Here is a 54203-nt window from a genome sequence, read left to right as displayed (position 1 = left end):
GCGTCGCCCTCGGCGCGAATCGATTGTGGCCATTCCCCGAAACCGCGTCACGGCCGCCATTCGCCGCGGGGTCGCGGCTCCCACAGCGGAGCGCGGCAGATGTGATCCGTGTAGGCGCGTCGCCCTCGGCGCGAATCGATCGTGGCCATTCCCTGAAACCGCGTCACGGCCGCCATTCGCCGCGGGGTCGCGGCTCCCACAGCGGAACGGCGGTAGACGTTGCCCGCCCAGGAGCGTCGCTTTGCTTGCCGCTTATGGCTTGCAGCTTGCCACTTTCTTCCAGCCTTATTCGTTCCAGGCGCGGTCATGGCGTTCGAGCAGGCTCTGCAACTGCTCCGGCCCGTTGCTGCCGGCCGCATAGGGGCGCGGGCGCTGGTAGTGCTGTTGCCAGCCCTCGATGATCGGGTCGATCCAGTGCCACGCGGCCTCCACCTCGTCGCGGCGCATGAACAGGGTCGAGTCGCCTTCGATGACGTCGAGCAACAGGCGCTCGTAGGCATCCCAGCGGCGCTGCTTGTTGAAGGCGTCGGCCAGGTTCAGATCCAGCTCCACCGGTTGCAGGTGCATGCCCTTGCCAGGGTTCTTGGCCATCAGCTGCAGGCTGATGCGTTCCTCCGGCTGCAGGCGGATCAGCAGGCGGTTGGCTTCGCCATTGCCGAACAGGTGGTGCGGCACCGGCTTGAACTGGATGAGGATTTCCGACGTCTTGCGGGCCAGGCGTTTGCCGGTGCGCAGGTAGAACGGCACGCCGGCCCAGCGCCAGTTGTCGATCTCGGCCTGCACCGCGACCAGGGTCTCGGTGTCGCTGTCGTTGTCGACGTTCTTCTCGAAGTAGTAGGCGGGCACTTCCTGGCCGCCGATCTTGCCGGCGGTGTACTGGCCACGCACGGTCTTGTCGCGCACGTCGAGGCCGCAGATGGGTTTGAGGGCCTCGAGAATCTTCACCTTCTCGTTGCGCACCGCCTCGGCATCGAAGCGCACCGGGGCTTCCATGGCGACCAGGCAGAGCAGTTGCAGCAGGTGGTTCTGGATCATGTCGCGCATGGCGCCGGCCTGGTCGTAGTAGGCGCCGCGGTTTTCCACGCCGAGGGTCTCGCAGACGCTGATCTGCACGTGGTCGATATGTCCGGCGCGCCACACCGGTTCGAACAGGGCGTTGGCGAAGCGCAGCGCCATCAGGTTCTGCACGGTTTCCTTGCCCAGGTAGTGGTCGATGCGAAACACCCGCGATTCGTCGAACACCGCGCCGATGGCGGCGTTGATCGCCCGGGCGGATTCCAGGGAATGGCCGATGGGTTTTTCCAGCACGATGCGGGCCTTGGCGCCGGCCAGACCGGCGATGCGCAGGTGCGAAGCGATGGCCTCGAACAGATCCGGAGCGGTGGCCAGGTAATACACCCGCACCCGTTCGGCGTCGTCGCCCAGGCGTTTGCCCAGGCGCCCGAAATCGGCGCTCTGCGAAGCATCCATGGCGAAGTAGTCGAGGCGCTCGGCGAAGCTGCGCCAGGTCGCGTCGTCGAAGTCGCTGCGGGCCACCTGGGCGCGGCAACGGCGTTCGGCGAGCGCCTGGTAGGCCTCGCGGCTGTGATTGCCGCGGGCCAGGGCGAGGATGCGCGTGGCGGTGTGCAGACGGCCGCCGCGATGCAGGTGGTAGAGCGCCGGCAGCAATTTGTGCAGGGCCAGATCGCCCGTGCCACCAAATACCAGGATGTCACAGGAAATACTCAAAATTGGAACTCCGACTCGGTTTGTCCGTGCGAGGGCGCCAGCCTTGTAGTATAACTACAAGAACACTACAACCCGGCGTACCCCGATCATAACCGAGTCGCGACTCGTAATAAGGCTACCCGGTGCATTCGTTACCTTTCAGTCGAGCCCATGCCTGTGAATTTGTTGCAGCACATTGCCCAGTCACGTCACCTGCTACGTAAATCGGAACTCAAGGTGGCCGATCATGTGCTGCTCGACCCGGCCGCCGTGATGCACAGTTCCATGGCCGAGCTGGCTCACTCGGTGGGTATCAGCGAGCCGACCATCGTGCGCTTCTGCCGGGCCATCGGCTGCAGCGGCTTCCAGGACCTCAAGCTCAAGCTGGCGCAGAGCCTGGCGGCGGGCGCCAGCTTCGGGCAGTTCGCCATCCACGAGGACGACTCGGTCGCCGATTTCAGCCTGAAGATCTTCGATACCACCCTGCACACCCTGATCGAGCTGCGCGAGAAGCTCGACGCCGATGCCCTGCAACGCGCCATCGCCCTGTGTGCCCAGGCCCAGCGTATCGAGTTCTATGGCTTCGGCGCCTCCGGCGCGGTGGCCGCCGACGCCCAGCACAAGTTCTTCCGCCTGTTGCTCAATGCCGCCGCCTACTCCGATCCGCACATGCAGGCGATGTCCGCGGTGACCCTCAAGCCCACCGACGTGGCCGTGTGCATCTCGCAGTCCGGCCGCTCCAAGGACCTGCTGATCACCGCCAACCTGGTGCGCGAGACCGGCGCCTCGCTGATCACCCTGTGCCCGGGGCAGACGCCATTGGCCGATCTGTCCACGGTCAACCTGGCCATCGACGTGCAGGAGGACACCGAGATCTACACCCCGCTGACCTCGCGCATCGCCCACCTGGTGGTGATCGACGTGCTGGCGATGGGCGTGGCCATGGCCCGCGGGCCGAGCCTGGTCAACCACCTCAAGAGCGTCAAGCGCAGCCTGCGCAGCCTGCGCCTGTCGCCCAAGTCGATCAAGAACAGCGACGACCCCTCCGCGCTCTGAACGGCCCCGGTGGATGGCCGGAAAAAGGCGGAAGCGGCCTTCGGCCTTCGATCAAAAGCGCTTGAGGCTGGAGGCTGAACGACAAGCAAACCGCACAGGCTCTTTCGTCCAGCTTTCCAGCCTCAAGCGCCCTTATCGGCCGTCCGCTTCCGCCTTATAGCGCCTCATCGACCGGCTCTCTGCTTCGCGAGCTCTGGAACATTCACGCCCGCGTCATCCTGGCGCCCTCAAACCGTCATGGCCCTGGCCGACTCTGGTCTCCCGTTATTCAACCTGGAGACCACCCATGGCTCACCACGTGGATGCACCGGAAAACAGCATGGTCAAGGCCCGGCGCAAGCTGCTCGATCAGCAGCGCATGCGCTACCGACGGGCCATCGAGCTGTATGGCGAGAACCGTCGCCTGCAGAGTGAACTCGCCAGCTACTGCGACCCCTTCGCCGGCGAGTCGACACGGCGGCTGATGCACTGATCGGGCAGACCCTGGCGGCGGGCTCGTATAATGGCGACCTCGTTCCGCCCGCCACTGCCAGGGTCGTGCCATGCGTCGTCTGCTTTTCGTGCTGCTTCTGCTTTGTCCGCTGCTCGTTGTCGCCCAGCCCGCCCAGCCGAAGGTCGGCCTGGTGCTGTCCGGCGGTGCCGCTCGCGGGCTGGCCCATATCGGTGTGCTCAAGGCGCTGGAAGAGCAGGGTATACGCATCGATGCCATCGCCGGCACCAGCATGGGCGCAGTGATCGGCAGTCTGTACGCTTCCGGCTACAGCATCGCCGAACTCGAGGAGGTGGCCCTCACCCTGGACTGGCAGCAGGTGCTGTCCGATGCGCCGCCGCGCCCCGATGTGCCGTTCCGGCGCAAGCAGGACGACCGCGACTTTCTCATCAAGCAGCGCCTGAGTTTTCGTGACGACGGCAGCCTGGGTCTGCCGCTGGGGGTGATCCAGGGCCAGAACCTGGCGCTGCTGCTCGAACGCCTGCTGGTGCGCAGCAGCGATATCCGTGATTTCGACCGCCTGCCGATTCCCTTTCGCGCCGTGGCTACCGACATCGCCAACGACGAGAAGGTGATCTTCAGCAGCGGCCACCTGCCCCAGGTGATCCGCGCCAGCATGTCGATCCCGGCGGTGTTCGCCCCGGTCGAACTGGACGGCCGCTTGCTGGTCGATGGCGGTATGGTCGACAACATCCCGGTGGACGTGGCCCGCGGCATGGGCGTCGACCGGGTGATCGTGGTCGATATCGGTACCCCGCTGAAGCCGCGCAAGGATCTGCTCACCGTGGTCGACGTGCTGAACCAGTCGATCACCATGATGACCCGGCGCAATTCCGAGGAGCAGCTGGCCACCCTGAGCGACGCCGACGTGCTGGTGCAACCGCCCATGGCGCAGTTCGGCGTCACCGATTTCGGCCGCGCCGAGGCCATGATCGACGCCGGTTACCAAGCTGCCCAGGCGCTGCAGCCGCGCCTGGCGCAGCTGCGCCGTAGCGGCGCCGGCAACCCGGCCCTGAGCCTGGCGCGCAGCGCCGAGCAACGGACCCCGGTGATCAACGCCATCCGCGTCGAGAACGACTCCAAGGTCGGCGACGAGGTGATCCGCAACTACATCCGCCAGCCGCTCGGCGAACCCCTGGACATGACCCGCCTGCAGCGCGACATGGGCACGCTGTACGGCCTCGACTATTTCGAGCGGGTGGAATACCGGGTGGTCAGCGGCGAAGACGAAAACACCCTGGTCATCGATGCCCGGGAGAAACGCACCGGCACCGACTACCTGCGCCTGGGCCTGAACCTGTCCGACGACTTCAACGGCGACAGCGTTTTCAACCTCGGTGCCAGCTACCGCAAGAACGGCATCAACCGCCTCGGCGCCGAGTGGTTGACGCGCCTGCAGCTGGGCGACCGGCAGGAGCTGTACAGCGAGTTCTACCAGCCATTGGACGTCGGCTCGCGCTGGTTCGTCGCGCCCAACCTGTATGGCGAGGCGCAGAACGTCGAGGCGGTGCTGGACAACGATCCGATCGCCGAATATCGCCTGCGTCGCTACGGCTACGGCTTCAATCTCGGCCGGCAGATCGCCAACAACGGTGAGCTGCGCTTCGGCATCGGCCAGGCCCGGGGCGATGCCGAGGTGCGTATCGGCGAGCGCGATCTGCCGAGTTTCAGCTTCAGCGAGGGCTTCTATGAGCTGAAGTACTCCTTCGATACCCTGGACAACGTCGACTTTCCCCACGAGGGCGAAGAGATCGGCCTGCACCTGCGCCAGTACGACGCCAGCCTGGGCGCCGACGACCGTTATCGGCAGTGGGAGCTGACTCTGGACAAGGCCCTCAGCCACGGCCCCAACACCTGGGTGCTCGGCGGTCGTTACGGGCGCACCCTGGACGATGCCGAAGTGGTCACCTCGAGCTTCCTGCTCGGCGGCGCGCGGCAGTTGTCCGGTTTCCGCCAGGACGCCCTGGCCGGGCAGAACGTCAGCCTCGGCCGCCTGGTGTACTACCGGCGCATGACCCCGCGCTCGTTCCTGCCCCTGGATTTCCCGCTGTACTTCGGCGCCTCGCTGGAGCGCGGTCGTGCCTGGAACAACGACAACGCCTTCGACAGCGGCTACATCAACGCGGCGAGCATCTTCCTCGGCTACGAAACGCCCCTGGGCCCGCTGAACTTCAGCTACGGCTTCAACGACGAGGACGAGAAGGCGCTGTACCTGAACCTGGGCCGCAGCTTCTGAAAAGAGCGTGGTTCGACAGGCTACACTGACGCCGAAGCCGAGGGGTGCTGTGCCGCGCGCGAAGGCTTTGAACGGTTGACCCGGGTGTTACCGCACTCAATGCGCCGTGCTGTCCGGTTCGTCAGGACACCTGGCGGTATCACTGAAGTCCGCCTCGTCGTTGAGGTAGGAAACAGCCACCTGGCTGATCAGATAGCTGTTGTCGCCTCGGCTATAAGCGATGTCGAAGGCGATCGGCATGCGTTCCTCGTCATGACCGTTGATCGTTAGACAACCGCCTGCAGGCATCTTGCGTTCCAAGTGGTTGCGGATCGTGACCATCCGCTCCTTGAACAGGAGCTGGCTCTTGATCCCGGGCGAATCCAGATTCTTGCCCTCTATCAGTCGGGGACTGAAGTAACGGGGGGCCAGCAAGGCTACATTCCCGGCATTGGTTGCTTGTACGTAATCCTCATACAGTTCGAACAGTGTGCGCCCCGCACCTGAGGATGAAGCGCACGCCGCCAGGAAAACCAGGCAGAACAGAATCGCTGTCTTCATCTCACCGCCCCATCATGATTCGCTCGAGTTCCCGTTCATAAGCCTTGTGGCGGCCCTTCATTACCCTGGCTGCTTGGCAAAGCAGCCCGGAGCAGGCAGTGATAAGTGCCTCCAGATCGAATTCATCCATGACAGTGATGCTGATCACTTCAAGGTTGAACGTTGCACTGTATCCAACCTTTCCGCCATCCCTGTTCACGAAACTCACCGAGATCCGTTGCAGATGAATGCCGATACTCGCCAATGCGGGGGATGCGCTGAACCTCAACACTCCGGCTGAGCCAGAAAGCACTGCATTGCCCTCCTGATCGACGACCAATCTTGGCCATTATCCGGGTCATCAATCCCTTGTCCGTCGAATAGGCCAGTTCGATGAGCTTCGCCACCGTAATCTTGGCTTCTGTACGGTTGAAATCCATCATCGACTCGTTGCAGTTGGGCCTGTTATTGGAATTACTCTAACACCCGGGTTTTGCACAGAAAGAGAATCCATCGACATTTGCCTGTGTGGAGGCGACCCAGGCTGAGCAGCATATATTCGGAGAAAAATGGATGGTTCGAACAGGCAAGGCCTGTTGCTGGAGTGAACTCTCGCTTCCGGGTGGAACGACCTGGAAGGATCTGGAGTGAAGCACGCAGTCAGCCCTATCGTTCGATCAGAGCCGCTGCAGCAGCGCCTGCAGGGTCAGCTCCGGTTCCTGTACCCACAGGCCGTAGCTCAGCGGTACGGTTTCCAGGCCGGCGCGGGCCAGTACGCGGTAGCGTTCCACTTCGAGGAAGCCTTCGCCTTCCCCGGGAAAACCGATCAGGTCGATGGCCAGGCACTTGTCGCCACGTTGGCAGAACACGTCCAGCAGCAGGCCGGCCAGCGGGTAGCGCGTCCAGGTGTGCACGCCCTCGGCCTGCAGGGCGCTGCACAGCGAGCGCTCGAAGGCGTCCTGCTCGACGCTGGGAGGAGGCGCCGGGGCGTCGCGGTCGATGCTTTCCAGGTAGCGGCGCAGCAGGTGCTCGGCAGCGAGCTGGCGTTCGTCACCGCTGAACAGCAGCACCTGGCGCTCGCGGGCGCGGGTGACGGCGACGTTGAACATATCCTGGCGGTTCAGGTAGATGGCGGCCTGGGAGGCGCGGGCATCGATGGCGAAGCTGATGATCATCAGGTCGCGCTCCTCGCCCTGGAAGCCGTAGGGTGTGTCCACCAGCAGACGGAATTCGCGCAGTTGCCGCAGGTCGAGCCGGGCCACGCGCTGGCGGATGGCTTCGACCTGGTCGCGAAACGGTGACAGCACGCCGATGGCGGGTTTCACCGGGCTGTCGGCGTAGCGTTCCAGGTGCTCGTCGATCAGCTCCAGGACACGCTGCACTTCGGCCTGGTTGACGCCATTGGCGCCGCGCTCGCCGTGCAGGCGCTGCAACTGCAGGCTGTCGCAGCGGATCAGTTGCGGACGCTCCTTCATCACCCGCAGACGGCGTTCGTAGAACTGCTCGTTGCTGAAGCGGATCAGCGCCGGGCGGCTGCGGAAGTGTTCGTCGAGAAAGGTCAGCGCGGTCTGGCTGGCCAGGTGCAGGCCGGCCAGGTCGAGCACGCTGTTGTCGCGGTAGCTCCATTGCTCGCGCTGCGCCGGGTCCAGGCCGGCGCGCTGCAGCAACTGCTCTTCGCGGCTGCGCGCGAGAAACGACAGGTGGCGCAGCTGGCGCGCGTCGCCGCTGATCACCGCACGGCGGCAGCGCTGGAAGGCGGGCAGCGCCGAGGCGATATCGCACTGGCTGGCTTCGTCCATGACCATCACGTCGAACAGACCGGCACGCAGCGGCAGCAGGCGGTGCAGCTCGTCCAGGGTCATCACCCAGATGGGAAAGGCGGCGAGCAGGCGCGCCGGGTCGATGTCTTCGAACAGCGCCAGCTGGCGCTGTGACTGGCGTGCCCGGATCGCCTGGTTGTAGTGCACGAACAGTTGCCGGTCGTTGCTCAGCAGGTGCTGCAGTTGTGCGTTGCGGCGGATATTGAGGTAATCGCGGCTGAGCCGTTCGCGGCGTTGCTGGCACTCGCGCAGTTCATCGAGCAGCACCCAGGGCCGTACGCTGCCACGGATGCGTCGCCGTACCCAGGGCAGCAGCAGGTGGCGGCGCCAGAAGCCCAGGGCGCCGCGTTCGGCGCGCAGAATCAGGCGGCTCCAGCGCAGCGCCCGCTCACTGCGCACGCGCAGGGCGGTGGCCAGGCGCTGTTCCTCCTGGATCAGGCCGCGCAGGGCGGTCTTCTGCCGCTCTTCCGTGCCTGGCTCGACGTTCTCCAGCTCGCCCTGCAGCAGGCTGCCCAGGCGCTCGCGCAGGTTCTGTTGCAGGCTGCGACCGGAACCTTCCAGCACCGCGTCGCGCAGGCCGAAATCGTCGCTGAGTTTCTGCGCGATGACCCGCACCGCCTGCTCGCTGCGGCTGACCAGCAGGACGCTTTCGCCATGCAGGTAGCGATCCAGCGCCAGCGCCGCCAGGGTGTAGCTCTTGCCCGTGCCCGGCGGGCCGGCTATCTGGCTCAGCGGGTAGCGGGCGGCATTGGCCAGGGCCCGGCACTGCGCCGCGCTGAGTTGCGCGGGCAGGGCGTGGGGCGTGCTGTCGCCCTGGGTCGCGGCGGTGGCCGGCGCGCCGAGCAACTGGCGCAGCGGCGGCGACCATTGGTCGGCCTCCTGCAACAGCTGCAATTCGTGGGTGATGCCACGGCTGCCGCTGCCACGGGGCACCAGGGCGACCGCGGCGCCGGCGCGCAACGACAGGCTGCGACGGCGCAGCGCCTTGGCCAGCGACTCGGCGTTTTCCAGAGCCGGGAAGGCGGCCGCCGCCAGCACCTCGGAAACCCGGGTATGGCGTTCGACCCAGGCGAGCAGGTCGCCCAGGACCACGGCGTCGATGGGCGCATCCGCCAGGGGCAGGTCATCGAGCGTGGCGTCGCCGTCCTCGCGCAGCAGTTGTCGCAACAGCCGCCAGTTGGCCTGCGGCTGGCCGGTGTCGATGGACAGCAGGTGGGCATCGCCTTCGCTGCCGTTGCTCAGGCTCGCCTCGTAGTAAACCAGGGGCGCGCAGAATGGCGTGGAGGGGCCATCGCCAGTGACCAGGCGGCCGCACACCGGCAGCACGCCATAGACCAGTTGCAGCTCGCGTTGGTAGAGGCGCTGCTGACGCTCCAGTTCGGCGCCGATGCCGGGGGCCAGGGCCAGCAGCGGCAAGGCACCGCTGGCCAGCTCCTCGCGGCCGTCGAGCCAGGCCCAGCGCTCGCTTGGCAGTTTGCCGAGGTCGTCGAGGTTCAGGTCGCGGCTGTCGGCCAGGTAGGCGCTGCGGTAGAAGGCGAGCAGTTGCCCGATCCGTACGTCTTCCGTATGCCGTTCTTGCATCGTCTGCCTGTGGAGTGCCTGGCCTTTTCAGCTCGCGACTGTACGCCCTGACAGCGCCGGGTGTCACCGGCTGAAGCGCTGGCGATACGGTTTTGTAACGCATGGTTATGTAAATTAGGCAAATCCAGGGCGAAATCACGGGCGAAATCCGCTACAACGTTATGCTTTCGAGCGTCAGCCGGTGTTCCGCGACCGCCGGCCACGTACGACCCGTTCACCCACTTTGAAGAAACGGCATGTCCCTGTCCCGAACATCGCTGCTCATCGTTCCGATCGTATTGCTCGGCGCGCTGGCCTACTGGTGGTTGCGCGCTGCCGAACCCGTTACCGACAGCGTGTCGAGCGCCGTGCCCGTGGTGCTGCATGAGGTGGCGCGCGGCGATGTGGCGGTGCTGTTGCGCACCCTCGGCCGGGTACGCGCCCAGCGCAGCATCGAGATCCGTGCCCAGGTCGACGGCACCCTGGTCGAATTGCCGGTGGCCGAAGGGCAGCGGGTGCGCAAGGGGCAACTGCTGGCGCGCATCGACGACCGTAGCCTGCGCGCCAGCCTGAACCAGGCCATCGCGGAACGCGGCGTGACCCGCGCCGAACTGGATATCGCCCGCCTCGACCTGGAGCGCTACCAGAACCTGGTGCGCGAGCGCGCCGCGCCGGCGCAGACCCTCGACCAGCAGAAAGCCCTGGTGGCGCGTCTGCAGGCGACCCTGGCGACACGCGAGGCCGCGGTGGCGGCGGCCCAGGTGCAGTTGTCCTATACCACCATCCATTCACCCATCGACGGCCGCCTGGGCATCCGCAACGTCGATGCCGGCAGCCTGGTCCGGGCCGGCGACGCCACCAGCCTGCTGTCCGTGGTGCAGCTCGACCCCATCGACATCGAGGCGACCCTGCCGCAGCGCCGCCTGGGAGAGTTGCAGCGTATGCTCGCGGCGCCTGAACAGGCCCTGGTGCGGGCCTTCCGTGAGGATGGCGGCGAGGCGATCGCCGATGGCCGGCTGGCGCTGATCGACAACCGCGTCGCCCTGGACACCGGCACCATCCGCGTCAAGGCGCTGTTCGACAACGCCGACGAGCGCCTGTGGCCGGACCAGTCGGTGGTGGTCACCCTGCAGGCGGACGTCCTGCGCGACGTCCTGTCGGTGCCGCTGGAGGCGATTCGTCAACGCGCCGATGGCACCTTCGTCTGGCGGGTCGAGGACGGCAAGGCGGCGCCGGTGGCGGTGAAGGTGCTGCATGAGACCGATGCGCTGGCGGTGGTCGAAGGCCTCGAGGCGGGTGATCAGGTGGTCATCGATGGCCAGTCGCGCTTGCGCGAGGGGGTCGAGGTCAGGGCCGCCGACGCCGCGCCCGCCCTGGCCGGGGGAGCGGGCTGATGCAGCCGCGCGGTTTCTACGCGCTGTGCATCGGCCACCCCATCGGCATCGTGCTGCTGTCCCTGGCCCTGGTGCTCTGCGGGGTGATCGCCTTCATCCGCCTGCCGGTGGCGCCGCTGCCGGAGGTGGACGCGCCGACCATCGAAGTGACCGCGCAGATGCCCGGCGCCAGCGCCGAAACCATGGCGTCGGCGGTGGCCACCCCGCTCGAGGTGCAGTTCAGCGCGATTCCCGGCGTCGACGACATGACTTCCACCAGTTCCCTCGGCCGGGTCGAGCTGATCCTGCAGTTCAATCTGGACAAGGACATCGACGCCGCCGCCCAGGAAGTCCAGGCGGCGATCAACGCCGCGTCGTCGCGGTTGCCGGACGATCTGCCGGAACTGCCGGTGTGGCGCAAGATCAACCCGGCGGATACGCCGATCCTGATTCTCGCGGTGACCTCGCCCACGCTCTCGCCCTTCGAGGTCAGCGACCTCGCCGAATCCGCCATCGCCCGCCAACTGAGCCAGATCGAGGGCGTCGGCATGATCCGCCTCAACGGTCTGCAGCGGCCGGCGATCCGCATCCAGGCCCGGCCCGAGGCGCTGGTGGCGGCCGGCGTCACCCTGGCCGACGTGCGCGCGGCGGTGCAGCGTGCCAGCGGCAACCGGCCCACCGGCGCGCTGGTCGGCGAGCATCGCCTGTCGACCCTGGACAGCAACGGCCAGTTGTTCGAGCCCGGCGACTATGCCGAACTGATCGTCGCTTATCGCGGCGGCGCGCCGGTGCGCCTGGGCGACGTGGCCAGCGTCGTGGCCGGTGCCGAAAACGCCTATACCCAGGCCACGCCGAATGGCCAGCCGGGGGTGGCGGTGGTCATACGCCGTCAGCCCGGCGCCAACATCGTGGCCACCGCCGAAGCCGTGACCGCGGCCCTGCCCGAGCTCACCGCAGGCCTGCCGGCCGACCTCGAGGTCAAGGTGCTCAATGATCGCACCCGCACCATCCGCGCGTCGTTGCACGAAGCGGAGCTGACCCTGCTGATCGCCGTGGGCCTGGTGATCGGCATCATGGCGTTGTTCCTGCGTCAGTGGTCGGCGACCCTGGTAGTGTTCTCGGTGCTGGCCACCTCGGTGATCGGCGCCTGCGCCGCCATGCTGCTGTTCGGCCTGTCGCTGAACAACCTGACCCTGGTGGCGATCATCGTCGCGGTGGGCTTCATCGTCGACGACGCCATCGTCGTGGTGGAGAACATCCACCGCCACCTCGAGCGTGGCGCCGGGCGCATGCAGGCGGCGCTCGACGGGGTGCGCGAGATCGGCTTCACCGTGGTCTCCATCAGCCTGTCGCTGGTGGCGGTGTTCATTCCGCTGTTCTTCATGAGTGGCTACGTCGGCCGGCTGTTCCGCGAGTTCGCCCTGGCCGCCACCTCGGCCATCCTGATTTCCGTGGTGATCTGCCTGACCCTGGCGCCGGCCCTGGCCGCGCTGTTCATGCGCCCGCTACCGGCCCACACCGGCCCAGGCCCGGTGATGGGCCGGGTGCTGCGCGGCTACGAGCGCGCGCTGGTGTGGGCGCTGGATCACCCGCGCAGCACGCTGAGCGTGTTCTTCGCCTGCATCGTCATCAGCGTGGGCGGTTTCGCCCTGATGCCCAAGGGCTTCTTCCCGCTGCAGGACACCGGTTTCATGAACGGCACGGTGCAGGCTTCGGCGGACATTTCCTATGAGGCCATGCGCGCCAAGAACCGTCAGTTGGTGGAGATCCTGCGCAACGATCCGGACGTGATCGCCTTCAACGCCGACATCGGCAACGACGGCAGCTACAGCGTCGGCGGCATGGCCGTGGTGCTCAGCGATCCCGACGACCGCGACGCCACGGTGGAGCAGATCATCGACCGCCTGCGTCCGCAGTTCGCCGCCATTCCCGACCTGCGGGTGACCCTGCGCGCGGCCCAGGACATCAACCTCGGCTCGCGCGCCTCGCGTGCCCAGTACCAGTACGTGCTGCGCAGCCGCTCGCTGGAGGAACTGGCCGTCTGGACGCCGCAGCTGACCGAACGGCTGCAGGCCCATCCACTGTTTCGCGACGTCAACAACGACCTGCAGTTCGATGCCTCGGTGACGCCGATACGCATCGATCGCGATGCGGCGGCGCGCTACGGCTTTTCCGCCAGCGATGTCGACGACGCCCTCTACGACGCTTTCGGCCAACGCCGCATCAACGAGATCCAGACCGCTGCCAACCAGTATCAGGTGGTACTCGAGCTGAGCAGCAGCCAGCGTCAGCGGGTGCAGAGCCTGGAGCTGTTCCAGTTGCGCTCGCCGACCACCGGGCAACTGGTGCCGCTGAGCACCTTCGCCAGCGTGCAGGCGCAGCAGCCGGCGCCGGTGAGCATCAACCACAGCGGCATGCTGCCGTCGGCCAACCTGTCGTTCAACCTGGCCGCCGGCGTGGCCCTGGGCGACGCGGTGGCGGTGCTGCGCCAGATCGAGCGCGACATTGGCATGCCGGCCAGCATCAGCGGGCGTTTCAGCGGCGCCGCCCAGGCTTTCCAGCAGACCCTGGCCTCGCAGCCGCTGCTGATCCTCGCCGCCCTGGTGGCGGTGTACATCATTCTCGGCGTGCTCTACGAGAGCTTCGTGCACCCGCTGACCATCCTCTCGACCATTCCCTCGGCCGGCATCGGCGCCCTGCTGCTGCTCTGGCTGTGGGGCCTGGATTTTTCCATCATGGCGCTGATCGGGCTGATCCTGCTGATCGGCATCGTCAAGAAGAACGGCATCCTGCTGGTCGACTTCGCCCTGCAGGCCCAGCGCCAGGGCCTGGCCCCGCGCGAGGCCATCCACCAGGCCTGCATGGCGCGTTTTAGGCCGATCCTGATGACCACCCTGGCGGCGATGTTCGGCGCCGTACCGCTGATGCTCGCCTTCGGCACCGGCGCCGAACTGCGCGAGCCGCTGGGCGTGGCGGTGGTCGGCGGCCTGCTGTTCAGCCAGTTGCTGACCCTGCTCACCACGCCGGTGGTGTACCTGACCCTGGACCACTACCTGATCCAGCGTCGCCGGCAAGCGCCCGCCCCCGCGCAGGAGGCGTCATGAAGCGCCTGTGGCTGCTGCTCGGCCTGTGCCTGCTGCTGCTGTCGGCCTGTGCCGGGCGTACGCCGCCACCGCTGGCCGAACTGCCGCCGCAGGCGTTGGCCGGGCTGCCGCTGGCCTGGTGGCGGAGCCTGGACGATCCGGCGCTGAACCAACTGGTCGAGCTGGCCCTGCGCGACAACCTGGATCTGGCCGCGGCGACCCAGCGCATCCGCGAGCAGCGTGCGTTGCGCCGGCAGGCGCGGGGCGATCTGTTGCCCAGCGTCAACGTCAGCGGCCGCCACGAGAAAGGCCGCAGCGCCAGAGACGGCCATGACGAGGACTACTTCTATGGCCTCGACCTGGCCTGGGAGCTCGATCTGTTCGGGCGCCTGAGCGCCATCGAGCGCGCCGCCGAGGCCAACCTGCGCGCCGCCGATGCGGACTATCAGGCGTTGCGCGTCAGCCTGATCGGCGAGGTCGCCGGCACCTACCTGCAATACCGCCTGGCCCAGCGCGAAGAAGTGATCGCCCAGCAGGCGGCCGACAGTCAGGCGCAGATCGCCCGGATCACCCGGGTTCGTTTCGACCAGGGCACCGCCAGCGGTTTCGATGTGGAGCGCCTCGACACCCAGCTCGCCATCACCCGCGCCGCCGTGCCCGAGGCCCGCGAGCGTGCCGCTACGGCGCGCTACGATCTGGCCTATCTGCTCAATGCGCAGCAGGATCGCATCGACGCGATTCTTGCCGGCCAGGCCACGCCCAGCGCCCCGCACGACGAACAACTGCTGCCCTTGCTGGCGCTGCCGGCCAGCAGCCTGCGGGCCCGGGCCGATGTGCGCGCCGCCGAACTGCGCCTGCTCGCCGCCGACCACGAGCTGGATGCCGCCAAGGCGCTGCGTTATCCACAGCTGACCCTGGGGGCGCTGGTCGGTTTCGAGCAGGGGGTCGGCGTGCCGGCCTGGACGCTCAGCGCCCAGGCGCTGCAACCGCTGTTCGACTTCGGGCGTATCCGTGCCGGCATCGAAGCCGGCGACGCCCGCCGCGAGCAGGCCTGGCTGGCCTATCAGGCGTCCCTGATCCAGGCCCTGCGGGAAACGCGCAGTGCCATCGCCGCCTACGCCCAGGGCCTGGAGCGCCAGCGCCTGCTCGATGGCGCCGGGCGTTCCGCCGCCAACGCCACCGAACTGGCGCAGCGGCAATACGATTCCGGCACGGTGTCGCTGATCGAGGTGCTGGATGCCCAGCGCACCCAGTTCGATACCCAGCTCGACCAGGTGCGCGCCAGCACCGACGTGGCCCTGCGCTGGGTGCAGATCTACCGCACCCTGGGCCTGGCGCCGGTACAGGCGCCAGCGCCCGGCAGCCACGAGCGACAAGCCGCAGGCGGCGAGTAGAAGCGCGTTTCACGGCGCCTCGGCCATGCTCTCGGGACAGGCTGCCCGGACCACCTGCGCGCTGTGCCGAATTCGTCATGAACGCCGACCAAAGGCATCAAGCCAGCGCGTGCGGCGGGCGCCAGTGTAGAGGCATCATGAAAGGAGCTGATTATGATTCGACTGACCCTGGCCGAGGCGGGTGAACTGGCGCTGTCCATCATGCGTCACAACGGTTTCAGCGAGGCCCAGGCCCGCGCCGTGAGCGCGACGGTGCTGGCTGGCGAGCGCGATGGCTGCGCCTCCCATGGCCTCTATCGGGTGCTGGGTTGCGTCAGTTCGCTCAAGGCCGGCAAGGTGGTGGCCGATGCCGAGCCCGAGGTGATCGACCAGGCGCCCTCGATCGTGCGAGTGGATGCCCGTGGCGGTTTCTCGCAGCTGGCCTTTCAGGCCGGCTTGCCGCTGCTGCAGGAGAAGGCCCGGGGGAATGGCATCGCCGCCCTGGCGATCAACCGTTGCGTGCACTTCTCCGCCCTGTGGGTGGAAATCGAACAGCTCACCGACGCGGGGCTGGTCGCGCTGGCCTGCAACCCCAGCCATGCCTGGGTGGCCCCGGCGGGTGGCAGCAAGCCGGTGTTCGGTACCAATCCCATCGCCTTTGGCTGGCCGCGGGCGGGCAAGCACCCGTTCATTTTCGATTTCGCCACCAGTGCCATCGCCCGTGGCGATATCGAGCTGCATCGGCGCGCCGGCAAGGCCATCCCCGAAGGCTGGGGTATCGATGCCGAAGGCCGGCCCAGCACCGACGCCGAGGCGGTGATGAACGGCGCCATGCTCACTTTCGGCGGGCACAAGGGCTCGGCGCTGGCGGCCATGGTCGAACTGATCGCCGGCCCACTGATCGGCGACCTCACCAGTGCCGAGTCGCTGGCTTACGACGCCGGCAGCAAATCCTCGCCTTATCACGGCGAACTGATCATCGCCCTCGATCCGCAGCGCTTTCTCGGTGCCGCCACCGACCAACACCTGGCCAGGGCCGAAGCGCTGTTCGACAGCATCCAGGGCCAGGGCGCGCGCCTGCCGTCGCAGCGGCGCTACGACGCGCGCGCCCGCAGCCTGAGCGAGGGGGTGCAGATTCCCCAGGCGCTGTACGACGATCTCAAGGCGCTGCTGGCCTGAGCGATCAGTTGATGCTGTAGCCACGCCCGCTGAGGCAGGCGCCGAGGGCGCGCCGGTAGTAATCGGTGGCGCTCGGTGCCGGGGCGCTGGTGGCGGTGGCCGGATCGAAACCGCTCTGGCTGACCGCCCAGGTGTGGCATTCATAACGATCACGCGCCTGCAGGTCGGCGTTCTGCCCCTGTGCCGGGTAGGCGATGACGTTGTAGTTGGCCGTCGGTGCGGTGCTGGCCACCGGCGGTGCTTCGACCACCACGTACTGTTTGCGGTCGGCGTTCCACATGTAATAGGTGCCCGCCGCGACGAAGTACAGGGCGCTGCCGATCCACAGCTCCCGGGCGAAGTCCGGCAAGCCGTGGCCCTGACGCGGCCCCGGCCCGCCCCAGCCCGGCCCGGGGCCGCCATGGCGGGCGCCAGGTCCACCCCCAGGCCCGCCGGGGCCGGCCAGGGCATTGAAGGAAAGGGCCGCCAGCAGCAAGGCGGCGATGGCAGTGCGAGCGTGGGATGACTTCATCATGGACTCCGAGAAATGCGCTGGCCCGGTCGATCGGTCGGGCAGGTTGCATTATCGGAAAGCCTGCGCAAGCTGACGTCAGGCCGTTGTAAAGGAGGTGTAAATCCCTGCGGCCAGCTCGCCGAGGCGAAGCGCGAGTCGCTGGCGCAGACGCGGCCCGACCGATCCACCGAACAGACAGCTGTCCGTGGCTGACGCGAACCGTAGCCTGGGTGGAGCGCAGCGATACCCAGGGCGCCAGCTCCCGGGTGTCGCTGCGCTCGACCCGGGCTACCTGAAGTGAAATCCCTGCGGCCATCCCGCCGAGGCGAAGCGCGATTCGCCCTCAGCCGACCGATCCACCGAACAGACGGCTGCCCGTGGCTGACACGAACCGTAGCCTGGGTGGAGCGCAGCGATACCCAGGGCACCATCTCCCGGGTGTCGCTACGCTCGACCCGGGCTACCTTCTGCTTTTACTTGCCGCTTGTGGCTTGTGGCTTGTGGCTTGTAGCTTGCCGCTGCCCCTCAGAGCGCATCGCGGCTGCTGACGCCATCCACCAGGCGGGCGATGCCCAGCGGGTTGGCGTTCTTCAGGGCGTCGGGCAGCAGCGCGTCCGGGCAGTTCTGGTAGCACACCGGGCGCAGGAAGCGGTCGATGGCCAGGGTACCCACCGAGGTGCCACGGGCATCGGAGGTCGCCGGGTACGGGCCGCCATGCACCATGGCGTCGCAGACTTCCACGCCGGTCGGGTAGCCGTTGAACAGCACGCGGCCGACCTTCTGCTCGAGCAGGGCGAACAACTCGCCGGCGCCAGCCAGGTCGCCCGGTTCGCTGATCAGGGTGGCGGTCAGCTGACCGTGCAGACCATCGATGGCGGCCAGTAGCTCGGCCTTGTCGGCCACTTCGACGACGATGGTGGTCGGGCCGAAGACTTCTTCCTGCAGCAGCTCGTCGCCGTTCAGCAACAGGCTGACGTCGGCCTTGAACAGTTGCGGGCGGGCCTGGTTGCCTTCCTGCCTGGCGCCGGTCAGGTGGGTGATACCGGCATGGGCGTCGAGCGCTTCCAGGCCTTTGACGTAGCTCTTCAGGGTGCCGGTGTTGAGCATGGTCTGCGGCGGCTGCTCGGCCATCTTGGCGGTGAAGGCCTCGAGGAAGGCGCTGAACTCCGGCGAACGGATACCGATCACCAGGCCCGGGTTGGTGCAGAACTGGCCACAACCCATGACCACCGAACCAGCCAGTTCGCCGGCGATTTTCTCGCCACGGGCCTTGATGGCTTCGGGCAACAGGATGACCGGGTTGATGCTGCTCATCTCGGCGAACACCGGAATCGGCTGCGGGCGCGCCGCGGCCATGTCGCACAGGGCGCGACCACCTTTCAGCGAACCGGTGAAGCCGACGGCCTGGATGGACGGATGCTTGACCAGCGCCTCACCGACGCCACTGCCGTAGATCATGTTGAACACGCCCTTGGGCATGCCGGTCTTGTCGGCGGCGCGCAGCAGGGCTTCGGCAACGAAGGCGGCGGTGGCCATATGGCCGCTGTGGGCCTTGAACACCACCGGGCAGCCAGCGGCCAGGGCCGCGGCGGTGTCGCCACCGGCGGTGGAGAAGGCCAGGGGGAAGTTGCTGGCGCCGAACACGGCGACCGGGCCGAGGCCGATGCGGTACTGACGCAGATCCGGGCGCGGCAGTGGCTGGCGATCCGGCAGGGCGCGGTCGATGCGCGCGCCGAAGAAGTCGCCGCGGCGCAACACCTTGGCGAACAGGCGCATCTGGCCGCTGGTGCGGCCCCGCTCGCCCTGGATACGGGCGCTGGGCAGGGCGGTTTCGCGGCAGACGGTGGCGACGAACTCGTCACCCAGGGCATCGAGCTGGTCGGCGATGGCGTCGAGGAAATCGGCGCGCCTGGCTGCCGGCAGGCTGCGGTAAGCGGGGTAAGCGGCAGCGGCGGCTTTGGCGGCGGCATCGACTTCCTCGGGGGTGGCCTGGATGAAATCGTAGGACAGGGCTTCGCCGGTGCTGGCGTCATGACTCTTGTGAACGACGGAGCCGGCTGCGCTGAACGCGCCGCCGATGATGTTGTGGCCGATGGTAGCGGGCATTGTTAGCTCCTGTTGGGACGTATGAATACGTACGGAAAGGTTTTGATTGTACGATGTCTGATAAGTTGCGCAAGTCTGCAGTCAGTCAGCCCTTGCCGGACGGCCGATAGGAGCGCTAAAGGCTGGAGGCTGAACGACAAGCAAACCGCATAGGCTCTTTCGTCCAGCTTTCCAGCCTCAAGCGTTTTTGATCGAAGGCCGCTTGTGCCTTTTTGGTCGTGCATGAAACATCTGCAGGCCAGGTTCCTAGAACAGCTGCCTCGGCAACCAGGTGGCGATGCCGGGCATGGCCAGGATCAGCAGGAACAGCAGCAGCTGAATGGCGATGAAGGGCAGTACGCCGCGGTACATCACGCCGTAGCCGTAACCGGGTGGGGCGATGGACTTGAGGTAGAACACCGAGGGCGCCAGGGGCGGCGTCAGGTAGCAGGTCTGCACCACCACCATGAACATCACCGCGAACCACACCGGGTCGATGCCGGCGGCCTTTATCAGCGGGGTGAAGATCGGCACGAAGATCAGCACCAGGGAGATCCAGTCCAGCACCATGCCGGCGAAGAACACCATGGTCATGAGGATCAGGATTAGCAGGTAGGGGCTGAAATTCATTTCTTCCATGAACTCGCCGATCATCCAGCCGCCGCCGCTGGCCGCGAAGATGGCGGTGAACATGATGCCGCCGGCGACGATCAGCATGATCATCGAGGTGATCTTGATGGTCGCGACCAGGGCTTCGATCAGCCGTGTGAGGCTCAGCTCCCTGAACCACACGGCCAGCAGCCCTGCGCCGAAGGCGCCCACGGCCGCCGACTCGGTCGGCGAAGCAATGCCGGCCAGCATGGAGCCGAGCACGGCGAAGATCAGCAGCAGCGGCGGGATCAGTGCGCTGATGGTGATCTTCAGCTTCTCGCCCAGCGGCGTGGCCTTCATTTCCGGCACGGCAGGCGCCAGCGAGGGTTTCAGCCAGCAGACGACGATGATGTAGAGCAGGAACATGCCCAGCATCAGCAGCCCCGGGAACAGGGTGGCGGCGAACAGCTGGCCGATCGACAGCTGGGCCATCGAGGCATACACGACGACGATCACCGACGGCGGAATGATCGCCCCCAGCGAACCGCCGCCGCAGATGGTGCCGGAGATCAGCGCGCGGTCGTAGTTGTATTTGGACATGGCCGGAATGGCCATCATGCCGACCACGATCTCCACCGCGCCGACCACGCCGGAGCTGGCGGCGAAGATGCCGCACATCAGCATCGAGGAAATCGCCAGGCCGCCGGAAAAGCCGCCGAGCCACAGCTGCAGGGCACTGAACAGGCGCTGCGCCAGGCCGGTGCGCTCGAGGATCGCGCCCATCAGCACGAACAGCGGAATGGCCGAGAGGGCGAAGTTGGTCGAGGCCTGCAACAGCGAGCCGTACATCTGCTGCAGGATGTTGTCGCCGAACAGCAGCATGCCGAACAGGAACGACACGCTGATCAGCGAGAAGGACACCGGGATGCCGAGGAAGATGAACAGGAACAGCAGGACGAACATCAGCAGGGGTATGTATTCCATCATCGGTCAGTGTTCCTTGGAGCCGGGCTGCTTGCGGTTGCCGATGAACAGCACGGCATCGACGATGAGCTGGTAGGTCAGGCCCGCCAGGCCGACCGCCAGGGCCAGGTAGAACGGCCACATGACCGGTGCCCAGGGGCTGACGTGCTCGACCTCGCCAGTGACGAAGGCGTGCCAGGCACGGCGACTGGCGATGAAGGCCAGGCCGCCGATGGTCGGCACCAGCACCAGCAGGTAGAAGGCCGCGTTGAGCCCGCGCTGTACGGCCGGCTTGAGCCGCGAGGAAAGGAAGTCGACACGCACATGGGTTTCTTCCTTCAGCGCATAGGCGCAGCCGAGCAGGAAGATGCAGCCGTTGAGCATGTAGGAAATGTCGAAGGCCCAGAGTGTCGGGCTGTTGAGGGCATAGCGCGCGAACACTTCGTAGATCATCACCAGCACCATGATCAACGCCATGCTCGAGGCCACGGCGAGCAGTGACTGCGCCGGCCAGTTGTACCATCTGTTTTTCATAACGCCTCCTGGAGCCGACCGCACGCAGGCGGTCGGCTCAACCGATCAGTGTCTGTAGAGATAGGAGGAATTGTTCGACCAGCGCTGCAGGTAGTCGCTGTAGTCCTTGAAGATGGCCTTGGCGTCGATGTCGTCGGCCTTGCGCGCTTCGAGTTTCTCGGCGATCAGCGTATTGCCGCGCTGGGCCAGGTCATCGGTGATGCTCTTGTCCAGCTCGATGATCTCGATACCCGCCTTGCGGTAGGTATCCATGGCCTTCATGTCGCTATCGAGGAAGTGGAAGTAGCTCTGCAGGGTGGTCAGCTTGGCCGCTGCTTCGAGCTTGGCGCGGGTCTTCTCGTCGATGGCGTTCCAGTTCTCTTCGGTCATGAAGAATTCCCAGACGAACGATGGCTGATGCACCCCGGGGGTGAGCAGGTAAGGCGCCACTTCATGGAAGCCCTCGGTCAGGTTGGCCCCCGGGGTGGCCCATTCCACGGCGTCCACGCCCTTGCGCTGCAGCAGGGTGTAGATCTCGCCTGGCGGCACCACGGTCGGCGATGCGCCGACCTGCTGTATCACCTCGGCCCAGGCACCGGCGGTGCGGAATTTCAGGCCCTTGAAGTCTTCGAGTTTCTCGATCTTCTTGTTGGCATGGGCGAGCACCTCGGTGCTGCCGACACCGACTACCAGGCTGTGCAGGCCCATGTTCTTGCGGCGGAATTCCTGCAAGTACTTGAGGCCGTTGCCTTCGTACAGCCAGGCCAGGGTTTCCTCGCCGGACATGCCGCCCGGGTAGCCGGCGAACACGTTGTTCAGCGGATCCTGGTTGACCAGGTAGGTGGGCGTGGAATGGCCGGCCTTGAGCACGCCGTTCTGCACCGACTCATAGACCTGGAACGGCGGCACGATCACGCCGGCGCCGACCGGACGAATCTTCACCTCGCCATCGGTGAGCAGGGCGGCATTGCTGGCGAAACGCTTGAGGAAGTTGTCGAAGAAGAAGCTGCCTTCCGGCACTGAAGTCGGTACCGAGTAGCTGTAGCTGGCCGCCTGGGTGGTGGCGCAGCAAAGCGCCAGGCCGAGGGCGGCGAAAAGCTGAGTGGTCTTGTTGATCATCCTGTTCCCCTTGGTCTTTATGTGTTTGCCAGGTGCGCGGCTTGCGCATTTGTCAGGCAAGGCAGGTGAAGCCAAAGAGCGGGAGGGTGGCCTCCCGCATCCATGCAGCTGTAGCGGTTGTTACAGGCAGGCATCCGGCAGGTGCGGTCTTCGCCGCCGCGACCGGCGATGGCATCGCACAGCTTGATGCACTGCACCAGGTCGGCCGGATGCGCTGGAAGCACCCGGCCGAAGTACAGCGATCAGGCGTCGACCGACCAGTTGGCGTACCACTGGCGGAACAGCTGGTACTGGGTCTCGGCGTAGTTGCGCTGGGCGTCGCTGAGCACATCGGTTTCGTTGAAGTGCAGGGTGTATTCCTGGTCGCCGCCCAGCACCATCAGGTGCTTGTAGTAGAGAACCAGGTCGGTGCCTTCGTCGAAGGACGACAGCACGTTCAGCGCCTCGGACAGCTCCAGGGCGCGGCGGCGGGCAACGGCGTCGCCCTTGGCGGCCTGCTTGCTCAGTTCGACCAGTTGCAGCACTTCGCGCGGCAGGGCGTTGCCGATACCGGTGATGGCGCCGGTGGCACCGCAATTGACGAAGCCGTGCACCACCTGGGTATCGACGCCGGCCATGAGAATCACCTCGTCATCCTGCGAGGTGATGTGCTCGGCGGCATAGCGCATGTCGGCGGCGCCGCCGAATTCCTTGAAGCCGATCAGGTTGGCGTATTTGCGACGCAGCTTGAAGAACAGCTCGGCGCGGGTGGCGAAGCCGTAGTAGGGGCTGTTGTAGATCACCGCCGGCAGCTTCGGCGCCGCTTCGAGAATGGCGGCGAAGTGCGCTTCCTGGGCGGCTGGCGAAGCGCCACGGGACAAGACGCGTGGGATGACCATCAGGCCATGGGCGCCGACCTTGGCGGCGTGGGCGGCGTGGGACACCGCTTCGCGACTGTTCACCGCACCGGTGCCGACGATGGTCGGGATGCCGGCAGCGACCAGGCGCGCCACCCCTTCCTGGCGTTGGGCCTCGGTGAGCAACGGCCAGTCGCCCATGGAACCGCAGTAGACCACGGCGCTCATGCCGGCCTGGATCAGCTCGCGGCCCTTGCGCACCAGGGCGTCGAAGTCTGGCTGGCGCTCGGCGGTGCAGGGAGTCATCAGGGCGGGGATGGTGCCGGTGAAGATGTTGCTGCTCATGGTGTTGCCTCCTGGGCAGAGTAAAGGTATTTCGTATACGAAAGGAAAGAGCCGTAGTCGGCCGTCCGTTTTCCCGTTGTTGGGCGTAACGCCCGGTTCATTGCGCCGGCGAACCGGCGGATTTCAAACTTTCAGGCAGTAGGGTGGATGACGCTTCACCCATCCACCGCTCTGCAATCGTTACGGTGGATGAAAAAAGCGTCATCCACCCTACATATGCGAGCTATCAAAGTTTCAGTTCCACCGGCCAGGTGTCCGAAAGGCGGTAGCCCGTCGGCCAGGGGTCGCTCGGGTCGAGCAGGTGCTGGTGAGTGCCGGTGATCCACGCGCGGCCGGACAGGCAGGGGTAGATCGCCTGACGGCCGGCGACTTCGGTCAGCGAGTCGATGCGGCAATGGAACTCGGAGCCGATGATCGAACGGCCGATGAAGCGCTCGCCCACCGCCAACTGGCCCTTGGCATGCAGCACCGCCATGCGCGCCGAACAACCGGTGCCGCAGGGCGAACGGTCGATCTTGCCGGGGCGGATGACCACCGCATTGGCGCCTGTGGCGATGCCGTGCTCGTGCACCACCGGGGCGGCGATCTGGCAGAAGGAGATATGGCGCCAGTCCGGGTTCAGCGGGTGCAGGAAACCGAGCTGTTCGTTGGCCGCCTGGGTGATGCGCAGGCCCACGGCGACCAGGTCGGCCGCTTCATCGGCCTGGATGGCGAAACCCAGGTGGCGCGCATCGGCGATGACGAAGCTGTCGCCACCGTAGGCGGTATCGACCTGCAGCGAACCCAGGCCTTCCACCTCGATCCAGGCGTCGAGCTGGTCGGCGAAGGAGGGGACGTTCTTCACTTCGACCCGTTCGGCCTTGCCGTCACGACAATCGGCGACCACTTCCACCAGGCCGCCGGGTGCTTCCAGGGTCAGCCGGGTCTGCGGCTCGGTCATCGGCAGGATGCCGCTGTCGAGCAGCACGGTGGCCACGCACAGCGAGTTGGAGCCGGACATCGGCGGCACATCGGCGGGTTCCATGATGATCCAGCCCATCTGCGCTTTCGGATCCTTCGCCGGCACCAGCAGGTTGACGTGGCGGAACACCCCGCCGCGCGGTTCGTTGAGCACGAAGTGGCGCAGGAAATCATCCTGCGCGATCCAGCGCGACTGCTGCCACAGGGTCTCCCCGGGTGGTGGCGCGACACCGCCGACGATGACGTCGCCGACTTCACCTTCGGCATGGCAGCTGACCACATGGATGACTTTGCTCGAGCGCATTACCCGGCCCCTCTCTAAAAATCTTATAAATCCGTAGGATGGGTGTAACCCATCGGCTGTTGATGGGTTACACCTGCGCGGCCCGACCCATCCTACGGTTCGTTTGCGGCGCAGCGCTTAATGAACCGATTTGAGAAAGTCGGCGGTTTCCGGCTTCTGCGGGTTGCCGATCACCTGATCCGGGGTGCCGATCTCGTGCACCAGGCCGTTGCGGAAGAACGCCACGCGGTCGGACACGTCACGGGCGAAACGGATCTCGTGGGTCACCAGCACCATGGTCATGCCGTCTTCGGCGAGCATGCGCATGGTGTCCAGCACCTCGCCGACCAGTTGCGGGTCGAGGGCGCTGGTGGCCTCGTCGAACAGCATGTAGTCGGGGCTCATGGCCAGGGCGCGGGCGATGGCCATGCGCTGCTGCTGGCCACCGGAGAGCTTGCCGGGGAATACCTTGAGCTTGTCGGCCAGGCCGACATGGGTCAGTTGCTGCACGGCGATGGCCTCGGCTTCCTGCTTGCTCAGGCCGAGCACCTTGCGCGGCGCCAGCATGACGTTCTCCAGCACGGTCAGGTGCGGAAAGGCGTTCCACTGCTGGAAGACGATGCCGATCTTCTGCCGCAGCTTGTTGATATCGGTGCCCGGCGCATGCACTTCGGTACCGTCGACGCGGATGCTGCCGCTCTTGATCGACTCCAGGCCGTTGATGCACATCAGCAGGGTCGATTTGCCGGAGCCGGAGCCGCCGATGATCGACACCACCTCGCCCTTGTTCACGGTCAGGCTGACGCCCTTGATCACTTCGAGGTCGCCGAAGGATTTGTGTACGTTGTCGATCTCAATCATTTTCCTGCCACCTTCTTTCCAGACGGGCGCCCAGGCGAGCGACCACCAGGCTCATGACGTAGTAGATGAGGCCGGCGATGCACAGCACCAGCAGCGGCTCTTGAATGCGCGTGACGATGGTCTGCGAGGCGCGCAGCAGCTCGACGATGCCGATCCACATCACCAGCGCGGTGTCCTTCATCACGCTCAGCACCAGGTTCAACCAGCCGGGGAAGGCCACCCGCGTGGCCATCGGCAGGACGATGTAGCGCAGATCCTGCATATAGCTCAGGCCCAGGGAACGGCTGGCGCGACGCAGGGTGAACGGCACCGAGAGCACGCCGCTGCGCACGATCTCGGTGAAGTAGGCGGCGGCGTAGATGCCGAGCACGATGCAGCCCACTGCGAAGGCGCTGATATCGATGCCGGCGATGCTCTTGAACGAATTGAACAGCACGAACTGGATCAGCAGCGGCACGCTGCGGAACACGTCGAGCAGCCAGGCCAGCGGCAGGCTCGTGCGTGGCAGCAGGGCGCGCAGCAGGCCGAACAGCAGGCCGGCGAAGGAGCCCAGCAGGATGGCCCAGAAGGTCAGCTGCAGGGTGACCCAGGCGCCCTCGAGCAGAAAGAGGAAATCGTTCCAGGTGAAGCTGGTATCGAACATGGTGAGCGCTTCCTCAGTAACGGAACAGGCGCCAGGCCAGCAGCCGGGCTACCGCTACGATCGCCTTGGCGATCAGGTAATACAGCACCGCCGCGATGGCGAAGAACTCGAAGGTGCGGAAGGTCTTGACGTTGTAGTCCTGGGTCACCCCGGTGAGGTCGTTGTTGAGGCCGACGATCACCCCCAGGGAGGTCATCAGCACGGCCCAGACCATCTGGTTGGTCAGCGGGTAGAAGACGATGCGCAGCAACTGCGGCACGACGATCAGGCGGTAGGCCTGGAAGGCACTCATGCCCAGCGAGCGGGCCGCCCGCACCTGGGTGTCGGGCACCGCCTTGAGGCCGCCGCGGAAGTTCTCCGCCAGGTAGCCGGCGTTGTTGAAGGTGATGCCGGCCAGCAGGGCGACCCAGGAGCTGACGTGCAGGCCCAGGGAGCCCAGGCCGAAATAGAGGATGTAGATCTGGAACAGCGACGGCGTGTTGCGGGCGATGGACACCCAGCCGTTGGCGAAGCCGCGGGCCAGTGGATTCTTCACTTCGCGCAGCACCGTCAGGGCCAGGGCGATGAGCACGCCGAAGATCATCGACAGGGCGGCCGTCTCGAAGGTCACCCAGGCCCCGGCGAGCATGTCCGGCAGGGCCCTGAACGCCTGGCGCCAATGGAAGGTGTAATCAAACATGCGTGGCGATCTCCACAGGGGAAGCGGGTTGCAGCCAGTCCGGCAGGCGGCCGCTGGCCTGGCCCGAGCAGGCGGTGTCGACGCACTCGGCCAGGCTGGCGAAGTGCACCGCACGGCCGACCAGCCCCGGCGCGTAGTGGGCGTATTTGCCCGAATTGGTCATCAGCGTGCGGCAGTGGGTCGGCACCACCGGCTCGCCGAGCATGCACCAGCAGGTATCGGTCACCAGGGTCGCGCCGAAGGCTTCCAGCACGGTCAGGTGACCGGCGGCGCGAGCCTGCTCGAGAATCGCCCGACCGCAGGTGATCACCAGGCTCACCTCGGCATGCTTGCTGCGGCCCTGGCAAAGTGTGGCCAGGCGGGCGAATTCGCTCAGCGAGAAATGCGGGTTGCCCAGGGCGATCAGGCCGACTTCGGTCTCGCTGGCGCTGTTGAGTTCGTCCCAACTGCGGCGCAGATCGTCGAGGCTGATCCGCTCCGTGCGGGGCGGCGGCGAGTTGTGGATAACGTGCTCCGGTTGCAAGGCTTCCGGGGTAACGCCGGCGATATGAAACAGCGGCGCGGCCGAGCTGGTGGCGAAGGCGGCGCCGAAGGCCTTGAGGTCGTCCAGATCCGGCCGAGCATTTTCCAGGCCGCGCACCAGTGGAATATGGCTGCCGCAGAGCAGGCCGACGTGGTAGCCGAGCAGCGGGTAGAAGGCATCGTCCAGCCCGGCGAGCGCCGGCAGCTCGACCTGCAGGCTGGCCAGACGCTGTTCGTCGAGGTGACAGCCGACCCTGGGCGCGCGGCCGGTGAGGGCGATGCAGATATCCAGGTAGTCCGGGTATTTCAGGGTGCGCGCGCCGAGCACGCTATTGGCGTAGACCACCGCATTGGATTCGGCCCAGACGATCTGCTCGCCCTCGACTGGCGCGCTGTCCAGCAGGTAGGGCGCGCAGGTGAAACTGAGCTGCGCACCCATGGCCATATAGGCATCGCCGAGCGCGCTGGCCGGTTCGCCGAATGCGGCATCAATGCCCAGGGCGCGCCAGCGGCGCTGATCCACGGAAATCGAGTTGAGGGTGGTCGGTACCCGTACCTTGGCGCCCCAGGCCACCAACTGTTCGGCGAAGCGCAGGCTGGCCGGGCCGGTGTAGATGCAGCCGTCGATATGCGCCTGGCTGACATCCAGCAACTCGCGGGCACCCTGCAGCTCGGCCATGCGCAGCACCAGTTGCATGGCGATCTGCGCGGCCTTGCCATGAGCGCCATCGAGCAGGGCTCGGTCACCTTCATTGAGGTGCAACGCGGTACTGAACGGTCGTTGTTCGCGTAGCGACGCCACCGTAGTCGGTCGGGCATCGGCGGGACGTTGTGGATAAAGTGTCAGGCGCTCGCCCTCCAGGCGCGCATAGGCCTGGCCACGCAGGCGGGAGAAGGCGTCGTGGCCGATGCTCAATACGGCGATAGAGCGCTGGAACAGCAGCTCGGCCACCAGCACGCCAAGGGTCAGAATCTCATCGGCCTCGGCCAGCACCAGAGCGGTCGGTGCGTGCTCGCCGCTGAGCAGCTCCATCATCACGCTGCTGCCGGTGCAGGAGCCGCGGCCGCTGGGAATCGCCAGCACGCGGCCGGCGAGGTTCTGTCCGCTGAGTGGGTGGTGACGGTCGATCACCTCGCCGGTGAATGGATCGACGCCGCCCCAGAAGCTCAGGCCCATCTCGGCGAACAGCAACTCACCCTCGGTGCAGCCGGCGACCAGGCTGCGGCCCTGGAGGGCGCAGGCGTCGGGGCTGAGCGAGGTGGGTTCCACGGCTGCTGGCATCGATGAGCTCCAGATAGGAATAAGGTCGAGCGTTGTTCCGGTTAGGTGTTGCCGACGTAGGATGGGTTAGCGGCGCTATGCCTCGCAATCTCAGACGCCGTTCCCTCGGCGCGCCGCGTAACCCACCAAGCGATAGTCGGCGTTGCGACCATGGTGGTCAGATCAGTAATACACGCCCGGCACGGTCAGGTTGGCCGGCTTGATGTCGTCGCCGACCCACTTCTTCCACAGCTCTTCGTAACGGCCGCTGCGCACCTGCTGGTTGACGAACAGGTTGAGATAATTGATCAGGCCATACTCGTCGCGCTTGGCCGCCAGGGACACGTAGTCGACGACATAGGGCGCATCACCGACCACTTTCAGGCCCTTGTACTTGCCGGACTGGAGCGTAGCGGCGGCGACCGTGTTGGTCACCACGGTGGCGGCGATATGGCCCTGGGCGACGGCGAGGATGGTGTCGTTCTGCGACTGGTAGGCGCGGAAGCTGCCGCCACCCCAGGCCTTGACGTCCTTCTCCAGGGCGATGGCCTCGTAGGTACCGCTGGTGTTGCCCACCGGCTTGCCCTTGAGGTCTTGGTAACCGTTGATGCCGGTGTCTTCGCGGGTCAGCACGACCATCTGGAAGGCGAAGTAGGGCACGGTCATGCCCACGGTCTTGGCCCGCTCCAGGGTGTCCGAGGTGGAGGCGACGATCACGTCGGCGCGACCGGATACCAGGGCCGGGATACGATCGGGGAAGGGCGTCTCGACCACTTCGGCATCGACGCCGAGGACTTTCGCCAGGTCGTTGCAATAGTCGACGTCGAAGCCGATCGGCTGGTTCTTGTCGTCACGCGAGCCCATCGGCGGGAAGTCCAGGGTCACGGCGCAGCGCAGCTTGCCGGACTCGATGATCGAGTCGAGTTTGTCGGCGTGTGCGGTGCCGATCAGGGTGGTGCTGAGTACTGCGCTGAGGGCTACGGCAAAAGCGGGGTTTTTCATAGGGGCCTCGAAAGTGTGCAGACAAAAAACGTTATAGGAGATTTCGTATACGATATTTCATATGCAACAGCTATGCCTGTTCCCTGCCTCATCGCTGAGCGGCCCAGGGGACGAGGGATGGAGGACGGAATCGCTGGAGCGCGCGCGACTCGCCGCAAGCGGGGGTGTTACATAAGGGAGCGTTGTATCAGTTCGGGCGCCCCGTTTTGGAACGCCGGCGGCTCTCAGAAGCTGTTCACGATCTTTGCAGGCAAATGGACGGCAGCAAGGCGATAGCAGACTCTCGTAGGATGGGTGAAACCCATCGGCGATTGATGGGTTTCACCCATCCTACAGGCTGGAGGCTGAACGAGAAGCAGACCGCATAGGCTCTTTCGTCCAGCTTTCCAGCCTCAAGCGTTTTTGATCGAAGGCCGAAGGCCGCTTCCGCCTGTTTGCAGTCATCGCAAGCAACCTATCGACTAAAGATCGTGAACAGGCGCTCAGTCCCGGTGCGAGTCGCGGAACTGGCTCGGGGTCAGGCCGGTGAGGGCGCGGAACTGGCGGCTGAAGGCGCTGTGGTCGGTATAGCCGCAGCGTAGCGCGATCTCGGTGATCGGCAGCGGCTGCAGCAGCAACCGGCTGGCTTCGCCGAGACGGGCCTTGTGAATCATCTGCCTGGGCGTGAGCTGGAAGATGCGTTTGCAGTGGCGCTCCAGCTGGGCCACCGAGAGCCCGGCCAGGGCGGTCAGTTCGGCCAGGCTGATGGGCCGGGCGAAGTGCTCGCGGATATGGGCGTCCACCGCCGCCAGCCTGTGGTAGGCCGGGTGGCTGGATTGCGGCAGTTGCAGGTCGCGGGAAATCCCGGCCACGCCGATGATCGCGCCGCCGGGGTCGCGCAGGGCCAGCTTGTGGGTCAGGCACCAGACCGGCTGGTTGCCGTAGTAGAGGTGCAGTTCCAGTTGATCGCTGAGCTGTCCGCCGTCTCGCAGCAGGCGCCGATCCTGCTCGGTGTACGACGGGCCGAAACGGGCGGGGAATACCTGTTCGGCGGTGAGGCCCAGCAGGTCGGCCTTGTGCTTCATGCCGCAACGCTGGGCCAGCGTCTGGTTGACCAGCGCGTAGCGGGCCTGGGCGTCCTTGATGAAGAACACCACGTCGGGCAAGGCATCGAACAAGGGTTCGATCTGCCTGAGGCTGTCGATCAGGCTCGGCAGGTCATGGTGGCGGGCGGTAGGCAGCAGGGTGTGCATGATGGAAAAGGCGCGCTGGTCAGGTAGCCACGCAGCCTAACGCGTTGCTGACAGGCAGGAAAATGTACCACCTGGTTAATTTACAGGTGCGATTGGTTCCATTTCGGTGCACACTGACACCATACAAAATATTACAAACAGTACCGTTGGCTATGCTTGCCATAGCGGCGTCGATACTGCGTCTTCGTGTCTGTAAAAAAACGGGATGGAACCATGAATGATGGTAAAGGCGCCTCGCGTGGCGCACATGCACTGCTGCTGATCGTCGGTGTGCTGATCGCCCTGGCGGGCCTGGCGCTGGTGGTCGGCGGTGGCTACCTGGCGACCCTGGGCGGCAGCTGGTACTTCCTGATCATGGGGGTGGCCGTACTGGCCAGCGGTGCCTTGATCGCGAGGCGCAAGACCCAGGGCGCCTGGCTGTTCGCCGCCGCACTGCTCGGCACCCTGGTCTGGGCGCTGGCGGATGTCGGCCTGGTGTTCTGGCCGCTGTTCTCGCGGCTGTTCACCTTTGGCGCAATCGCCCTGGTCGTCGCGCTGATCTATCCGACGCTCAAGCGGGCCGCCGGTGGCAGCGGCGGACGTGGCGCCTATGGCCTGGCGGGTGTGCTGGGCGTGGCGCTGCTCGCGGGTTTCGCCGCCACCTTCGTGCCCCATCCCACCGTGGTGGCGACGGGCGACGGTCCGGCGCCGACGCCGGTCGACCCCGAACAGGCGCAGCAGAACTGGGAACACTATGGCAACAGCGCTGGCGGCAGCCGCTTCGCGGCGCTGGACCAGATCAGCCGCGCCAACGTCAAGGACCTCGAGGTCGCCTGGACCTACAACACCGGTGACATCGCGCAGAGCAACGGCAATGGCGCCGAGGATCAGCTCACGCCGCTGCAGGTCGGCGACAAGGTCTTCCTGTGCACGCCGCACAACAATCTCATCGCCCTCGATGCCGACACCGGGCGCGAGCTGTGGAAGAACGAGATCAACGCCCAGTCTTCGGTGTGGCAACGTTGCCGTGGCCTGGCCTACTTCGACGCCGACGCGCCGTTGCAGCAGCCCAGCGCGGCGGGCGCCGCCCCGGTGCCGAGCGTGGCGCTGGCCGAAGGCGCCAACTGTCGCCGTCGCCTGCTGACCAACACCATCGATGCCCGCCTGATCGCGGTCGACGCCGATACCGGCGAGCTGTGCCAGGGCTTCGGCGACAACGGCCAGGTCGACCTCAAGGCCGGCCTGGGCGATGCGCCCGATCCTTTCTACCAGCTCACCTCGCCGCCGCTGTTGGCCGGCACCACCGTGGTGGTCGGTGGGCGCGTGGCCGACAATGTGCAGACCGATATGCCGGGCGGTGTGATCCGTGGTTTCGATGTGGTCACTGGCGCCATGCGCTGGGCCTTCGACCCGGGCAACCCCGAGGAGCGTCAGGCACCGGCCGATGGCCAGAGCTACGTGCGCAGCACGCCGAACTCCTGGGCGCCGATGTCCTACGATCCGGCGCTGAACACCGTGTTCCTGCCCATGGGCAGTCCGTCCACCGACCTCTATGGTGCCGAGCGCACCGCGCTGAACCACAAGTACGGCGCCTCCATACTGGCGCTGGATGCCAGCACCGGCGCGGAGAAATGGGTCTACCAGACGGTGCACAACGACCTCTGGGACTTCGACCTGCCGATGCAGCCCAGCCTGATCGACTTCCCCAAGGCGGACGGCAGCAAGGTGCCGGCCGTGGTGATCGGCACCAAGGCCGGGCAGATCTACGTGCTCGACCGGGCTACCGGCCAGCCGCTGACCGCGGTCGAGGAAGTGGCGGTCAAGGGCGCGGACATTGCCGGCGAGCAGTATGCGCACAAGCAGCCGCTGTCGGTGGGCATGCCACAGATCGGCGCGCAGCGTCTGACCGAATCGGACATGTGGGGCGCCACGCCCTTCGACCAGATGCTGTGCCGCATCGGCTTCAAACAGATGCGCTATGAAGGCCTGTACACCGCACCGGGCACCGATTTGTCGCTGAGCTTCCCTGGCTCTCTGGGCGGGATGAACTGGGGCGGTCTGTCCACCGACCCGGTCAACGACTACATCTTCGTCAACGACATGCGCCTGGGCCTGTGGGTGCAGATGATCCCGGCGACCACCCAGGGCGAGGCTTCGTCGGGCGGCGAAGCCGTCAATACCGGTATGGGCGCGGTACCGCTCAAGGGCACGCCCTACGCGGTCAACAAGAACCGCTTCCTGTCGGCGGCAGGCATTCCCTGCCAGGCGCCGCCGTTCGGCACGCTCACCGCCATCGACATGAAAACCCAGAAGATCGCCTGGCAAGTGCCGGTTGGCACGGTCGAAGACACCGGCCCGCTGGGCATCAAGATGCACCTGCCGATGCCGATCGGCATGCCGACCCTGGGCGGTTCCCTGGTCACCCAGTCCGGCCTGGTGTTCTTCGCCGGTACCCAGGATTACTACCTGCGCGCCTTCGATAGCGGTACCGGCAAGGAAATCTGGAAGCAGCGCCTGCCGGTGGGCAGCCAGGGCACGCCGATGACCTATGTCTCGCCGAAGACCGGCAAGCAGTACATCGTGCTGACCGCCGGCGGTGCACGGCAGTCGCCGGACCGTGGCGATTACGTGATCGCCTATGCATTGCCGTAAGCACATCTAGCTGGCGCTGCAGCCGAGGCCGTGTCCCTGCGAGGGATGCGGCCTTTTTTCTGCCTGTCATGCAGGGAGGTGATCACTCTGTTAGCTGCGCCATGGGAGCCGTCTCCGCGTCTTCGACGCAGCGCTGTCGCGCAGCAAACAGACCGTAGGATGGGTCGGGCCGCGTAGGTGGCAACCCATCAATATTCCGATGGGTTGCCACCCATCCTACGCGGCACGCCCTTCATGCATTTTTTACACTATTATAAATCAATGGGTTACCTGATGTTTGATGGGAAGGTCTTCAGCCGCGACGCTCCATTACCACCGATCGCCGCTAAAGCGCCTCCCACGATCGCGAGCTCACGGTGAGCCACCGCCAGCGCATTCTTAGTCAGAGAGGCCAGGATCTACAGGCATGCGGCGACGCTGGATTGTGCTACATGCGGAGGGGGAAAGGGCTGAACGCCAGAAAGCAGAAAGGGGAGCCGGAGCTCCCCCAATTCTTGTCGGTATCATCGTTCTTGTTAGTGCTCGGCCCATTGTTCTTGTTTTGGCCGCAGCTCCCAGAGGGGAGCCAAGAGCGAACGGATTTGTTTGGACGCTGATATTGCCGTGATCCTGAGATCCAACCAGTTCTGCCGCTGCTTCGAAGCAGTTTTATTGTTCTTGAGCCGGTTGCGGTACGAGCCCGAGGGCGTTCCTCTCCAAAGAAATCAGTTAGCTGCGCCTCCCGCGATCTTGTCTTTTTTGTGCTGGAGTCGTGATGTCTTGTTTTTGTTATTGGGTACGTCTTGTTATTTTTGTTGTGCGACAGAGAAAGCATATCCTGTGCCAATTTAAAAATTACCTTACTTTTCAATTACTTGATTTTTTCCGGGTATTTCCGTGGGCTCGATCGGGCAGGTAAAGCGTTACCGCTCTACCCGATTTGTTACCGTTGCGCGCACAGGGATGTTGCGGCGGCCTGGAGGGTGGCCATCCGGGATGGCCGGCGATTTCTCATTGCACTGCCTGTTCCGTCTGTTGCGCGGCTTCCAGGTGCAGCAGGGTTTCGATGCGCGTCGGGGCGAACGGCGGTCGTGGTGGGGCGGGCTGCCAGCCGAACAGCTGCTGTGCGGCGCCAGCGCAGATACGGCCCTGGCAGGCGCCCATGCCGCAGCGTGTGGCCAGCTTGGCTTCACGCCAGTTGTCGTGCGCGGCCACGGCGGCATAGGGCACGTCTTCGCAGCGACACAGCAGCGTATCCGGCTCGGCCAGGCGCTTGAGTGCCGGGTCCAGCGCGAAGGTCTGGCGCAACGCCGCGGCGAAACGCTGCCAGCGCTGGCGCCTGGGCCACAGGCGCTGCGCGGCGGCGCGCTCGCCCACCGCGGCATGCCCGGCGATGGCGCCTTCGACCAGCGCCAGCTCGCTGCCGCCGAAACCGGTGCATTCTCCCGCGGCATACAGGCCCGCGACGCTGGTGGCCTGCCAGGTGTCCACGGCGATGGCGCTGTCGCTCAGGCGGCAACCCAGCGCCTGGCCGAGCTGCACATTGGCGATCAGGCCGAAACCGCAGGCCAGGCGCTCGCACTCCAGCTCCACGTCCTGCCCGTTGTGCCGCAGGCGCACGCCCTCCAGGCGCTCATGCCCCAGCGCGGCGACCACATGGCTGGCGCTGCGGTAACCGCTGTCGAACAGGCCGAAGGATTGCAGCAGCTTGTGCGGCCAGCGCGGCAACTGGGCGGCGAAGGCGGCCAGCGCGCCGAGCGGGGCCTGCTCGGCGATGCGCAGCACGCGGCCGCCATGCTGCTTCGCCGTGGCCGCGCTGGCCAGCAGCAGCGGGCCGCTGCCGGCGATGACGATGCGTTGCCCCGCTACCGGCAGGCCGCCCTTGATCAGTGCCTGCAGGCCGCCGGCGCCGGTAACGCCGGGTAGCGTCCAGCCGGGGAAGGGCAGCAACAGCTCGCGCGCCCCGGTGCACAGGATCAGCCGCTGGTAGTCGATCACCCAGCCACGCTCGGGACTTTCCACCAGCAGTGCGCGGCTACCCGCCTGGGCGACCACCCGGGTGGCGGCATGGCGCTGGATGTTGGCGTGGTTCTCCACGGCTTCGCGCATGCGCCGGGCCTGCGCGGGCAGCCTGGCCTGGGCGCCGTCGCGCCAGATCTGTCCGCCGGGCAGGGGGTTGTCGTCGAGCAGGACGATGCGGGCGCCGCTGCCGGCCGCCGCCAGGGCTGCTGCAAGGCCGGCGGGGCCGGCGCCGATGATGAGGATGTCCGCGTGTTGGTTCATGGTCGGGTCTGCACCTGCATGCCGTCGCGGCACAGGGTCTGGCAGGCCAGGCGGCGCATGCCGTCGATGGTCACCCGGCATTCCTGGCAGACCCCCATGCCGCACAGCGGGGCGCGGCGCTGCCCGTTCACCGAGGTGCGGCTGCTGCCATCGCCGCCCAGGGCCAGGGCGGCGGCCACCGTGGTACCCGGCGCCACGCGCAGCGGCCGGCCGTCGAGCTGCAGATCAGGCATGGGCGGGTTCTCCGAGGTAGCGGCCGGGCGCATAGGCGGCAGCCGGCAGGGGTGGGTGTTCGCCGAACAGCAGGGCGCCGAGCAGATCGGCGGTGCCCGGCGCAGCGGTGACGCCGAGGCCTTCGTGCCCCACCGCCAGCCACAGGCCGGGCTGCTGCGGGTGTTCGCCGATCAGCGGCATGCCATCCGGCGTGGCGGCGCGGAAGCCGGCCCAGGCGCGGATGCCGTTGAGCTGCGCCAGCCCCGGCGCGTAATCGACGGCGCGCTTGAGCATCTTCGCCAGTAGCCAGCCTTCGACCTGCGGGTCGTCGGTATCGAACTGGCGCGAGGTGCCGATGAACAGCTGCCCCGTGGGCCGTGGCTGGATGTTGCAGGCCACCGAGGGGCCGCTGGCGTTGTGCACGCTGGTGACATAACCCAGTTCGGTGATGGTGTGGGTGACCCGCTGCGGATAGCGGTCGGTGATCAGCAGGTGGCCCTTTTTCGGCTCGATGGGCAGTTCCGGGCACAGCTCCACGGCCTGGATGCCGTTGGCCAGCACCACGGCATCGGCGCTCAGCCACTGGCCGTCGTCCAGGCGCAGGCGCTTGCCATCCAGCTCCACCACCCGTCCGCGACGTTGCGCGATGCGTGGGTCGTCGAGCAGCCAGCGCGCGGTATTCGGCGCATAGAGGATGCCGTCGTCGGGCAGGCGCAGGGCGCCATCGAGGCCGTCGCGCAGGATCGGCTCCAGCGCCTGCAGGGCATGGCCGGGCACCAGTTCGCAGGCGACGCCTTCGGCGCGCAGGTTGGCGAACTTGCTTTCGGCCACGGCCATTTCCTCGCCATTGGCCGCCAGCCACAGGGTGCCGTTGCCGCGGTAGGCGCAGTTGTCCGGCAACTGCGGGCCGAGCTCGCGCCAGCGCCGTACCGAGTAGCGGCTGATGTCCAGCTCGGCCTGGTTGTCGTCGAGTACCAGCAAGTGGCCCATGCCGGCGGCCGTGGCGCCGTGCAGGCCGGCATCGATCACCAGCACCTGCTGGCCACGGCGGGCCAGCTCGCGGGCACAGGCGGCGCCGATGATGCCGGCACCGATGACGATGACATCGGCGACCCGCCCGGATCTCACAGGCGGATGCCCCAGGCGAAGGGATCGTCCGCTTCGAGGATCAGCGTGGCTTCGGCGCTGATGTGGGCGCGGCCACGGATGGTCGGGACGATGGTGTCGCCCTGCCACTGGAACGAGCCCTCGAACTGGCTGCCGATCACGCTGGCCTGGCGCCAGACCTCGCCGGGCTGCAGCTTGCCGTCGGCGGCCAGGCAGGCCAGCTTGGCGCTGGTGCCGGTGCCGCAGGGGGAACGGTCGTAGGCCTTGCCAGGGCAGAGCACGAAATTTCGACTGTCCGCTTCATCGTCGTCCGCGAACAGCTCGATATGGTCGATCAGGCCGCCGTCCTCGCCACGCACGCCCTGAGCCTCCAGGGCTTGCTGCACGGCATAGGTATAGGCGGTCAGGGTTTCGACGTTGTCGCCGGCGATGCGCTGGCCATGCTCGGCGATCAGGAAGAACCAGTTGCCGCCCCAGGCGATATCGCCGGTGACCCGGCCATGGCCCGGCACCTCCAGCTCGACGGCCTGGCGATAGCGGTAGGCCGGTACGTTGCGCACGCTCACCGAGCGATCCGCGTGCAAGGTCGCCTCCACCGTGCCCACCGGGGTTTCGATCCTGTGCACGCCCGGGCCGATGCGTCCCAGGTGCGCCAGCGACACCACCAGGCCGATGGTGCCGTGGCCGCACATGCCCAGGTAGCCGGTGTTATTGAAGAAGATGACCCCGGCACAGGCCTGGGGATCGACCGGGGTGCAGAGCAGGGCGCCGACCAGCACGTCGCTACCGCGTGGCTCGAGAATGCAGGCGGCGCGCCAGGCGTCATGCTCGCTGGCCAGGCGTTGCCGGCGCTCGGCCATGCTGCCGGTGCCCAGCTCTGGAAAGCCGCTGGTCACCAGGCGGGTCGGTTCGCCGCCGGTGTGGGAGTCGATAACCTCGATGCGTTTCATGGGAGCTGCGCCTGTAGGCCATTGGGATGGTTACAGAGTGCCGTGGCCGGGTCTATCGGGCTTGAGGGATTTGCATGAGCCGGATGACGAAATCAGCATAGCCTTTAAGGCAGGGGGATTCCATAAGCGGCCGTAACAGAGCGATAGCGGCCTTCGATCAAAAGCGCTTGAGGCTGGAAAGCTGGACGAAAGAGCCTATGCGGTCTGCTTGTCGTTCAGCCTCCAGCCTTTAGCAGGCTGTTGAAAAACTACCTGCGTTGCCATCGCGGCGTTAAAAACAGGCTCAAAATGCTCATTTACAACACGTAAACTCCGCTTTTTCGCCTGTTTTTGCCTTGCGCTGGCTGCCTCGCCAACATTTTTCAACGGCCTGTTAGCGCTCCTATCGGCCGTCCGCTTGCGCCTGTGCGCCGTCTCAGCCTTCTTTCGCGCTGAAGATACCGGCGACAAGACCTGGTTTGCAGTTGATGAACGCCGACGATTGCAGCCAGCGCTTGTCCGGGTAGTACGAAAACATGAATTGCCCGCCCTTGAGGCTGTCCACCACCATACGGGCGACTTCCGGGCGTACGGCCGGGCAGCCCTGGCTGCGGCCGATGCGGCCCTGGGTCTTGATCCAGGCCGGGTTCACGTAGTCGGCGGGATGGATGACGATGGCGCGCTGGCGGGCAAGGTCATTGAAGCCCGGTTCCAGGCCGTCCATGCGCAGCGAGTAGCCGTGCTTGCCGGTGTAGCTTTCCTGGGTGCGGAACAGGCCGATGCTGGACTGGTGGCTGCCTTCGCGGTTGGAGAAGCGGGTGGCGAAGTTGTCGCCGGACTGCTGGCCGTGGGCGACCAGGTCGTGCAGCAGCAGGCGTTTGCTGGTCAGGTCGAAGATCCACAGGCGGCGTTCGCTGGACGGCTTGGAGAAGTCGATGACCGCCAGCCGTTGTGCCGGTACGGCGCCGTTGTTGATGGCGCAACGCATGGCATCGATGGCATGGTTGAGCACCTTGCGCTGCAACGCCGGTGCCTCGGCGGACAGGCTTTCCAGCAGGGGATCGGGCGCCAGGGTGGCGGCCATCAGGGGTGGAGTCGGCAATGCCAGGCAAAGAAAGGCTAAGCAAATCCGCTGAATCGTGGTCATCATTTCAAGTCTCTGAGTTTCGGCCATCGATATGTCGAGCCGACGCCAGGCAATTGCGGGCACAACAAAGCTCGTGATTCTAGCAGCCGGAATCTTCCGACCCGCGGGCGAATCCGACGGGCTGTCATTCACTTTGTCGTAATCTGGAGCGGCGTCTTGTTTTCTCCCACTTCATCCGTTGCCTGGGCGTTGGCCCTGATCGCCCCACTGGCGCTGGCCGATGCCATGCCGCCCAGCCCCCTCGAACAGCAGCTCGCCGAACCCAGCCTGACCTGTGTATCGCCCGCCCTGAACCTTACTGCCAAGGATCGCGAATGGCTGGAGCCCTTCTATCTGCTGCGTGGTTCGCAGCCGGTGTGGAGCGAGGAGAACCTGCCGGGGCTGTTCGCTCAACTGGATGCTCTGGCGGACGACGGCCTCGAGCCGCGGGCCTATCACCTGGAACCGCTGCGTGAGTTGGCGGCGGTCGAGCGGCCCTCGCCGCGCCTGTCGGCGTGCGTCGAAGTGCTGGCCACCACGGCTTATCTGCAGGCATTGCGCGACCTGGCCCATGGGCGGCTGGATCAGGCCCGCGTCGAGCCGCTCTGGCAGCCCGAAGACATGGTCGAACAACCGAGCCAGGCGCCGTTGCTGGCCATCGCCCAGGCCGGCCTGACGGACCCGGCACAGGCCTTCGAGCAGGCGCGCCCGGATTTCAGCCCCTATCGCGCGTTGCGCCAGCGCTATGCCGAGCTGCGCCGCCAGGCGTTGCCGCAGTGGCTGGCGATTCCGGGTGGAACACTGCTGCGTCCTGGCGCGGTGGACGGGCGGGTGCCGCTGCTGGAGCAGCGCCTGCAACTGCACGGCGACCTGTCCCAGGGCGCGCCGGCGCTCGTCGCCGAGGACAGCCCGGTGTACGCCACGGCGCTGGTCGAGGCGGTCAAGGCCTTCCAGCGTAATCACCTGCTCAAGCCCGATGGCATCGTCGGCCCTGGCACGCTGGCCGAACTGAACCGCTCGGCCAGCGAGCGCATGGATCAGCTGCGCATCAACCTGGAACGCCTGCGCTGGCTGTCTCGTGAGCTCGAGCCGACCAGCGTGCTGATCGACGTCGCCGGCGCCGAGGTGATGTTCCTGCGCGACGGTGCCGTGGCCTGGCAGGCGCGTACCCAGGTCGGCCGCCCGGCACGGCCCACGCCGCTGCTGCGTTCGCGTATCACCCACCTGACCCTGAACCCGACCTGGACGATTCCGCCGACCATCCTGCGCGAGGACAAGCTGCCGCAACTGCGCCGCGATGCGGCCGGTTACCTGGCGGCCAACCATATGCGAGTGATCGACTACGACGGCAATACGGTCGACCCGCGCGGCGTCGACTGGGAGCGCCCCGGTCGCGTGATGATCCGCCAGGATGCCGGGCCGCACAGCCCGCTGGGCCGGGTGGCGATCCGCTTCCCCAATCCCTTCTCGGTGTACCTGCACGACACGCCGAGCCAGCGCCTGTTCGACAACCTGCCGCGGTTGTTCAGCTCGGGTTGCGTGCGCATCGAGCGGGTAACCGAACTGGTCGATCAGCTACTCGCCGAAGCCACACCCGCCGAGCGCGCGCGTATCGCCAGGCAGTGGGAAAGTGGTCGCACGCTGCGCGCCGATCTGCCGCGACCAGTGCCGATCCTCATGGCCTACTGGACGGCGCAGGTTGGCGGTGACGGGCAACTGCAGTTCCGCCCGGACATCTACGGCCACGATGCGCGCCTGCTCAAGGCGCTGGAGGCTTCCAACCGGATCTAGGCTGAGGTGCCACAAGCCACAAGCCACAAGCCACAAGCGAGAGGCTGAGGCGTTGCGCATGACTCGCTGCTAGGTCGTAGGATGGTCGGCCTGACTCCTGAAGAGCCCCTCTCCCCAGCCCTCTCCCGGAGGGAGAGGGAGCAGACTCGTGGTGGTTCCGGGGCTTGTGCCGGCATCGAGTCTTTCGCGCCCCCTTGTCTGCCGGATTCAGGCGGGGCCTGCTTTGCTCCCCTCGCCCTCCGGGAGAGGGGCGAAGTGCACGCGGTATTCCTTCTCACAAGCGCTCCCCGATCCCCCCGAGCGGCCGCTATCGCCCAGCGGTTCAGCGATGTTCCGGCAGGTGCTCGTAGAGGGTGCGGCAGACGCCGATGATGTGTTCGTCGAGCAGGGTGACGGCTCGTTCTATGTCGCGGGCGCGGCAGGCGGCGATGATCTCGCGGTGTTCGCGATCGGCGCGGTCCTTGCCTTCGGAAAGACTCATCTGCAGGCGCAGGTAGCGTTCCAGCTTGTCGTGGATGGAGCGGATCAGGTTCACCAGGAACGGCCGTTGTGCCGGCTCGTACAGGCAGGCATGCAGTTGCCAGTTCAGTTCGGCCCAGCGGCCGATGTTGTCTTCGCCGATGAACTCCTCGCAGATGCGTTCGGCACGGGCGAAGGTTTCCTCGGTCATATTGGGAATGGCCAGGCGCAGCGCCTTGTCCTCGAGCAGGATGCGCACCTCGAACATCTGCGCCAGCTCGGGTTCGGAAATGCGCGTGACCACCGCGCCCTTGTTGCGCTGGAACACCACCAGCCCCTCGGCCTCCAGGCGCTTGAGGGCCTCGCGCACGGGGATCTTGCTGACGTTGAACAGCTTGGCGATGTCGTCCTGACGCACCGGCTCGTCTTCGGCGAAATGCCCGGCGACGATGGCCTCGCGCAGGTGCTTGGTGATGACCTCCGAGGCGGAGGGCGCGATACCCAGATTGGGTGCATTGAATCGAGGTAGGGGCACGCGGTTGCACCGAATGGAAGAGGGTTTTTGGATATCATATACGAAACCGTCAGGGCGGATTCGTCGCGCCGCTGAAATGCTCGGCGAGGGCGCCGATCTGCGCGCGCTGGTTGCGCACGAAGGCGAAGAACGCCTGCGCCACCGGCGACAGGTACTTGCTCCGCGGATGCACCACGCACCAGCTGCGCAGCAGCGGCAGCTCGACCACCGGCAGCTCGCGCAGCACGCCCATCTGCAGTTCGCGACGTACCGCATGGCGCGGCAGCAGCGCCAGGCCCAGGCCGGCGATCACCCCCTCGCGCTGCCCTTCCATGGAGCCGACTTCCTGGGTCTGGGCGAAATGCGCGCGTTTCTGGTGGCAATACTCCTCGCAGGCCCGGCGCGTGCCGGAGCCGGGCTCGCGCACCAGCAGCGGCCAGGCGCTCAGGTCCTGCAGGTGCAGCGTGGTTCGCGCGCACAGTGGATGTTCCGGCGGCGCCACGGCGATGATCGGGTTGTTGAGAAAGGGCAGGAATTCCAGGGCCATGTCCGCCGGCACCTGGGACATGATCAACAGGTCGTCGCGGTTGGCGCTCAGGCGCCTGACCGCCTGGGCGTGGTTGACCACCGTCAGTTGCAGGCTGACTTCCGGGTGTTCGCGGCGAAAGGCGGCGAACAGGTGGGGCATGAAATACTTGGCGCTGGACTCGATCGCCAGGCTCAACTGGCCCTGCAGCGAACCCTGCAGATCCGCCAGCTGCATGTCCAGGCTCTCCAGGCGGCCGAAGATGTCGGCGCTGGCGCGCTGCAGCGCTTCGGCCGCCTCGGTCAGGTACAGCTTCTTGCCCACGTAGTCGAACAGCGGCTGGCCGAGCAGCTCCTCGAGCTGGCGAATCTGCAGGCTGACCGCCGGCTGGGTCAGGGACATTTCCTCGGCGGCGCGGCTGTACGAGCGGTTGTCGCACACCGAGCGGAATACCTGGAGCTGACGGAATGTCATACGCAGCAATGACTTGCGGATTTTCTTCACTCCTTTGGCGATGGCTTTCGGGCAAGTATAAGGTTTTGCTAATGCCTGACCCAATAATTATTGATTTTGGTTAATCCATCAGCGGGCGTAGGGTGAAGCGCAAGGCCATCGCGGCCATACGCCGACCCGCATCGGGTCGCCTGTTCACGTGATCGAGGATGCTGGTTCGTGATCAAGAAAATCCTGATAGCCAACCGCGGCGAGATCGCCGTGCGCATCGTGCGGGCCTGCGCCGAGATGGGCATCCGTTCGGTGGCCATCTACTCGGACGCCGATCGCCATGCCCTGCACGTCAAGCGCGCCGACGAGGCCTACGGCATCGGCGACGATCCCCTGGCCGGCTACCTCAACCCGCGCAAGCTGGTGAATCTGGCCGTGGAAACCGGTTGCGACGCGCTGCATCCCGGCTACGGCTTTCTCTCCGAGAACGCCGAGCTGGCGGAAATCTGCGCCACCCGCGGGATCAGGTTCATCGGCCCGAGTGCCGAGGTGATCCGCCGCATGGGCGACAAGACCGAAGCGCGGCGCAGCATGATCAAGGCCGGCGTGCCGGTAACGCCGGGCACCGAGGGAAATGTTGCGGGTATCGAGGAGGCGCTGCGCGAAGGCGACCGTATCGGTTATCCGGTGATGCTCAAGGCCACGTCCGGTGGCGGTGGCCGCGGCATCCGGCGCTGCAACAGCCGTGAGGAACTGGAGCAGGCTTTCCCGCGGGTGATTTCCGAGGCGACCAAGGCCTTCGGTTCGGCCGAGGTGTTCCTCGAGAAGTGCATCGTCAACCCCAAGCACATCGAGGCGCAGATCCTCGCCGACAGCCACGGCAATACCGTGCACCTGTACGAGCGCGACTGCTCGATCCAGCGGCGTAACCAGAAGCTCATCGAGATCGCCCCCAGCCCGCAACTGACGCCCGAGCAGCGCGCCTATATCGGCGACCTCGCCGTGCGCGCCGCCCAGGCGGTGGGCTACGAGAATGCCGGTACCGTGGAGTTCCTGCTCGCCGAGGGCGAGGTGTACTTCATGGAGATGAACACCCGGGTGCAGGTGGAGCACACCATCACCGAGGAAATCACCGGCATCGACATCGTCCGCGAGCAGATCCGTATCGCCTCCGGTCTGCCGCTGTCGGTCAAGCAGGAAGACATCCAGTACCGCGGCTTCGCCCTGCAGTTCCGCATCAACGCCGAGGACCCGCGCAACAACTTCCTGCCGTCGTTCGGCAAGATCACCCGCTACTACGCGCCCGGCGGCCCCGGTGTGCGCACCGATACGGCGATCTACACCGGCTACACCATTCCGCCGTACTACGACTCCATGTGCCTGAAGCTGATCGTCTGGGCGCTGACCTGGGAAGAGGCCCTGGCCCGCGGTTCCCGCGCCCTGGACGACATGCGCGTGCAGGGGGTGAAGACCACCGCCACCTACTACCAGCAGATTCTCGCCAATGACGAATTCCGCAGCGGGCGCTTCAACACCAGCTTCGTCGATAACCATCCCGAGCTGCTGAACTACTCGATCAAACGCAAGCCGGGCGAACTGGCCCTGGCCATCGCCGCCGCCATCGCCGCCCATGCCGGCCTCTGACAACTAAAAGACGCTGAAGGCTGGAAAGCCTGAGGCTGAACGGGATCTGCCGTTCGTCCAGCCTTCAGCCTCAAGCCTCCAGCGAGGAGCACGACCCATGAGCCACCGCAAAATCACCGTCACCGACACCATCCTGCGCGACGCCCATCAGTCGCTGCTGGCCACGCGCATGCGCACCGAAGACATGTTGCCGATCTGCGAAAAGCTCGACCGGGTCGGCTACTGGTCGCTGGAAGTGTGGGGCGGCGCCACCTTCGACGCCTGCGTGCGCTTTCTCAAGGAAGACCCGTGGGAGCGTCTGCGCGAGCTGCGTGCGGCGCTGCCCAACACCCGCCTGCAGATGCTCCTGCGCGGGCAGAACCTGCTCGGCTATCGCCACTACAGCGACGACGTGGTGCGCGCCTTCGTGGCCAAGGCGGCGGACAACGGCATCGACGTGTTCCGCATCTTCGATGCGATGAACGACGTGCGTAACCTGCAGGTGTCCATCGAGGCGGTGAAGAAGGCCGGCAAGCACGCCCAGGGCACCATCAGCTACACCACCAGCCCGGTGCACACGGTCGACGCCTTCGTCGCCCAGGGCAAGGCCATGCAGGCCATGGGTATCGACTCCATCGCCATCAAGGACATGGCCGGCCTGCTCACGCCCTACGCCACCGCCGACCTGGTCAAGGCGCTGAAGGCCGAGATCGACCTGCCGGTGTTCATTCACAGCCACGATACCGCGGGCCTGGGCTCGATGTGCCAGCTCAAGGCCATCGAGGCCGGCGCCGACCATATCGACACGGCCATCTCCAGCTTCGCCTGGGGCACCAGCCACCCGGGTACCGAGTCGATGGTCGCCGCGCTCAAGGGCAGCGAATACGACACCGGCCTGGACCTGGCGCTGATCCAGGAGATCGGCATGTACTTCCACGCCGTGCGCAAGAAGTACCACCAGTTCGAAAGCGAATTCACCGCCGTCGACACCCGGGTGCAGGTCAACCAGGTGCCGGGCGGGATGATTTCCAACCTGGCCAACCAGCTCAAGGAACAGGGCGCCCTGAACCGCATGAACGAAGTGCTGGCGGAGATTCCACGGGTGCGCGAAGACCTCGGTTTCCCGCCGCTGGTGACGCCGACCTCGCAGATCGTCGGCACCCAGGCGTTCTTCAACGTGCTCGCCGGCGAGCGCTACAAGACCATCACCAACGAGGTGAAGCTGTACCTGCAGGGCGGCTACGGCCAGGCGCCGGGCAAGGTCAGCGACAAGCTGCGCAAGCAGGCCATCGGTAACGAGGAGGTGATCGACGTGCGCCCGGCCGACCTGCTCAAGCCGGAAATGGACAAGCTGCGCGGCGAGATCGGCGCCCTGGCCAAGTCCGAGGAGGACGTGCTGACCTACGCCATGTTCCCGGATATCGGGCGCAAGTTCCTCGAGGAGCGCGAAGCCGGCAGCCTGGTTCCGGAGGTGTTGCTGCCCATTCCCGAAGCCGGTGCGGCCTCGGCGGCCGGCGGCGAAGGCGTGCCCACCGAGTTCGTCATCGATGTGCACGGCGAAAGCTATCGGGTGGATATCACCGGCGTGGGCGTCAAGGGTGACGGCAAGCGCCACTTCTACCTGTCCATCGACGGCATGCCGGAAGAGGTGGTGTTCGAGGCGCTCAACGACTACGTCGCCGGTGGCGGCAGCAAGCGCAAGAGCGCCAGCGCGCCGGGGGACGTCAGCACCAGCATGCCGGGCAACATCGTCGACGTCCTGGTCAAGGAAGGCGATACGGTCAAGGCCGGTCAGGCGGTACTGATCACCGAGGCGATGAAGATGGAGAGCGAAGTGCAGGCGCCCATCGCCGGTACCGTGAAGACGGTGCACGTGGCCAAGGGCGACCGGGTCAATCCGGGCGAGGTGTTGATCGAGATCGAAGGCTGAGCGTCACCGATTGCCTCTGCAGGGAGCCGCAAGGCTCCCTTTTTTTGGCCTGGCATCCCTGGCGGCCGTCGGGCGGGCCGTCGTTGCGCGACATTAGAAACGGCTCCCGGCCATTCCGTATTATCCGCAGGCGCTCTCGCCCACGGGCAGCCGCTATCCCTGCATTGCCGCGTTTATACGCGGTGATCGTCTGATTTGGCGGGTAACGGCGGTAGAATTTACTTTTTTTCTCGCACCCTTCGACAGCAAGTTGTTATAGCCTTGTCCCCCTGGCGACAATCCTGCGCGTCGCAATCGATTGATTCGGCTCACATTTCGCCTCGATCCCGGTGTTCGCGGCGCTATGCGACGGCATCGATTCTGGCGTGCAACCCATAAGGACAGTGTCGCGACGCTGTCCGGGCGCCATGCGCCTATCCCCTCGGCATGCCGGGCACCACCCGCCCTGCAGTCGTTCCTGCCGGCCACGAGCCGCAATGGATATAACAAAAAGGACATCCTTCGATGGAACAACTTCTCGCTGTGCTTTCGGCCATCAGTGGCTTTATCTGGGGGCCGTTCCTGCTCATTCCCCTGCTGCTGCTGACCGGCCTGTACCTGACCATTCGCCTGCGTGGCATCCAGTTCCGCGTGCTCGGCCATGCCTTCTGGCTGGCCTTCGTCAAGCGCACGGAAAAGGGCGACGTACCCGGTGACGTGTCCCACTACCAGGCCCTGGCCACCGCGCTGGCGGCGACCATCGGTGTCGGCAACATCGCCGGGGTGGCCACGGCCATCGGCATCGGCGGCCCGGGTGCGCTGTTCTGGATGTGGATGACCGGCCTGGTGGGCATGGCCACCAAGTATTCCGAGGCGCTGCTGGGGGTGAAGTACCGGGTCACCGATGCCAAGGGCGAGCAGAGCGGCGGGCCGATGTATTACCTGAGCCGCGGCGTCGGCGGCACCCTGGGCAAGAGCCTGGGCATCGCCTTCGCCATCTTCGGCGCGGTGGCGTCGTTCGGCATCGGCAACATGGTGCAGGCCAATACCGCGGCCCACCAGCTGTACGACACCTGGGGCATCTCGCCGACCCTCAGCGGCCTGGTGCTGGCGATCGGCACCGCGGTGGTGATCATCGGCGGGATCAAGAGCATCGGCCGTTTCGCCGCCAGTGTGGTGCCGGTGATGATCGTGCTCTACATCATCAGCAACATCGCCGTGCTGGTGGTGTTCGCCGACCGTCTGCCGGATGCCATCGTCCTGGTGTTCACCGATGCCTTCAGTGGTAGCGCGGCGGCCGGCGGCTTCCTCGGCTCCAGCGTGATCCTCGCGGTGCAGATGGGCGTGGCGCGCGGCATCTTCTCCAACGAATCGGGCCTGGGTACCGGCGCCATCGCGGCGGCGGCGGCGAAGACCGACAAGCCGGTGCGCCAGGCCATGGTCTCGATGACCCAGACCTTCCTCGACACCCTGGTGATGGTGACCTTCACCGCCTTCGCGATCATCGTCACCGGCGCCTGGACCCAGGAAGGCCTGAAAGGCGCGCCCATGACCGCCTGGGCCCTGGAGCAGGGCCTGGGCGGCGGCTGGGGCATCTACACGGTGACCATCGGCGTGCTGGTCTATGCCTATACCACCATCCTCGGCTGGTCGTACTACGGCGAGCGCTGCATGGAGCGGCTGATGGGCCGGGTGGCGGTGATGCCGTACCGGCTGATCTTCTCGATGGTGGTGTTCGTCGGCGCGGTCACCTCGCTGGAAGTGGTGTGGACCTTCTCCGACATCGCCAACGGCCTGATGGCCCTGCCCAACCTGATCGGCCTGTTGCTGCTCTCCGGCATCGTGGTCAAGGAAACCCGCGATTACATGAGCCGCAAGAACTGGAAGACCGAGGATTGATCGGCCTTTGGCCTTCGATGAAAAGCGCTTGAGGCTGGAAAGCTGAACGAAAGAATCTGCGCGCTCCTGGAAGGTGTTAGCGGTCTTTCGTAGCGTGTAGGGTGGATCACGCTTCATCGATCCACCGTTGCGGTGGACGTGAAAAGCGACGTCCACCCTACGGGGCTGATCGGCCTTTGGCCTTCGATGAAAAGCGCTTGAGGCTGGAGGCTGAACGACAAGCAAACCGCGTATGCTCTTTCGTTCAGCCTTCAGCCTTCCTATCGCGTGCCTGCAACCAACGGTCGCCTGTCTGGCGAGTCCTTTATCAAAGTCCGCAGACGCTGCCGTCGCTACGCGGGTCGGCGGCGCCTTCCAGCACGCCGTTGGGATGGCGAAGCAGGGCGCCGGCATGGCCCATGGTGTCGCTGAAGGCCTCGTCCAGCACGTCCACCACATGCCCGGCCTGGCGCAGCCGTTCGACCAGCTCGGCGGGGAAGCGGTTTTCCAGCTTGAGCGTGGTGCTGACGTCGCCCCAGGTGCGCCCGAGCAGCCAGCGCGGTGCACTGACCGCGGCCTGCAGGTCGCTGCCCAGGCGGTAGCGACTGAGGATCGCCGCCTGGGTCTGCGGCTGGCCTTCGCCGCCCATGGTGCCGTAGCTCAGGGTGCGGCCATCGTCGAACAGCGCCAGGGCCGGGTTGAGGGTGTGGAACGGCTTGCGTCCTGGCTCCAGGCTCTGCAGCGCGGCGGGGTCGAGGGAAAAGCTGATGCCACGGTTCTGCCAGGTCACGCCGGTGGAGGGCAGCACCACGCCGGATCCGAATTCCCAGTACACGCTCTGGATGAAGCTGACGGCGCGGCCCTGGTCATCGATGCAGCCCATCCAGATGGTGTCGCCCGGCGCGGCCGGCTGTGGCCAGGGCAACGCCTGCCGCGGGTCGATGGCGGCAGCCAGGCGTTGCAGGTTGGCGGCCTCGAGCAGGCTTTGTGGATCCTCCGGGACGCGGCCGGGATCGGTCACCACGCGGTCGCGGATCAGGAACGCCTGCTTGGTCGCTTCGACCAGCCCGTGGACATGGGCGAAACCCTCGGCCTGGGTGATGCCGAGCTGTTCGAAGATGCCGAGTATCAGCAGCGAGGCCAGGCCCTGGGTCGGCGGCGGCATGTTGTACAGGGTGGCGTCGTGCAGGCGCACGCTCAGCGGTGCGACCGCACGCGCCCGGTAGGCCTGCAGGTCGGCCAGGCGCAACGGGCTGCCCAGGCGTTCGAGCTCGGCGGCCATGCGCATGGCCAGTTCGCCGCGATAGAAGTCGTCCAGCCCGGCGTCGGCCAGGCGCTGCAGGGTGTCGGCCAGGGCCGGCTGGCGCAGCAGATCGCCCTCCTCGGGCGCCTGGCCGTCGTTCAGGTAGACCTCGGCGAAACCGGGTACATCCTGCAGTTCGGCCAGCTTGCTGCGGGTCAGCTGCGCCTGGCTGCGGCTGACCACGATACCGCGACGGGCGTGGCCGATGGCGTCGGCCAGCAGCTCGGGCAGCGGCATGCCGGGGCCCCAGTGGGCGGTCTGCGCCAGGGCTTCGGCCCAGCCGCCGATGGTGCCGGCCACGGTCAGCGCGGCCAGCGGGCCGCGGCTGGGAATCTGCGCGTGACCGGCGTAGAAATCGCGATCGGCGAGGGCGGCACTGCTGCCGCAGGCATCGATGGCCAGGGGCTGCTTGCCCGGCTCGTGGATCAGCCAGAAGCCGTCGCCGCCGATGGCGTTCATGTGCGGGTAGACCACGGCGATGGTCGCGGCCGCGGCGACCATCGCCTGTACGGCGTTGCCGCCGGCCTTGAGCACGTCGCGCCCGGCCTGGGCGGCAAGATGGTGGGGCGCGACGAACAGGCCACCGGTGGCGTGGGTGCTTTTCAGCATGGGGGTATCCTTGTCGTTCTTGTGATAGCCGCGCCGATCATAACCGGCGCGGCCACGGCAGGGGGCACTACCAGCCGATGGCGGCCGGCAGCCAGGTGGCCAGGGCCGGGAAGCAGAACACCACGGCCACGGCGAGCATCTGCAGGAACACGTACGGCAAGGCGCCAATGTAGATGTCCCGCGTGCTGATACCCGGTGGCGCGACGCCCTTGAGGAAGAACAGCGCCCAGCCGAAGGGTGGGGTGAGGAACGACATCTGCAGGTTCAGCGCCACCAGGATGCCCAGCCACACCAGATTGGTGTCGTAGGCGATGAATACGGGCAGGAACATCGGCAGGGCGATGTAGGAAATCTCGATCCACTCGAGGAAGAAGCCGAGCACGAACAGCACCGCCATGAGGAACAGGATCGCCCCCAGCTCGCCGCCCGGCAGCAGGGTGAACATGTCGTGTACCAGCGCCTCGCCGCCGAGGCCACGAAAGGCCAGGGAGAACGGCTGCGAGCAGAGCAGGATGAGGAAGATCATGGCGCTGATGGTCAGGGTGCCGTGCAGGGTGGCCTTGAGGGTCGGCCAGCTCAGGCGACCTGAAACCGCAGCGATGAGCAGTGCGCCGAGTGCGCCCATGGAGGCTGCTTCGGTGGGCGCGGCGACACCGCCGATGATCGAGCCGAGCACCGCCATCACCAGCAGCAGCGGCGGCAGCACGCTGCGCGCCATGTCCTTGAGCAGTTGCTTGCGGCTGGTCAGGGCGCGCTCCTCGGCGGGGATCGCCGGCACCCAGTCCGGGCGCAGCCAGCCGAGCACCAGCATGTAGGCCACGTAGATCAGCGCCAGCACCAGGCTGGGAATGAAGGCCGCGGCGAAGATCGAACCCACCGACTGGCCGAGAATGTCCGACAGCAGGATCAGCACCAGGCTCGGCGGGATGATCTGGCCCAGGGTGCCGGAAGCGCAGATGGTGCCGCAGGCGATGGTCTTGTTGTAGCCACGGCGCAGCAGGGTGGGCAGGGTCAGCAGGCCGATGGTCACCACGGTGGCGCCGACGATGCCGGTGGAAGCGCCGAGCAGCACGCCGACCAGGATGATCGCCAGGCCCATGCCGCCATTCAGGCCGCCCATGGCCCGGCCGATGGTGTCGAGCATGTCCTCGGCGACCCTGGATTTCTCCAGCATCACCCCCATGAAGGTGAACAAGGGGATGGCCAGCAGGGTGTAGTTGCTGACCACGCCGAACATGCGCGCCGGCAGCAGGGCGAAGAGCATCGGGCCGAAGCCGAGCATGCCGGCGACGAAGCCGGACACGGCCAGGGAAATGGCCACCGGCACGCCGGCCATCATCATGGCGAAGAAACCGATGACCATGGCGATGGCCAGCCATTCGTTGGGGCTCATGGCCGCACCTCCCGGGCCTGGGTGGGCTGCAGCAGGGTGCACAGCGCACGCAGGCTGTCGGCCAGGCCCTGCAGGCCGAACAGGGCGAAGCCCAGGGGCAGGAAGGCCTTGACCAGGAAGCGATAGGGCAGGCCGCCCGGGTCCGGCGAGCCTTCGCCCATGTTGTAGGACTGCAGGGTGTAGTTGAACGCCAGCCGGGCGATGTAGAAGCCGATCGCCGCCGTGGCGATGCCGCTGAACAGGTCGACCGCCGCCTTGGTCTTGACGCCGAACTTCTCGTAGAGGAAGTCCACGCGCACGTCGGCGCGGTGCTTGAGGGTGTAGGCGATGCCGAGCAGGGCGATGGGCGAGATCAGGTACCACTCCAGTTCCTGCAGCGCCACCGGGCTGATATCGAACAGGTAGCGCATCAGCACGTCGAACGACACCAGCAGCACCAGCAGCAGCACGCAGGCGCGCGCAATGGCGCCCAGGGCCTCGACCAGTTGCTCGATACGGGTGACGACGACCATCATGCCTCGTCCATCCCGATGTTCATGAAGGCCTTCTCGCTCACCGACGACCAGGAAATGTACTGCTTGCGGAAGGCGAAGAAGTGCTCGTAGACCTTCTTGGTCGCCGGGTCGGCGACGGCCATGCTCGACAGGGTGTCGCGGGTGACCTCGCGCAGGCGCGCGATGATGTCGTCCGGCAGCGGGCGGGCGATCACCCCCTGGTTGTTCACCAGGTCCTGCAGGGCCTCGGCGTTGACCGCGTCGCACCACGACCAGCTGTCGTTGTTGCAGGCCTGGGCGCAGGTGCGCACGATCCCCTGCAGGTCGGCGGGCAGGCTGTCCCAGGCCTGCTTGTTGATGATCAGCTCGGTGACGTTGGTCGGCTCGTGCCAGCCGGTGGTGTAGTAGTTCTTCGCCGCCTTGTGCAGGCCCATGCGCCGATCCTGATAGGGGCCGACGAATTCGGCGGCGTCGATCACGCCACGCTCCAGGGCCGGGAAGATCTCGCCGCCCGGCAGCAGGCGCACGGCCACCCCCAGTTCGCTGTAGACCTTGCCGGCCAGACCCGGGATGCGCATCTTCAGGCCCTTGAGGCTGGCGACGTTTTCCAGCGGCTGGCGGAACCAGCCGGTCATCTGCGTACCGGTGTTGCCCATCGGCATCGGCACCAGCCCATGGGGCTCGTAGAGCTCTTCCCAGAGCTTGAGGCCGCCGCCGTTGTACAGCCAGGCATTCATGCCCTGGGTGTTCATGCCGAACGGCACCGCGGTGAAGAACTGCGCGGCGGGAATCTTGCCGGCCCAGAAGAAGGCGTTGGCGGCGTTCATCTCGACCATGCCGCTGGACACCGCGTCGAAGCCCTCCAGGGCCGGGATCAGTTCGCCGGCGGCGAAGTGCTGGATCTTCAGGCGGCCGCCGGACATTTCCTCGACGCGCTTGCAGAAGTCGGTGGGGCTGCCCGGGCCCTGCACGTAGAACGGCGAGCCGGGGGCGTAGGCGTTGGTCATCTTCCAGTTGAAGGTCTTGCCGTCCGCCGCGCGGGCGATGCTGCTCGCTCCCAGGGCCAGACCTGCACCTGCCGCGAGGGCGCCGGCGCCGATGAAGTTACGTCGATTGAGGCTCATGGGGGTTCTCCTGTCACGGTGGCCATTGCGGCAGGCGCGTGCCTGCCGGATGTAAAGTCGCTGTTGGATGCCTTCAGCAACTGTCATGCCAGCAGAAAATTATTTTAACTATATGATTTTATTGATTATTTAATTTAGGCTGGAACGCCTTCCGCAAATCCGGGCGCACGAAAAGCAGGCGTTTGCCGGGGCCGTGGGCTGACGGATCGTCAGGGGAGGGGGTTGGCAGTGAACATTTGTCAGGTGACGAGAACCATTTGCTTGCCTTCCGACAAGCAGGGCTGCACTGAGCGAACGAATGTCAGCTGTGCACCAAAACGTACCGAGGGCACGTTTTTAAGGCAGGGCGGCGGCTCGACCTGCCGCCATCAGAGGCGTGCCCCGCCGCGGCGATGCTTGACCCGGGTCATCAGCGCCTTGCAGTCGACGGTGAGGATTTCCGGGTGGTTGAAGATGTGCTGGCGGACGAAGGCATCGAAGGTTTCGTAGCTGTCGGTGAGGGTATGGATGTGCAGGCTTTTCAGGTCGCTCATGATGTACAGGCTGACCACTTCCATGGTCGCTGAAAGCCGCTCGGCGACGGCCTCGATGGCGTGCGGCGCGACGGTCAGGTCGACGAAGGTGGAAATGCCCTTGCCGAGTTTCTCCGGGTTGACCACGGCGGTGAATTTCTCGATCACCCCGCTTTCCACCAGCGCCTGCACCCGGGTACGGGCGTGGGCGCGGGAGATGTTCAGTTGCCGGGCGATGTCGGCGAAAGAGGTGCGCGAATCCTTGATCAGGATGTTCAGCAGCGCGTTGTCCAGTTTGTTCATGGGCAGGGCTTATCGATAACGGTGAGTGCAACAGGGATGCGCTTTGCATGCCAACATTCTCGGGGAGGCCGCTGGGCGTGTGCCAGGTGATTGCAGTCCTTCAGTACAACGTGCAGCGTGGCCACCAATCGCCCGCGAGCAGGCTCCTTGTATGTTGAGCTTGTCTGTCAACAACCATGACGGAAGCAGTTACCGGGGAGGCCGTTCGCTCCTGGAGGCACCTTGCGTGACCTCGTCTGTAGAGTGGCCCCCCGCCTCATTACCACTAC

Annotated in this window: 42 protein-coding genes; 12 read left to right on the top strand and 30 right to left on the bottom strand. The window is 66.0% G+C overall.

Going from position 1 to position 54203, the window contains the following annotated elements:
* Positions 1-285: 285 nt before the first annotated feature.
* Positions 286-1728 carry a glucose-6-phosphate dehydrogenase gene (gene zwf / locus DNK34_RS23295; protein WP_131177011.1) on the bottom strand — a complete coding sequence of 481 codons (1443 nt, stop codon included), beginning with the start codon at positions 1726-1728 and terminating at the stop codon, positions 286-288.
* A 156-nt stretch (positions 1729-1884) separates the two neighbouring features.
* Here zwf and hexR point away from each other — a divergent pair, with 156 nt between their 5' ends.
* The 3 genes from hexR (at position 1885) to DNK34_RS23280 (ending at position 5489) form a co-directional block, all read left to right on the top strand.
* Positions 1885-2763: a transcriptional regulator HexR gene (gene hexR / locus DNK34_RS23290; RefSeq protein ID WP_131177050.1), complete on the top strand. Its 879-nt coding sequence runs from the start codon at positions 1885-1887 to the stop codon at positions 2761-2763.
* Between the two features lie 286 nt (positions 2764-3049).
* Positions 3050-3235 (top strand): PA3496 family putative envelope integrity protein, encoded by a 186-nt coding sequence (locus tag DNK34_RS23285; protein ID WP_131177012.1) that lies wholly within the window; start codon positions 3050-3052, stop codon positions 3233-3235.
* A gap of 70 nt (positions 3236-3305) precedes the next feature.
* Positions 3306-5489, top strand: a complete 2184-nt coding sequence (locus DNK34_RS23280; protein WP_131177013.1) for a patatin-like phospholipase family protein — start codon at positions 3306-3308, stop codon at positions 5487-5489.
* A 96-nt stretch (positions 5490-5585) separates the two neighbouring features.
* Here the strand turns inward: DNK34_RS23280 and DNK34_RS23275 are convergent, their stop codons facing one another.
* From DNK34_RS23275 to DNK34_RS23265, 4 genes are all read right to left on the bottom strand, one after another.
* Positions 5586-6029, bottom strand: coding sequence for a hypothetical protein (locus DNK34_RS23275; protein WP_131177014.1), 444 nt, complete (start codon positions 6027-6029; stop codon positions 5586-5588).
* Position 6030: 1 nt separating this feature from the next.
* Positions 6031-6159: a hypothetical protein gene (locus DNK34_RS25895; protein ID WP_278248886.1), complete on the bottom strand. Its 129-nt coding sequence runs from the start codon at positions 6157-6159 to the stop codon at positions 6031-6033.
* A 19-nt stretch (positions 6160-6178) separates the two neighbouring features.
* Positions 6179-6448 (bottom strand): hypothetical protein, encoded by a 270-nt coding sequence (locus DNK34_RS23270; RefSeq protein WP_131177015.1) that lies wholly within the window; start codon positions 6446-6448, stop codon positions 6179-6181.
* Positions 6449-6685: 237 nt separating this feature from the next.
* Positions 6686-9409 (bottom strand): DEAD/DEAH box helicase, encoded by a 2724-nt coding sequence (locus DNK34_RS23265; protein ID WP_131177016.1) that lies wholly within the window; start codon positions 9407-9409, stop codon positions 6686-6688.
* Positions 9410-9645: 236 nt separating this feature from the next.
* Here DNK34_RS23265 and DNK34_RS23260 point away from each other — a divergent pair, with 236 nt between their 5' ends.
* The 4 genes from DNK34_RS23260 (at position 9646) to DNK34_RS23245 (ending at position 16396) form a co-directional block, all read left to right on the top strand.
* Positions 9646-10782 (top strand): efflux RND transporter periplasmic adaptor subunit, encoded by a 1137-nt coding sequence (locus tag DNK34_RS23260; protein ID WP_131177017.1) that lies wholly within the window; start codon positions 9646-9648, stop codon positions 10780-10782.
* Positions 10782-13865, top strand: coding sequence for an efflux RND transporter permease subunit (locus DNK34_RS23255; protein ID WP_131177018.1), 3084 nt, complete (start codon positions 10782-10784; stop codon positions 13863-13865). Before DNK34_RS23260 ends, DNK34_RS23255 begins: the two co-directional genes overlap by 1 nt.
* Positions 13862-15238 carry a TolC family protein gene (locus DNK34_RS23250; RefSeq protein WP_131177019.1) on the top strand — a complete coding sequence of 459 codons (1377 nt, stop codon included), beginning with the start codon at positions 13862-13864 and terminating at the stop codon, positions 15236-15238. The genes DNK34_RS23255 and DNK34_RS23250 overlap by 4 nt, the downstream gene beginning before the upstream one ends.
* 153 nt (positions 15239-15391) lie before the next feature.
* Positions 15392-16396: an Ldh family oxidoreductase gene (locus DNK34_RS23245; RefSeq protein WP_131177020.1), complete on the top strand. Its 1005-nt coding sequence runs from the start codon at positions 15392-15394 to the stop codon at positions 16394-16396.
* A 4-nt stretch (positions 16397-16400) separates the two neighbouring features.
* Here DNK34_RS23245 and DNK34_RS23240 read toward each other — a convergent pair whose 3' ends face one another.
* From DNK34_RS23240 to DNK34_RS23180, 13 genes are all read right to left on the bottom strand, one after another.
* Positions 16401-16907: a hypothetical protein gene (locus DNK34_RS23240; RefSeq protein WP_131177021.1), complete on the bottom strand. Its 507-nt coding sequence runs from the start codon at positions 16905-16907 to the stop codon at positions 16401-16403.
* 507 nt (positions 16908-17414) lie between these two features.
* Positions 17415-18995, bottom strand: coding sequence for an aldehyde dehydrogenase (NADP(+)) (locus DNK34_RS23235; protein WP_131177022.1), 1581 nt, complete (start codon positions 18993-18995; stop codon positions 17415-17417).
* 246 nt (positions 18996-19241) lie between these two features.
* Complete coding sequence (locus DNK34_RS23230; protein WP_131177023.1) at positions 19242-20552, bottom strand: TRAP transporter large permease; 1311 nt, start codon at positions 20550-20552, stop codon at positions 19242-19244.
* Positions 20553-20555: 3 nt separating this feature from the next.
* Positions 20556-21062, bottom strand: a complete 507-nt coding sequence (locus tag DNK34_RS23225) for a TRAP transporter small permease subunit (protein WP_131177024.1) — start codon at positions 21060-21062, stop codon at positions 20556-20558.
* Between the two features lie 45 nt (positions 21063-21107).
* Complete coding sequence (gene dctP / locus DNK34_RS23220) at positions 21108-22160, bottom strand: TRAP transporter substrate-binding protein DctP (protein ID WP_131177025.1); 1053 nt, start codon at positions 22158-22160, stop codon at positions 21108-21110.
* A gap of 242 nt (positions 22161-22402) precedes the next feature.
* Positions 22403-23341, bottom strand: coding sequence for a dihydrodipicolinate synthase family protein (locus DNK34_RS23215; RefSeq protein ID WP_131177026.1), 939 nt, complete (start codon positions 23339-23341; stop codon positions 22403-22405).
* A 226-nt stretch (positions 23342-23567) separates the two neighbouring features.
* Positions 23568-24605 (bottom strand): trans-3-hydroxy-L-proline dehydratase, encoded by a 1038-nt coding sequence (locus tag DNK34_RS23210; protein WP_131177027.1) that lies wholly within the window; start codon positions 24603-24605, stop codon positions 23568-23570.
* Positions 24606-24722: 117 nt separating this feature from the next.
* On the bottom strand, positions 24723-25445 hold the full coding sequence (locus DNK34_RS23205; protein WP_131177028.1) for an amino acid ABC transporter ATP-binding protein: 723 nt from the start codon (positions 25443-25445) through the stop codon (positions 24723-24725).
* Complete coding sequence (locus DNK34_RS23200; RefSeq protein WP_131177029.1) at positions 25438-26088, bottom strand: amino acid ABC transporter permease; 651 nt, start codon at positions 26086-26088, stop codon at positions 25438-25440. The genes DNK34_RS23205 and DNK34_RS23200 overlap by 8 nt, the downstream gene beginning before the upstream one ends.
* Before the next feature lie 13 nt (positions 26089-26101).
* Complete coding sequence (locus DNK34_RS23195) at positions 26102-26767, bottom strand: amino acid ABC transporter permease (RefSeq protein ID WP_131177030.1); 666 nt, start codon at positions 26765-26767, stop codon at positions 26102-26104.
* Positions 26760-28571 carry a cis-3-hydroxy-L-proline dehydratase gene (gene lhpI / locus DNK34_RS23190; protein ID WP_131177031.1) on the bottom strand — a complete coding sequence of 604 codons (1812 nt, stop codon included), beginning with the start codon at positions 28569-28571 and terminating at the stop codon, positions 26760-26762. The genes DNK34_RS23195 and lhpI overlap by 8 nt, the downstream gene beginning before the upstream one ends.
* A 162-nt stretch (positions 28572-28733) precedes the next feature.
* Positions 28734-29552 (bottom strand): ABC transporter substrate-binding protein, encoded by an 819-nt coding sequence (locus DNK34_RS23185; RefSeq protein WP_131177032.1) that lies wholly within the window; start codon positions 29550-29552, stop codon positions 28734-28736.
* 482 nt (positions 29553-30034) lie between these two features.
* Positions 30035-30784: an AraC family transcriptional regulator gene (locus tag DNK34_RS23180; RefSeq protein WP_131177033.1), complete on the bottom strand. Its 750-nt coding sequence runs from the start codon at positions 30782-30784 to the stop codon at positions 30035-30037.
* 213 nt (positions 30785-30997) lie between these two features.
* On the opposite strand from DNK34_RS23180, the gene DNK34_RS23175 reads away from it, so the two are divergent.
* On the top strand, positions 30998-33415 hold the full coding sequence (locus DNK34_RS23175) for a glucose/quinate/shikimate family membrane-bound PQQ-dependent dehydrogenase (protein WP_131177034.1): 2418 nt from the start codon (positions 30998-31000) through the stop codon (positions 33413-33415).
* A 990-nt stretch (positions 33416-34405) separates the two neighbouring features.
* Here the strand turns inward: DNK34_RS23175 and DNK34_RS23170 are convergent.
* From DNK34_RS23170 to DNK34_RS23150, 5 genes are all read right to left on the bottom strand, one after another.
* Positions 34406-35677 carry an NAD(P)/FAD-dependent oxidoreductase gene (locus DNK34_RS23170; RefSeq protein WP_131177035.1) on the bottom strand — a complete coding sequence of 424 codons (1272 nt, stop codon included), beginning with the start codon at positions 35675-35677 and terminating at the stop codon, positions 34406-34408.
* Positions 35674-35910: a (2Fe-2S)-binding protein gene (locus DNK34_RS23165; RefSeq protein ID WP_131177036.1), complete on the bottom strand. Its 237-nt coding sequence runs from the start codon at positions 35908-35910 to the stop codon at positions 35674-35676. The genes DNK34_RS23170 and DNK34_RS23165 overlap by 4 nt, the downstream gene beginning before the upstream one ends.
* Entirely contained in the window at positions 35903-37018 is a 1116-nt protein-coding gene (locus DNK34_RS23160) for an NAD(P)/FAD-dependent oxidoreductase (protein WP_131177037.1), read from the bottom strand. The genes DNK34_RS23165 and DNK34_RS23160 overlap by 8 nt, the downstream gene beginning before the upstream one ends.
* Positions 37015-37947, bottom strand: coding sequence for a 4-hydroxyproline epimerase (locus tag DNK34_RS23155; protein WP_131177038.1), 933 nt, complete (start codon positions 37945-37947; stop codon positions 37015-37017). Before DNK34_RS23155 ends, DNK34_RS23160 begins: the two co-directional genes overlap by 4 nt.
* A gap of 415 nt (positions 37948-38362) precedes the next feature.
* On the bottom strand, positions 38363-39076 hold the full coding sequence (locus tag DNK34_RS23150) for a murein L,D-transpeptidase catalytic domain family protein (protein WP_131177039.1): 714 nt from the start codon (positions 39074-39076) through the stop codon (positions 38363-38365).
* A gap of 153 nt (positions 39077-39229) precedes the next feature.
* Between DNK34_RS23150 and DNK34_RS23145 the strand changes: the two genes are divergently transcribed.
* Positions 39230-40843 carry a L,D-transpeptidase family protein gene (locus DNK34_RS23145; protein WP_131177040.1) on the top strand — a complete coding sequence of 538 codons (1614 nt, stop codon included), beginning with the start codon at positions 39230-39232 and terminating at the stop codon, positions 40841-40843.
* A 322-nt stretch (positions 40844-41165) separates the two neighbouring features.
* Here the strand turns inward: DNK34_RS23145 and DNK34_RS23140 are convergent, their stop codons facing one another.
* Together DNK34_RS23140 and DNK34_RS23135 are read right to left on the bottom strand one after the other, a co-directional pair.
* A complete protein-coding gene (locus DNK34_RS23140) occupies positions 41166-41837 on the bottom strand; it encodes a GntR family transcriptional regulator (RefSeq protein WP_131177041.1) in 672 nt (223 codons plus the stop codon).
* Positions 41838-41886: 49 nt separating this feature from the next.
* Positions 41887-42837 (bottom strand): LysR family transcriptional regulator, encoded by a 951-nt coding sequence (locus tag DNK34_RS23135; RefSeq protein WP_131177051.1) that lies wholly within the window; start codon positions 42835-42837, stop codon positions 41887-41889.
* A 177-nt stretch (positions 42838-43014) separates the two neighbouring features.
* Here DNK34_RS23135 and DNK34_RS23130 point away from each other — a divergent pair, with 177 nt between their 5' ends.
* The 3 genes from DNK34_RS23130 to DNK34_RS23120 all read left to right on the top strand — a co-directional run bounded on the left by DNK34_RS23130 (position 43015) and on the right by DNK34_RS23120 (position 48217).
* Positions 43015-44430, top strand: a complete 1416-nt coding sequence (locus tag DNK34_RS23130; RefSeq protein ID WP_131177042.1) for an acetyl-CoA carboxylase biotin carboxylase subunit — start codon at positions 43015-43017, stop codon at positions 44428-44430.
* Between the two features lie 97 nt (positions 44431-44527).
* Positions 44528-46339, top strand: coding sequence for a sodium-extruding oxaloacetate decarboxylase subunit alpha (gene oadA, locus DNK34_RS23125; protein WP_131177043.1), 1812 nt, complete (start codon positions 44528-44530; stop codon positions 46337-46339).
* 504 nt (positions 46340-46843) lie between these two features.
* Positions 46844-48217: an alanine/glycine:cation symporter family protein gene (locus DNK34_RS23120; protein WP_131177044.1), complete on the top strand. Its 1374-nt coding sequence runs from the start codon at positions 46844-46846 to the stop codon at positions 48215-48217.
* Between the two features lie 307 nt (positions 48218-48524).
* Here the strand turns inward: DNK34_RS23120 and DNK34_RS23115 are convergent, their stop codons facing one another.
* The 5 genes from DNK34_RS23115 to DNK34_RS23095 all read right to left on the bottom strand — a co-directional run bounded on the left by DNK34_RS23115 (position 48525) and on the right by DNK34_RS23095 (position 53934).
* Positions 48525-50108, bottom strand: a complete 1584-nt coding sequence (locus tag DNK34_RS23115) for a gamma-glutamyltransferase family protein (RefSeq protein WP_131177045.1) — start codon at positions 50106-50108, stop codon at positions 48525-48527.
* Positions 50109-50175: 67 nt separating this feature from the next.
* On the bottom strand, positions 50176-51501 hold the full coding sequence (locus DNK34_RS23110; protein ID WP_131177046.1) for a TRAP transporter large permease: 1326 nt from the start codon (positions 51499-51501) through the stop codon (positions 50176-50178).
* A complete protein-coding gene (locus tag DNK34_RS23105) occupies positions 51498-52016 on the bottom strand; it encodes a TRAP transporter small permease subunit (protein WP_131177047.1) in 519 nt (172 codons plus the stop codon). Before DNK34_RS23105 ends, DNK34_RS23110 begins: the two co-directional genes overlap by 4 nt.
* Complete coding sequence (locus DNK34_RS23100; RefSeq protein WP_131177048.1) at positions 52013-53119, bottom strand: TRAP transporter substrate-binding protein; 1107 nt, start codon at positions 53117-53119, stop codon at positions 52013-52015. The genes DNK34_RS23105 and DNK34_RS23100 overlap by 4 nt, the downstream gene beginning before the upstream one ends.
* A gap of 368 nt (positions 53120-53487) precedes the next feature.
* Positions 53488-53934, bottom strand: coding sequence for an Lrp/AsnC family transcriptional regulator (locus DNK34_RS23095; protein ID WP_070881064.1), 447 nt, complete (start codon positions 53932-53934; stop codon positions 53488-53490).
* Positions 53935-54203 lie beyond the last annotated feature (269 nt).

Origin of the sequence: Phytopseudomonas dryadis (assembly GCF_004327355.1) — a bacterium.
Classification (GTDB): Bacteria; Pseudomonadota; Gammaproteobacteria; order Pseudomonadales; family Pseudomonadaceae; genus Aquipseudomonas; species Aquipseudomonas dryadis.
This window is presented reverse-complemented; position numbering and strand designations above follow the sequence as displayed.

Excerpts from the sequence above, each read along its gene's own strand:
- DNK34_RS23285 (WP_131177012.1), top strand. The coding sequence starts at position 3,050 with ATGGCTCACCACGTGGATGCACCGGAAAACAGCATGGTCAAGGCCCGG.
- DNK34_RS23280 (WP_131177013.1), top strand. The coding sequence starts at position 3,306 with ATGCGTCGTCTGCTTTTCGTGCTGCTTCTGCTTTGTCCGCTGCTCGTT.
- DNK34_RS23275 (WP_131177014.1), bottom strand. The coding sequence starts at position 6,029 with ATGAAGACAGCGATTCTGTTCTGCCTGGTTTTCCTGGCGGCGTGCGCT.
- DNK34_RS25895 (WP_278248886.1), bottom strand. The coding sequence starts at position 6,159 with ATGGATGAATTCGATCTGGAGGCACTTATCACTGCCTGCTCCGGGCTG.
- DNK34_RS23270 (WP_131177015.1), bottom strand. The coding sequence starts at position 6,448 with ATGGATTTCAACCGTACAGAAGCCAAGATTACGGTGGCGAAGCTCATC.
- DNK34_RS23265 (WP_131177016.1), bottom strand. The coding sequence starts at position 9,409 with ATGCAAGAACGGCATACGGAAGACGTACGGATCGGGCAACTGCTCGCC.
- DNK34_RS23260 (WP_131177017.1), top strand. The coding sequence starts at position 9,646 with ATGTCCCTGTCCCGAACATCGCTGCTCATCGTTCCGATCGTATTGCTC.
- DNK34_RS23255 (WP_131177018.1), top strand. The coding sequence starts at position 10,782 with ATGCAGCCGCGCGGTTTCTACGCGCTGTGCATCGGCCACCCCATCGGC.
- DNK34_RS23250 (WP_131177019.1), top strand. The coding sequence starts at position 13,862 with ATGAAGCGCCTGTGGCTGCTGCTCGGCCTGTGCCTGCTGCTGCTGTCG.
- DNK34_RS23245 (WP_131177020.1), top strand. The coding sequence starts at position 15,392 with ATGATTCGACTGACCCTGGCCGAGGCGGGTGAACTGGCGCTGTCCATC.
- DNK34_RS23240 (WP_131177021.1), bottom strand. The coding sequence starts at position 16,907 with ATGAAGTCATCCCACGCTCGCACTGCCATCGCCGCCTTGCTGCTGGCG.
- DNK34_RS23235 (WP_131177022.1), bottom strand. The coding sequence starts at position 18,995 with ATGCCCGCTACCATCGGCCACAACATCATCGGCGGCGCGTTCAGCGCA.
- DNK34_RS23230 (WP_131177023.1), bottom strand. The coding sequence starts at position 20,552 with ATGATGGAATACATACCCCTGCTGATGTTCGTCCTGCTGTTCCTGTTC.
- DNK34_RS23225 (WP_131177024.1), bottom strand. The coding sequence starts at position 21,062 with ATGAAAAACAGATGGTACAACTGGCCGGCGCAGTCACTGCTCGCCGTG.
- dctP (WP_131177025.1), bottom strand. The coding sequence starts at position 22,160 with ATGATCAACAAGACCACTCAGCTTTTCGCCGCCCTCGGCCTGGCGCTT.
- DNK34_RS23215 (WP_131177026.1), bottom strand. The coding sequence starts at position 23,341 with ATGAGCAGCAACATCTTCACCGGCACCATCCCCGCCCTGATGACTCCC.
- DNK34_RS23210 (WP_131177027.1), bottom strand. The coding sequence starts at position 24,605 with ATGCGCTCGAGCAAAGTCATCCATGTGGTCAGCTGCCATGCCGAAGGT.
- DNK34_RS23205 (WP_131177028.1), bottom strand. The coding sequence starts at position 25,445 with ATGATTGAGATCGACAACGTACACAAATCCTTCGGCGACCTCGAAGTG.
- DNK34_RS23200 (WP_131177029.1), bottom strand. The coding sequence starts at position 26,088 with ATGTTCGATACCAGCTTCACCTGGAACGATTTCCTCTTTCTGCTCGAG.
- DNK34_RS23195 (WP_131177030.1), bottom strand. The coding sequence starts at position 26,767 with ATGTTTGATTACACCTTCCATTGGCGCCAGGCGTTCAGGGCCCTGCCG.
- lhpI (WP_131177031.1), bottom strand. The coding sequence starts at position 28,571 with ATGCCAGCAGCCGTGGAACCCACCTCGCTCAGCCCCGACGCCTGCGCC.
- DNK34_RS23185 (WP_131177032.1), bottom strand. The coding sequence starts at position 29,552 with ATGAAAAACCCCGCTTTTGCCGTAGCCCTCAGCGCAGTACTCAGCACC.
- DNK34_RS23180 (WP_131177033.1), bottom strand. The coding sequence starts at position 30,784 with ATGCACACCCTGCTGCCTACCGCCCGCCACCATGACCTGCCGAGCCTG.
- DNK34_RS23175 (WP_131177034.1), top strand. The coding sequence starts at position 30,998 with ATGAATGATGGTAAAGGCGCCTCGCGTGGCGCACATGCACTGCTGCTG.
- DNK34_RS23170 (WP_131177035.1), bottom strand. The coding sequence starts at position 35,677 with ATGAACCAACACGCGGACATCCTCATCATCGGCGCCGGCCCCGCCGGC.
- DNK34_RS23165 (WP_131177036.1), bottom strand. The coding sequence starts at position 35,910 with ATGCCTGATCTGCAGCTCGACGGCCGGCCGCTGCGCGTGGCGCCGGGT.
- DNK34_RS23155 (WP_131177038.1), bottom strand. The coding sequence starts at position 37,947 with ATGAAACGCATCGAGGTTATCGACTCCCACACCGGCGGCGAACCGACC.
- DNK34_RS23150 (WP_131177039.1), bottom strand. The coding sequence starts at position 39,076 with ATGATGACCACGATTCAGCGGATTTGCTTAGCCTTTCTTTGCCTGGCA.
- oadA (WP_131177043.1), top strand. The coding sequence starts at position 44,528 with ATGAGCCACCGCAAAATCACCGTCACCGACACCATCCTGCGCGACGCC.
- DNK34_RS23120 (WP_131177044.1), top strand. The coding sequence starts at position 46,844 with ATGGAACAACTTCTCGCTGTGCTTTCGGCCATCAGTGGCTTTATCTGG.
- DNK34_RS23115 (WP_131177045.1), bottom strand. The coding sequence starts at position 50,108 with ATGCTGAAAAGCACCCACGCCACCGGTGGCCTGTTCGTCGCGCCCCAC.
- DNK34_RS23110 (WP_131177046.1), bottom strand. The coding sequence starts at position 51,501 with ATGAGCCCCAACGAATGGCTGGCCATCGCCATGGTCATCGGTTTCTTC.
- DNK34_RS23105 (WP_131177047.1), bottom strand. The coding sequence starts at position 52,016 with ATGATGGTCGTCGTCACCCGTATCGAGCAACTGGTCGAGGCCCTGGGC.
- DNK34_RS23100 (WP_131177048.1), bottom strand. The coding sequence starts at position 53,119 with ATGAGCCTCAATCGACGTAACTTCATCGGCGCCGGCGCCCTCGCGGCA.
- DNK34_RS23095 (WP_070881064.1), bottom strand. The coding sequence starts at position 53,934 with ATGAACAAACTGGACAACGCGCTGCTGAACATCCTGATCAAGGATTCG.